The organism is Sphingobium naphthae, assembly GCF_043589935.1.
GTDB classification, from domain to species: Bacteria; Pseudomonadota; Alphaproteobacteria; order Sphingomonadales; family Sphingomonadaceae; genus Sphingobium; species Sphingobium naphthae_A.
Genome location: NZ_CP171454.1, coordinates 1,671,080 through 1,727,525, shown reverse-complemented (window position 1 = coordinate 1,727,525; position 56,446 = coordinate 1,671,080). Strand labels below are relative to the sequence as shown.

The window sequence follows — 56,446 nt, the reverse complement described above, 5'->3', positions numbered from 1 at the left end:
TGGGAATATTGGCGCGGCGCCAGGCTGTGGAGGAAGCCATCGCGCGCCTGCCGCTGCCGGTCGCGCTGCTGCCCTTCGTCCTGCTGATGATGGCGCAGCTCTACCGCGCGATCGCGGTGGGGGATGGCGAATGGTCGACCACGCAGCGCAGCCTCGACCTTGCGGTGCGGGTCGCCGCCGCGATCGCGTTCTGGCGGATCGCCTGGATGCTGGCCGGTACGGCGCTGCGCGGCCTGCTGCTGCGGATAGAACCCTATATGTTCTTCCTCTTCTGCGTTCACCTGATCCTGATCTGGCTGGGCGGCCCGCTGCTCGGCAAGATCTCCGGCGACATGGGGTCGCCGCTCTATCCCATCTACCTCATCCTGCAGCCGCTGATCGTGCTGCTGGTGGTGATCGCGATCGGCTCCGCTCTGCGCCGCGTCGCGCCTGGCGCAGCGGCGCTGCTGAGCGGCGGCCGGCTCGGCCCGGCGCGGATCAGGGACCAGCCGGTTCTGGTTCGCGCGCCGTGACCGCCTGCGCGGCCGCCATGGCGATGGCGAAGCTGCGCTTGCGCGCCTCCGGCTCGTAGATCTGGCCGGTCAGGATCAGTTCGTCTGCTTGGGTGCGCGCCAGAAACGCGGCAATGTCGCGCTCGACATCCGCCTGCGTGCCGATGCTCGACACGCTCATCACATCGGCCAGCATCGCGCGCGCCTGCATCGGCAGGCTGTCGAGATAGCCGGGCACCGGCGGCTGCAGCTTGCCCGGCTGGCCGGTGCGCAGCCGCACGAACGCCTGCTGCATCGAACTGGCGAGCAGCATTGCATCGGCCTGGTTGTCGGCGGCAAAGACATTATAGCCCGCCATCACATAGGGACGGTCGAGCTGGGCGGATGGCTGAAAGTCGCGCCGGTAGATGGCGATCGCCTCGTCCAGCGCCGCGGGCGCGAAATGGGATGCGAAGGCGTAGGGCAGGCCCAGCGCCGCGGCCAGTTGCGCGCCATAGAGGCTCGATCCCAAAATCCACAGCGGCACATCCGCGCCCGCGCCGGGCGTCGCCTGTATGGCCAGGCGATCGTCACCGGCGAAGTAGGCCTGCAACTCCATCACGTCGCGGGGAAACTGGTCCGGCCCGCCGCTCAGGTTCCGGCGGATCGCCTGCGACACGCGCTGGTCCGACCCCGGCGCTCGCCCGAGGCCCAGGTCGATCCGGCCGGGAAACAGCGCGTCCAGCGTCCCGAACTGCTCGGCGATCAGCAGCGGAGCGTGATTGGGCAGCATGATGCCGCCAGCGCCGATCCGCATGGTCGATGTCGCCTGGCCGATATGCGCCAGCACCACCGCGGTCGCGGCCGACGCGATGCCGGCCATGCCATGATGCTCCGCCACCCAGAAACGATGATAGCCCAGCCTTTCGGCATGGGCGGCAAGGTCGGCGGTCTGCGCCAGCGCGGCAGCCACGTCGCCCCCTTCGCGCACGGGGACGAGGTCGAGCAGGGAAAAGCGTGTCATGCCCGCCATATGGGGGCGCGATGCGTTTCAGTTCAAGACTTAGATTGAGCTGGAGCGAGCGAAGCGGGCGCGATTATCGTCTGCGAAGTCCATATACCATCGACCGGTCCTCTTCGGGGATAAGTCCTTCCAGCACGCGCCAGAATCCTGTTACCGATCCCTGGCCCGCCTGGGCGTAGGCGGCCCCCATCTTCTCGCGCAGCGCCCGGAACAGATCGGCCTCCAGCGCCGCGCCTTCCGGGCTGAGCCGCAGCAGCTTCTGCCGCCGGTCGCTCGCGCCCGGTCGCGTCTCGATATAGCCCCGCTCGACCAGATCGGTCAGCACCCGACCCAACGACTGTTTGGTGATGGCCAGCAACCGCAGCAGGTCCTTGACCGTCAGGTCCGGCTGGCGCGAAATGAAGTAGAGCGCGCGATGATGCGCCCGTCCCAGCCCCTGCGCCGCCAGCCCTTCGTCGATCGACCGAGTAAGCGCGCTATAGCCGAAATAGAGCATTTCGATGCCGCGCCGTATCTCGTCCTCGCGCAGGAACAGCGGAGAGGCCGGGCTGATCTGGGACGAAGAGGGGGATGGAGGCGCGGCCATGGATGCGATGTTCCGACAGGGACTGGTTGGGCGTCATATTGGCGTCGTCAAACTGTGATGACTAGGCTTTCCTTTCGCGCGCGACCCGCTATATGGCGGTCCGCGCCGGCTGTTCCGGCGCTCTGCTGGGGCGTAGCCAAGCGGTAAGGCAGCGGTTTTTGGTACCGCCATGCGCAGGTTCGAATCCTGCCGCCCCAGCCAGTTTCCTCCCATCCCGCCTCTTTCCGGCAGTCGCGCACAGTGCCAACCTGACAGGCGGCGGCGAATAGCCTATCGCGCGACAGCATGCAGAGCGCGCCTTCCAGTCCCGGCCCGATCCATGGTCCGCATCCGCTGCGCGCCATCGGCTTTGGCGCGGGCGACTATGCGTTCAACCTCTTCTGGCAGACGATCACCCTCTATCTGCTGTTCTTCTACACCGACGGGCTCGGCCTGACGCCCAATGCGGCGGGCATGGTCATGATGGTGGGGGCGCTGGCGGACGGGCTCGCCGACCTTGGCGTCGGCATCGCGGCGGATCGTTGGCGGCTGCGGTACCGGCGCATCATCGCCTGGTGGGCGGGGCCGCTGGCGATCCTCTTCGCGCTGCTCTTCCATCGCCCCGCCACCGGCCCGGACACGCTGCTCGCAATCGTGCTGGCGACCCATGTCGCCTTTCGCATCGTCTATGCGCTGGTCAATCTTCCCTATGCCGCCTGGTCGACGCGAGTCAGCCCGCATCCGCGCGACCGCACCTTGATGTCGGGCGCGCGCATGACCTTCGGCGCGCTGGGGGCCGTGACCGTCGCCTGGCTGATGCCCGCGGGTGGTGATCGCTATGGGCAGGTGGCGATGCTGCTGGCCGCCATCGCTACGCTGATCCTGTGGGGCGTCGTCCGGCTGATCCCCGAAGCCGTGCCGACGGCGGCGTCTCAGGCGAGCCGCCGCACGGTGCGAAGGGATCTGCAGGCGATCGGTCGCAACCGGCCCTTCCTTATGCTCTGCGCCGCGACCTTCTGCGTCACTGTAGCGGGCGCGATCATCGGCCATTCGGTGCTCTATTATTTCGCCCATGTCCTGCTCGATGCATCGGCGGGCAAGCGCGCGCTGGCGGTAATGGGCGTCATCGGCGCGATCGCGGTGCCGCTCTGGACGCTGCTTGCCCTGCGCACCGGTCCACGCGCCAGCTGGCTCGCGGCGGCCGCCCTTGCGCTGGCCGCGCTCTGCGTGCTGGCGTTTGTCCCCGGCAGGCCTGCGGTGATTTGGTCCGTTGTGTTGCTGGCGCTGGTGCAGGTGGCGCTCAGCGGTTTTCACCTCGCCGCCTGGGCGATGCTGCCCATGACCGTCGACCATGGCGATGCGCTGACCGGCGTTCGGGTGGAAGCGACGGCCTTCAGCCTGTTCATGCTGGTGCAGAAGGTCGCGCTCGGCCTGGCCGCGCTGCTGCTGGGCCTCGCCTATGCCGCCGGCGGCTATGGCGGCGGCGCGGCCGATGCGGCGGCCCGCGCCGTCATCTTCTGGGCCATGGTCGCAGGGCCCGCCGCCATGATCGCAGCGGGCGCCGCGATCATGGCGCTGGCGCCGCTGCGCGGCCGCACGGATCAGACCAGCGTGAACATGTCCGACACGCCTTCGGCCTGAGCGGATGGCGCGACCCAGAGACGGAACTTGCCCGGCTCCACCGTCTCCTTCATGTCCTGCCCCAGGAACAGCAGCGCCTCGCGCTTCAGGGTGAAGGTCACCGTGCGCGATTCGCCCGGCTTGAGCGTGACGCGCTGAAACGCCTTCAACTCGCGCACCGGGCGCGTGATGCTTGCCGTGATATCCTGGACATAGAGCTGCGCCACCTCGGTCGCCTCATAGCGTCCGCTGTTGCGCAGCGTCGCGGTGACGGTCAGTTCGCCCCCGGCCGCCAGGCGGCCCGATCCCATGTCGATCGCGGTATAGACGATCTCACCATAGGTCAGACCATGGCCAAACGGATAGAGCGCGGCATTGGGCGCTTCGCGATAATGGGCCTTGTAGGCCTGCCGCTCGCCCGGCGGGTTGGGCCGCCCGGTATTCTTGTGCGCATAGTAAAGCGGCTCCTGTCCGCTCTCGTAGGGAAAGCTGCAGGGGAGGCGGGCGGAGGGACTGGCCAGACCGAACAATATGTCGGCGGTGGCCATGCCCGACATGGAGCCCAGAAACCATGTCGCCAGGATCGCCGGTGCATCCTTGACCGCGCCATGCAGCGCCAGGGCCCGGCCATGGCGCAGCAGCACGACCATCGGTTTGCCGGTGGCGGCGACGGCTTCGGCCAGCGCCATCTGCGGCGCGGGAATCACGATGTCGGTGCGCGACTGCGCCTCGCCCGACATTTTCTGGCTCTCGCCGACCGCCAGCACGACGATGTCCGCCGCCTGCGCCGCTGCGACCGCAGCTTCGATGCCGCCCTTGATCGGCTTTTCGATGCCCGATCCGTCGACCGCCACGATCGAGTCGGGATCGGCCGCAACCGCGCGCATGCCCGTCAGCAGATCAATCGCATCCGCATCGGTGCCATAGACATTCCAGGGGCCGACCAGTTCGCGCTGCCCCTGCACGAACGGCCCGATCAGCGCGATCTTCTTGCCGGCGCGGGGCAGGGGCAGCAGGTCATCCTCATTCTTCAGCAGCACGATCGACCGGCGCGCCGCGTCGCGCGCCACTTCCAGATGCGCGGGCGTGCGCACCTGCGTCTTTTCCCGGCTCGGGTCGATGCGACGGAACGGGTCGTCGAACAATCCCAGCTTGGCCTTGAGCGCCAGAACGCGCCGCACCGCCTGGTCCAACCGCGCCATCGGCACCTCGCCCGCCTTCACCAGCCCGGGCAGATGCTCCATGTAGAAACCCGACTGCATCGACATGTCGACGCCCGCCAGGAAAGCGAGCTTCGCCGCCTCCCGCTCGTCCGCGGCAAAGCCGTGGGCGATCAGTTCCATGTCGCCGGTATAGTCGGACACGACCAGCCCATCGAAGCGCCACTCGTCGCGCAAAATGTGCGTCAGCAGCCAGTGATTGGCGGTTGCCGGCACGCCGGACAGTTCGTTGAACGACGCCATGATTGTCGCCGCGTCCGCGTCGAGCGCCGCCTGAAAGGGGGGGAAGTAGATTTCGCGCAGCGTCCGTTCGGACACATCAACGCTGTTATAGTCCAGGCCCCCCTCGGCCGCGCCATAGGCGGCGAAATGCTTGGCGCAGGCCGCCATGGCGTCGGGCGCGCTTAGGCCCGCGCGACCCTGGAAGCCGCGCACGCGCGCATCCGCCATGATGCGGCTCAGCAGCACATCCTCGCCCGCGCCCTCGATGCCGCGGCCCCAGCGCTGGTCGCGCGCCACATCGACCATCGGCGCAAAATTCCAGTCGATCCCGGCCGCCGTCGCCTCCACCGCCGCCACGCGCGCGGTCCGCTCGGCCAGCTCAGGGTCGAAACTGCCGGCTTCAGCCAGGGGCATCGGAAAGACGGTGCGAAAGCCATGGATCACGTCCGCGGCGAAGATCAGCGGGATCTTGAGGCGGCTCTTCTGCGTCGCCATCACCTGCATCTGCCGCGCCATTTCCGCGCCATTGCCGTTGAACACGCCGCTAATCCGGCCGCGTCGCACATCGTCCATCTGCTGGCGGAAATTCGCGCGCGAAGGGGATGCGGGATTGAGCGCATTGGCGGCGCCGCCGGCCCAGGCGGCCGCCATCAGCGTGACTTGCCCGGCCTTTTCCTCCACCGTCATCCTGGCGATCAGGGCGTCGATGTCGCTCGAAGCGCTTTCGCCATCGCCTATCTGCGCCATCAGCGCGCGGGCGGGAGACGCTGCCCACGCCGCCACGATGCCCGCGCCCATCAACAGCGCGCGCCGGGAAACAGAGGTGCGGGGTGGCATGGCTTTCTCCTAAGAATGTCGCGGCGCTTCCGGCGTCCTTCCCGCCTTTGCGCGCCCTATTGCAGTGTCTTCCGGTTTCTTGTAACCGGTTACAAGACGGCTCGGCAAGTCACGCCGCCGATAAAAGTTTCTGCAGATGGGTTGAGGATGACCGGCAAGGGCATAGGACAGGCGACCATTCGCGACGTAGCGCGCGAAGCCGATGTCTCGGTCGCGTCGGTCTCGCGCGTGTTCAACCGCCTTCCCAATGTCCGCCCCGAACTCAAGGAACGGGTCGAACAGGCCGCGCGCAAGCTCAACTATGTGCCGCATGCCGGCGCCCGCAATCTCAGCATGGCCCGCACCGGCGCGATCGGCGTGGTGCTGCCCGACCTTCATGGCGAATTCTTCTCCGAAATGCTGCGCGGCATGGAGCGGGAGGCCGCGCTGCGGCAGCGCCATCTGCTGCTGTCCAACATGCATCTCGACATCGGCCATGGAATAGAGGCGCTGCGCAACATGCGCGGGCGGGTCGACGGCCTCATCGTCATGGCGCCGCACATGAACCTGGATGATCTATTTGCCCACCTGCCGCCCAGCATCCCGGCGGTCCTGCTCAATTGCCAGGATAATGGCCAGGGCCGGCCGGAACTGCGGGTCGACAATGTGGCGGGCGCACGCGCCATGGTGCGGCATTTGGTTGACTGCGGCCGCCGCGCCATCGTTCATATCGAAGGGCCGGCCGGCAATATCGAGGCTGCCGATCGGTCGCGCGGCTATGCCGAGGCGATGGAAGCGGCAGGGCTGCAGCCTGTTATTCTGCCCGGCAATTTCGACGAGGAATCCGGCCGTCGCGCCGTCGCGCGGCTCCAGGCAGACCAGATCGACGTCGACGCCATCTTCGCCGCCAACGACATGATGGCGATCGGCGCTCTGGTCGCGCTGCGCGACATGGGGGTGGACGTGCCTGGGCAGGTCGCCGTCGCCGGCTTCGACAATATTCCGCTCGCTCGGCTGATCAGCCCGGGCCTCACCACCATGGCGGTCGATATCGCCGACATGGGCGCGCGAGGGATCAATCGCCTCGTCGCGCTAATCGACGGTGAAGCCGTTCCGCAGATGGAACTAAGGCAACCCGGCCTCATTATCCGCACCAGCAGTCAGCTTTCAGCTGCGTAACGAATGTCCCTTCAGGGAAACGGGGTTTGAAAAAGGGGAAGATGCAATGAGCAAGATGTCCGCAATCCGCCTGCTGCTTGTCGGCGCCACATCGCTGACCAGCCTGGCGGTAGCCATACCGGCTGTGGCCCAGACCACGGTCGCCTCGATCCGCGGCCGAGTGACCGACAGCGCGGGTGCGCCCGTCGCCGGCGCCACGGTGACGCTGACCAGTGCCGGCACCGGCCGCGCGCAGACGACCACCACCAATGCCGGCGGTTCCTATATTCTGAACGGCGTGCGTGCCGGCACATACCGTATCGCCGTGTCGGATCCGGCCAAGGGTTCCTTCCAGCAGGACATCGCCGTTGGCGTCGGCACCGCCGCCACGGTCGACGCGCAGCTTAGCAGCGCCACCGAAGCCACGACCGACACCGCCGCGACGACGCCCGATGACGGGCAGGGCAGCCAGATCATCGTCACCGGCAGCCGCCTGCGCGAAACCCGCACCAGCGAAATCGCGACCAATATCAGCCAGGAACAGTTGCGCGTCCTGCCGCAGACGGATCGCAACTTTCTGAGCTTCGCCGCGCTCGCGCCGGGCGTGCGCTACAATGATTCGGAAACCGACAAGAGCTTCTCGTCGGGCGCATCGCCCGCCAGCCAGGTCAATGTCTTCATCGACGGCGTCAGCCTCAAGAACAAGTTGCGCGAAGGCGGCGTGGCGGGGCAGCAGAACAGTCGCGGCAATCCGTTCGGCCAGCTCGCCGTCCAGGAATTCCGCGTCATCACGCAGAATTACAAGGCCGAATATGAACAGGCCGGCGCCGCGGTCATTACCGCCGTCACCAAATCGGGCACCAACGATTTCCATGGCGAAATTTTCGGCCAATATACCGACAAGTCGCTGACCGAAAAAAGCTTCATCGACAAGCGCGACGGCAATCCCAAGCCGGCGTTCGAGCGCAAGCAATATGGCGCGTCGCTCGGCGGCCCGATCATCAAGGACAAGCTGTTCTTCTTCGCCGCTTATGAAGGCAATGACCAGGATCGCGCCTTCAACGTCCGCTCCACCGGCGCTGCCGATGCGATCGCGGAGTTCGAACGCTTTTCCGGCCGCGACATCAGCGACTTCGAAGGCTCCTTCGTCAGCCCCTTCCGCAGCGACTTCTATTTCGGCAAGCTGACCCTGACGCCCAACGACAACCAGACGTTCGATGTCTCGTTCAGCCGCCGCGAGGAAACGGACATTCAGGGTTTTGGCGGTAACACCGCCTATGACTATGCCGAAAACAAGATCAACGTCGTCGATACCTATCAGTTCAAATGGACCTATGACGACGATACGATCCTCAATGAATTCAACGCCAGCTATCTGAACTACAAATTCAACCCGACGGCGATCAATCCGGACCTGCCGGCCTACGACTATCAGGGCGTCATCCTGTTCGGTGGCAAGGATTCGACGCGTCGCGAAGTGCAGCAAAGCTATAATTTCCGCAATGACATCACCTATACCGGCTTTGCCGGCCACGCCATCAAGTTCGGCGCGCGGATCGAATTCACCGACATCAGCTTCGACAATCAGGCCTTCATCCAGCCGCGCTATTATTTCCGGCGAGAGCCCAACAATAATCTGAACTTCGCCTTCCCGGCCGAGGCGCGCCTTGGCCTTGGCTCGGGCCTGATCCAGTCGTCCAATACGCAGCTGGGCTTCTACATTCAGGATGACTGGGACGTCACCGACCGGCTCCAGCTCAACCTCGGCCTGCGCTGGGATTATGAAAGCAACGGCTTCAACAACCGCTACACCACGCCGGCCGCGGCGGCGGCCGCCTTGCGCGCGCTGCCCACCACATCCTATTTCGATCCCGAAGACTATATCACCGACGGCAATGACCGCAGCCCGTTTAAGGGCGCGTTCGCGCCGCGCTTCGGCTTTTCCTGGGACGTGAAGGGCGATCGCAGCACCGTCATCTTCGGCGGCGCGGGGCGCTATTATGACCGCAACAATTTCAACAACACGGTCGATGAACTGTCGCGCACGATCAACCCCATCGGCCTGTTCCGCTTTTCGGCGGACGGGCTGCCGCGCGATGGCCAGCCCACGGTGGCGTGGGACCCGGCCTATCTGACGCGTGACGGGCTGCTGGCGCTGATCAACAGCAATCCCGAAGTCGGCCTGCCCGAACTCTTCGCCGTCAAGAATAATGCCAAGCCGCCGGTCAACGACCAGTTCTCGCTCGGCGTGCGTCAGCGCATCGGCATCTTCGAAGCCTCGCTGACCGCCTCCTATCAGCGCGGCAAAAATGGCTACACCAACCTGTTCGCCACGCGCAATGACGGCGGCTTTGGCACCTGCTGCGACGGCGATCTGCTCGCGGCGGTCCGCGCGGCTGGCTACTCCAACGTGCTCATCGGCTATGACGGGCTCGATACCCGCTACAAGGCGCTCTATTTCACACTCGACAAAAATTATACCAAGGCGTCGGGCTGGGGCCTCAACATCGCCTACACGCTGGGCAAGGCGGAGAAAAATGGCGGCGATCTGTTCAGCCTCGATGCGGCGACGCCTGATGCCTATGGCTGGCGCAATTCGCCTGGCGATGAGCGTCACCGGATCGTCTTTTCCGGCATCGTCGACCTGCCTTTGGGGTTCCAGCTGTCGACCCTGACCACATTGGGGTCAGGACAGGCCTATCAGGTGACGGACGGGACGAATGGCGCTTCGTCGGGCTTCAACGACTTCACGGCCCGCTATCCGGAAAAGAACTGCATCAAGGGCCTGTTCGCCTTTTGCGAAGTGAATGTCACGTTGGCCAAGAACTTCCCGCTGTTCGGCCGGGACGATCAGGTCAGCTTCGCGGTGGATGTGCTCAACCTGTTCAACAACAAGAATTTCAGGGATTTCGATGGCTACTTCAACAATAGCATCAACCCGGAAACGGGCGAAGTGATCGACCCGCTGCTGCCCGCCAACGGCGCGAATGCGGCGAATCTTCTGACCTTGCCTCGGCGCATTCAGTTCCGCGTGGGCTATCGCTTCTGATGGCCCTGCTCGCCGGGACGGGCGGGCGCTGCGAGACACTGTCCGTCCCGACGCTGCACCTGGAGTAGACTATTGCTGGATAGACGGAAATTCGTGGGGTCGGCGGGCATGGGGCTCGCCGGGCTGCTGTCGGGCTGCGCGACCCGGACTCCACAGGCGCCTGCCTCGACCGCGCCGATCGCGGTCGATGGCTGGACTCGCCTGGATCAGCGGCCCGCGCTCGACGTGGAAGTCAGTCCGCTGATCGACGACATCCAAAAGCTCGCCTTCCGCTATTTCTGGGAAGTCACCGACGAAAAGACCGGCATGGCGCCCGACCGCTGGCCCACGCCATCCTTCGTGTCGATCGCCGCCATGGGCTTTGCTCTCACCGCCTATCCGATCGGCGCCAGCCATGGCTGGATTACGCGGGCCGAAGCGCGTGAGCGCACGCTCACCACATTGGAGTTTCTGGCCGCGGCCCCGATGGGGAATCAGCGCTCTGGGGTCAGCGGTTATCGCGGCTTCTTCTACCATTTCCTGGGCTCGACCAAGGGCTATCGCTTCTCCCTGTCCGAACTCTCGACGATCGACACCGCGCTGCTGATGGCAGGCGTCCTTTTTGCCCAGAGCTGGTTCGACGATCCCCTTCATCCCGGCGAAGGGCGGATCCGTGATCTCGCCGAACAATTATATCGCGCGGTCGAATGGAACTGGATCACGCCGCGCGCACCCTTCGTTGCGATGGGCTGGCATCCGGAAAGCGGGTTCATCCGTTCCGACTGGGAAATCTACAATGAAGGGATGATCCTCTACATATTGGGCCTGGGATCGCCGACCCATGCGCTGCGCGACGACACATGGAATGTGTGGAGCACCCAGTTCGAAACCAGCTGGTCGTCGCGCTGGGGCGAACCCCATCTCCATTTCGCGCCGATGTTCGGCCATCAATATAGCCATGTCTGGGTCGATTTCCGCGGCATCCAGGACCGCTACATGTCGGGCAAGGGCATCGACTATTTCGAAAACAGCCGCCGCGCGACTTACTGCCAGCGCAACTATGCGATCGAAAATCCCGGCAACTGGGCCGGTTATGGCCCCGATTGCTGGGGCCTGACCGCTTGCGACGGCCCCGGCGATTTCAAGATGATGCTCGGCGGCCAGCAGCGCGAATTCTACAGCTATTCCGCGCGCGGCCCGGGCGAGCGCGACGATGGCACGCTCGCCCCGACAGCCTTGCTCGGCTCGCTGCCCTTTGCGCCGGAAATCGTCGAGCCCACGGTCCAGGCCATGTATTTTCGCTATGGCGAGCAGCTGTACGACAAATATGGCTTCCTCGACAGTTTCAACCCGACCATCGTCCGCCGTCCACCCCAGCCTTTCCGCCATGGTGAATTCCGCCTCGGCGTCGGCTGGGTGGACAAGGATTATCTCGGCATCGACCAGGGGCCGATCGTCGCGATGATCGAAAATCACCGCACGGGCCTCATCTGGAACACGATGAAGAAGAATCCGCACATCCGGCGCGGGCTGCAACGGGCGGGCTTCACCGGCGGCTGGCTGGGATGACGCCGGCGACGCTTGCGTTCCTGCTCGCTGCCGCGCAGCCGGTGGCGACCGACGGCTTTGAACAGCCCGATCGCTGGACGGCCTCCGCCTCCGATGGCGTGGTCTCGCACGTTTCTGGGGTGCCGGGCCACAGCGGTCAGGCGCTGCGGCTCGACTATGATTTCGCCTCCGTGTCCGGCTATGCCTTCGCCGCGCGTCCCTTGTCGATCGACTGGCCCGAAAATTACGTCCTGCGGCTGAAGCTGCGGGGCAGTGGCGGCGTCAATGATCTCCAGCTTAAGTTCACAGACGCTTCGGGCGACAATGTCTGGTGGGTGCAGAAGCTGAACTTCCGGCCTTCGCAAGACTGGCAGGAACTGCGCATCCGCCCGCGCGACATGGCGTTCGCCTGGGGGCCGACGCAGGACAAAATCCTGCGCCGCACCGCGCGCATGGAAATCGTGCTGGTGCGCGGCCGCGACGGCGGCAAGGGTCATGTCGACATCGACGGGCTGACGCTTCAGCCCTTGCCGCCCGCGCCGCCACCTTCGCCGCCCAGGGCCAGCGACCCGGCCGTGCTGGACGGCGACGGCCAGACTGTATGGCACGGTCAGAAGGATCAGGCCATCACTCTCGACCTGGGCGCGCCCCAGCGCCTGTCCGCGCTGCTGCTCGACTGGCAGGGGGAGGCCGCCTACCGCATCGAAGGCTCCAACGATGGCCGCGCCTGGCAGACGCTGCGCACCGTCGATGCGGGCGATGGCGGCCGAGATCCCATCGCCCTTCATGATGCGGAGCCGCGCTATCTTCGCATCCACATGCTGGGTGAAGGCCGTCTTGCGGAGATCGCGGTCAAGGACATCGACTGGGCGCCGACCCCCAACGACTTCATCGCCCGCCTGGCCAAGGACGCCCCGCGCGGCCGCTATCCGCGCGGCTTCCTCGAACAACCCTATTGGACGCTGGTCGGCACCGATGGCGGCGCGGTCGCTGGCCTGATCGGCGAAGATGGCGCGATCGAGCCCGCCAAGGGCAGCTATTCGGTCGAACCGTTCCTCACGATCAATGGCGCGCCCGTCGATTGGGCGGACGTCACCACGCGCCAGAGGCTCGAGGATGGCTATCTCCCCATCGCCACCACGCGCTGGCAGGGACAGGGCTGGGCGCTCGACAGCACCGCCTTTGCCGAAGCCGAAGGCGACACGCCGCGCCTGCTTGGCCGCTGGCAAATCCGCAACGAAGGGGACCAGTCGCGCACCTTCACCCTGACGCTAGTCGTGCGGCCGTTCCAGGTGAACCCGCCCGCGCAATTTCTGGCGCAGCGCGGCGGCGTCAGCCCGATCGCCGCGCTGCGTTGGAACGGGTCGCACCTCCTGATCCGCCAGCCCGGCCCGGTCGACGGCGATCCGCCGGTCGTTCGCCTGCTCACCCCCATGATCACGCCCCAGTCGGTCGGCATGGGCGGCTTCGACCAGGGTGCGCTCGCCACGCCCGAATCGCTGCCGCTCGCGACTGCCGTGGAGGATGAGGCCCAGATGGCGCAGGCGCGCATGAGCTGGACCATCCGCCTCGCGCCCGGCGATCATTTCGACGTGCCCGTCGCCTTCGCCGGCTCTGCGCCTGCCGATTTCGACGCTGCCCTGGCGCGCACGGCCGGCATCTGGCGGCAGCGGCTGGGCGGCGTCACGATCCGCGTCCCGGCCGCTCGGCAGGCGCTGGTCGACACGCTGCGCACCGCGCTCGCCGACATTCTCATCAGCCGCGATGGCCCCGCGCTCAAGCCCGGCACCCGCTCCTATAATCGCAGCTGGATTCGCGACGGCGCGATGATGTCGGACGCGCTGCTGCGTCTGGGGGTCAATGAACCCGCGATCGCCTTCGCCAATTGGTATGGCGATCATCTCTTCGCCAATGGCAAGGTGCCGTGCTGCGTCGATTTCCGCGGCGCCGATCCGGTGCCGGAAAATGACTCCCACGGCCAATATATCCATCTGCTGGCGCAACTGCATCGCTACACCGGCGACGACGAATTGCTTGCCCGGCATTGGGAGCGGCTGGACGCCGCCCGGCGCTATATGGATGGTCTCCGACTGTCGGAGCGCACCTCCGCCAACCAGACCCCCGACCGGCAGATGCTGTTCGGGCTGCTGCCGCCCTCGATCAGCCACGAAGCCTATTCGGCCAAGCCGCAATATAGTCTGTGGGACGATTTTTGGGGCCTCGCCGGCTATGATGGTGCGCTCTATGCCGCCCAGCAGCTCGGCAAACCTGAAGCATCCGCCATTGCCGCGCAGCGCGACCAGTTCGCCAGCGACATCGTCAATGCCATAGACGCAGCCGCGGACCATTGGTCGATCGACCATATTCCCGGCGCCACCAGCCTCGGCGATTTCGATGCGACCTCCACAACCATGGCGCTGGAGATCACCCCGCTTCAGCCTCGGCTGAACCAGCGCTTGCTGCGCAACACGTTCGATCGCCAATGGCGGCGCGTGACCGGCCGCGCCGCCTCGACCGACTGGGCCGATTACACGCCCTATGAGCTTCGCAATGTTTCCGCCATGCTGCGCCTCGGCCAGGCGCAGCGCGCCAATGACCTGCTCGGCCTCTACATGCAGGATCGCCGCCCGGCCGGGTGGAACGCCTGGGCCGAAGTGGTCGGCCGCGAACCGCGCGTCACCCGTTTCCTCGGCGATCTCCCCCATGCCTGGGTCGCGTCCGACTATATTCGCGCCGCGCTCGACCTCTTCGCCTATGAGGACAAGGCGACAGACGCCCTGGTGCTGGGCGCGGGCATGACCGCCGACTGGCTCGCGGGGCAGGGGATCGCGGTGCAGGGCCTGCGCACCCCCTATGGCGCGCTCGACCTGGCGATGCGGGGCACGGCCGAACGCCTGTCAGTAACCGTTGGCGGCAGGGCCCGGCCGCCCGGTGGCTTCGTCCTGCGCTGGCCCTTTGCCGACGCGCCGCCGGCAACGACGATCAACGGCCGCCCTGCACGCTGGCAGGAGGGGGTTCTTGCTCTCCCCGCAACGGGCGAGCCGCTGCACGTGGAGGTCGGCGGCTGATTCAGTCCGCCACCGCCTAGCCGCTGGTCGAAAAGTCCATCTGCTTGCCCGCGTCGGCGCGATAGCGCGGCCATTGCGGCAGGCCTTCGCCATTGGGATCGCCACGCTTCACGAAATTGACCAGATAGGCGCTCATCGTCTCGCCCATGCGATTGTCGCGCGGCGTCGTCGCCGCGCCATATTTGATCGCCTGCGTGTCGAAGAAGAAGGGGATGTCGGTCGCATGATAGGCATCCTTGCCGCCGACCGATTGCGCCACATAGGAAAAGTGATAGGCATAGGTCGGCATGCCGCGCCCGGCGAACAGCCGCGCCAGGTCGCGCGCGCCTGCGACCATCCGCCCGTCCGGCCCGCCAATGTCGGCGCTGGTCGCGCCGATCATCACCGGCATCGACGGCGCGCGCCCGCTTTCATGCGCGGCGATCACGTCGACGCCGCTGCGCCCGTCGGTCACCGGGCTGAAGAAATTGTCCATCTTCGCCAGGTTGAGGTCGCCGACCACCGCGCGGGCGGGCAGGGCGCGCAGCCGCGCCGCGGCGTCGGGTGCGTCCGGGGCGATCCCCTGGCTTTGCCCGAATGCGATCGCCAGCCGCTCCGCATCCGCCGGCGTCGACAGCGCGCCCGGCTTGCCGTCGCCGCCCGACATGATGACCACGCGGTCGAACAGGCCCTTCGCTAAGGGCGTCGTCATCAGCGCATGAACCGATCGCCCGCCCGCGCTCTCGCCCACGATCGTCACGGCCTGCGGATCGCCGCCGAAATTCACGATATTGCGTTGCACCCATTGCAGCGCCGCGATCTGGTCGAGCAGCCCGTAATTGACGGCCTGGTCCTCGCCCAGCGCGGGATGGCGGAAGGTACCGAACCGGCCGAGCCGATAGTTGAAGCTCACCACCATCACGCCCTGCCGCGCGATCGGCGCGCCGCTATAGGTGGGCGGCGATGACCCGCCATTGACGAAGCCGCCGCCATAGATCCACAGCATCACCGGCAGCTTGCCCGTCGCACCGGCCGGTTTCCAGATGTTGAGGTACAGGCAATCCTCCGCCGGCTTCGTCCCCAATGGGGCAGCATCGCTGGGAAAGGGCTCCTGCATGCAATCATTGCGATAGGCGGTCGTCTCGCGCACCCCGCTCCAGCGCTGCGGCGGCCGGGGCGGCTGCCAACGCAGCGCATCGACCGGCGGCGCGGCGAAGGGAATGCCTTTCCAGCTGATCACGCCCTCCTCGGCCGCGCCACGCACGTCGCCATATTGGGTGGTCGCCACCAGCGCCTGGGACTCGGCTGCGCCAGCGCACACCGGCATCATCATCGCCGCGCCCAGCAAGATGGCGCAAAATCCTTTGATCCGGGTCATATAAGGTCCTGTCCTGCTCTCCTGGGCGCCACTATGCCCGCCCGGGACAGCGTTGCCAATGACGAAGCGCCGCGCCGTCGGCAGCCTCTCTTGCCCTGCCACCGGCGCTCGCCTAAAGGGGCGCTCATGCCAGACATGTCCGCCGCGTCCGTCTCGTCCGACCTTGCCGGTCGCGCGCTGTTCCCGCACCGGCATCTGCTCTCCATCGCGGACCTCAAGCCCTGGGAAATCCGCTTCCTCCTGGATGAGGCCGAACATTGGGCGCAGGCGAACAAGGGGCAGGCGCGCAAGCATGACGGCCGGCTCGCCGGCATGACCCAGATCAACGCCTTTTTCGAAAACAGCACGCGCACGCTGCTGTCCTTCGAGATCGCCGGCAAGCGGCTGGGCGCCGACGTCGTCAACATGGCGGCCGCGACGTCCAGCGTGAAGAAGGGCGAAACGCTGATCGACACGGCGATGACGCTCAACGCCATGGCCGCCGACGTCATCGTCATCCGCCACGCCAGTTCGGGCGCGGTGGCGCTCATCGCCGACAAGGTCGATTGCCCCGTGCTCAACGCCGGCGACGGCTGGCACCAGCATCCGACCCAGGCGCTGCTCGACGCGCTGACCATCCGCCGGCGCAAGGGCGGCTTTGAAGGGCTGGTGGTCGCGATCTGCGGCGATGTGCTGCACAGCCGCGTCGCCCGATCGAACATGCTCTGCCTGGCCGCGCTGGGGGCGCAGGTGCGCGCGGTCGCGCCGCCCACGCTGCTGCCGCCGGAGGTGGAGATGCTGGGCGCGACCCCATATACCCGGATGGACGAAGGGCTGGAGGGCGCCGACGTGGTCATGATGCTGCGGCTCCAGAATGAGCGGATGGACGGCGCCTTCATCCCGTCGCCGCGCGAATATCATGCGCTCTATGGTTTGACGCCCGAACGGCTGGCGCTGGCCAAGCCCGACGCGCTGGTCATGCATCCGGGCCCGATGAACCGGGGCGTCGAAATCACCAGCAGCGTCGCCGATCATCCCGATCGTTCGGCCATCACCGAACAGGTGGCGATGGGCGTCGCCGTGCGCATGGCATGCCTCGACGTGCTGACGCGCAACGCGCGGGGCGTGGAGGGATGGTCTTGACCATCCCGACCAAAAGCAAACGTAGGATGGTCTTGACCGTCCCGACCGAACAGGAACGTGGGATGGTCTTGACCGTCTCTCCCTTCTTCACCGTCATCCCCGCGCAGGCGGGGATCCATCCAGCCCCCCGTCACCTCCGCCAGCGTCTGAAGCAAAACGCCCGCCTCCGCCGCAACGACACGCTCGGGCCTTTCCGCGAGGATCCCCACGCATGACCGCAATCGCCATCGTCAACGGCAAGCTGGCTGATCCCGCCGCCGACATGCTGCAGGACGCCTCGGTCCTGATCGAAGGCGACCGGATCATCGCGACCGGGCAGGTCGACCTGCCCGCCGATGTCGAGCGCATCGACGCGCAGGGTCTTGTCGTCGCGCCGGGCCTGGTCGATCTCGGCGTCTTCGCCACCGACAAGCCGGCCTTTCATTTCGGTGGCATCACGCGCGCCGCGCTGATGCCCGACCAGCGTGCGCCGCTCGACGATACCGGGCTCATCCGCCAGGCGACCCGCGCGGGCAAGCCTGACTTCTGGGTTCATCCCATCGCTGCCGCGACTCGCGGGCTTCAGGGCGCCGAAATGGCGGAAATGGGCCTGATGCAGGCGGCCGGGGCGAAGGCGGTCGGCACCGGCCGGCAATGGATCGCCGATTCGGGCGTGATGCTGCGCGTCCTCGCCTATGCCAACGGCCTTGGCCTCACCCTCATCGCCCATGCCGAAGATGGCGGCCTCACCGCCCGCGCCGTTGCCACCAGTGGAGAGACGGCGACTCGGCTCGGCCTGCCCCATGCCCCCGCCTGCGCCGAAGCGATGGCGATTGCGCGCGACCTGATGCTGGTGCGCGAAACCGGCGCCGCCATTCATTTCCGGTTGGTGACGACGCGTGCGGGCTTCGACCTCATCCGCGCCGCCAAGGCAGAGGGGCTGCGCGTCACCTGCGGCATCACCCCTGCCTATCTGTTCCTCAACGATCAGGCGGCAACCGATTTCCGCACCTTTGCGCGCCTGTCGCCGCCGCTGCGCAGCGAAGCCGATCGCCTCGCCAGCATCGCCGCCGTCGCCGACGGCACGATCGACGTCATCACCTCGGGCCACGACCCGCGCGGGCCGGAAGACAAGCGCCTGCCCTTCGCCGACGCCGCGCCCGGCATGGCGGGCGCGGAAACTCTGCTCGCTCTCTCGCTTAACCTCGTGCGCGAAGGCCATGTGTCGATCAACCGGCTGATGACCCTGCTGTCGGCCAATCCTGCGCGGATCCTCGGCGTCGACGCGGGCAGCTTCGCGCCGGGCAGCGCCGCCGACCTCATTTTCATTGATCCCGATGCGCCCTGGATCGTCGATTCGACGCGCATGGCCGCTTCGGCCGGCAATACGCCGTTCGACAAGGTGCCAGTGCAGGGCCGCGCCCGCCGCGTGATGAAGGGCGGGACGTTCCTGTAACGCTCGAGGCCGTCGCTCTCAGGGCGTAACGGCCGCAGGCGGCACGGCGCTCCCCTCCGGCTCGTCCTTCATCGCGGCGGCCGTCTTCTCCGCCGCCGCCATGACGCGCAGCACATTCTCGCCCGCCAGCTTGGCGATGGCGACGTCGCTCCAGCCCCGCCGCATCAGCTCCGCCAGCAAGGCCGGATAGGTCTCGACTCCGCTCAGCCCTTCAGGCAGGTCGCCGACGCCATCAAAATCGCTGCCAATGCCGACATGGTCGATCCCCGCCACCTTGACGATATGCTCGATATGGTCCGCGACCTGGCCGATCGTCGCCTTGGGCTCGGGATGCGCAGCCTCCCAGGCGGCCAGCGCCCGCGCCGCGCCGTCGGGATCGCCGATATGCAGCCCGCCAAAGGGTGGCGCATTGTTCCGCGCGATCTCGGCGCTGCGGTCCGCGCCCCAGACCCGGCGCGCCTCCGACACATATTGAGCCGCGAAATTCACCATCACCACGCCGCCGTTGGTCGCGACCTGCTGCAGCACCGCGTCCGACACGTTGCGCGGCGTGTCGCACAGCGCCCGCGCATTGGAGTGGGAGAAGATCACCGGCGCCTTCGTCACTCGCAGCGCGTCCAGCATCGTCGCCTCGCTGACATGGCTGAGGTCCACCAGCATGCCCAGGCGATTGAGTTCATGTACTACCGCCTCGCCAAAGGGGGTGAGGCCGTCATGCTGCGGATTGTCGGTCGCGCTGTCGGCCCAGCCGATGGTGCGGCTGTGCGTCAGCGTCAGATAGGATGCCCCGAGCCTCCGATAGGCCCGCAGCACCGCCAGGCTGCCGTCGATCTGCCCACCGCCCTCGACCCCGATCAGCGATCCGATCCGCCCGGCCCTGTGCGCGGCGCGCATGTCGGCGGCGGTCCGCGCGATCTGGAAATGCTGCGGATAGCGAGCGGCGAGGCTGTGGACCAAGCCGATCTGGTCCAGCGTGTCCTTGACCTGTTGCACCTGCGGCAGGTCGGGCGAAACCCAGACGGACCAGAATTGCCCACCCACGCCCCCGGCATGCAGGCGCGCGATGTCGGTATGATAGGTAGCCGGGTCCAGCCGCGTCAGGACCATCGTCCAGCGCGCGTTCTTGGCCTTTTCCGCCAGCGCTTCGGGCCAGTCATTATGCCCGTCGATCAACGGCGTGGCCTTCAGCACCTTCGCGATGCGCGCGCCATAGGGCCCGGTGGCGGGCGCCTCGGCGGCATGGAGAGCGGGGGAGGCGAACAGCAGCGGCGCCAGCGCCAGGGACAGCATCTTCATGACTGCGCAGGCTAGGGGCGGCGGGGCGCAAGTCAATCGCTTCTCCCGACCGCGCGATGCCGTGATCGGGGGTGGCTCCGCCGCTCGGGTCTGCTACCTTCGGGCGGCATGTTGATCGATCCGCTGATCCTGTTGCAGGCCTATTCCATTGGTGTCTTCCCCATGTCGGACGACCGCGACGCGCGGGAAGTCTATTGGGTCGAACCCAAGTTCCGCGCGATCCTGCCGCTCGAACGGTTCCACCTGTCGCGTTCGCTGGCCAAGGTGCTGCGCCGCGACCAGTTCCGCGTCACCGCCAACCGCGCCTTCGGACAGATATTGGCGCTCTGCGCCGCCGCCGCGCCGGATCGCCCGTCGACCTGGATCAACCATGCGATCGAACGCGCCTATGGCGATCTCCACGCCCGCGGCTTCGCCCATTCCATCGAGGTGTGGGACGGGGAGGAGCTTGTGGGCGGCCTCTATGGCGTCGCGCTCGGCACCGCCTTCTTTGGCGAATCCATGGTCTCGCGCCGCACCGACGCGTCGAAGGTTGCGCTCGCCTGGCTGGTGGCGCGCATGCGCTTCGCCGGCTTCACCCTGCTCGACTGCCAGTTCATGACCGATCATCTGCGCTCGATGGGCGCGATCGAGCTACGCCAGCGCGATTATCTTCAGTTGCTGGGCGCGGCCGTGGGTTCGGTGTCGCTCGGCGCGGAGTCCGACGCATTGGCGGCGGGTTCGGGCGCGGCGGCGGAACGCGCGTTCGCGCCGCTCGCCGGCTTGGCCGACACCGGTTCGCCCTTGGCGTCCAGCTTGACCGTGTCGGGCCCGCTTTCGGGCCATTCCATCGCACAGCTTCTGACCCACACGTCATAGATCGGATGCTGCACGACATTGCGGTCAGGGCGGTCCCGGAACAGCCAGCCGGAAAAGGCGCGGCGCCACTTATTGTCGGCGCTGCTGCGCACGTCCAGCTGCACGAAGGCGCCGGTTTCCTGGATATTCTCCCAGGGCGCGGTCGTCTCGCACGCCAGCAGCCGCACGATCGCATCGCCCACGCGCAGCGCCTCGCCCGGCTTCATGCTGAGGTCGCGGGTCAGGCCGTTGCGCTTGTTCAGCAGGCCGATGACGGCGGTGCGCTCGGCCATCGGCGTGCCGGGCATCACCCTATTGTCGGCGGCGCGAATGGGCGCGCCCTCGACCTTGACCGGGCCGGATCGATTGGCCGGCGGCAGGGCGTCGTCATCGCTGCATCCCGCGATCGTCAGGATGCAGGGCAGCGCGATCAGGCACGGAAGGATCGGCGGGAAAATCCCCGCCGGGCGCCAGCTCATGCCGCGTCGGGGCTCCACGCCTCATAGTCGCCGGTCGCCTTCTGGCGCAGGCCGCCCTTTTCGAGCGCACCCGACGGGCGATAGGCATTGGCGGTGCCGGTCGCGTTGGGGGTGGATTCCTTTTCCCAGATGCGCGGCGGCGGCAGGAAGCTTTCGGGCGCGCCCTCGATCGAATGATGCAGCCAGCCATGCCATTCGGCCGGCACTCGGCTGGCGTCGTTCGCGCCCTTGTAGATGACCCAGCGGCGGGTCAGGCCATTGGGGTCCTTGCCGCCTTCGAAATAGACATTGCCCTGATGATCCTCGCCGACCTTGCTGCCCTTGCGCTTGGTAAAGAGCCAGGTGCCGAAGGTGGCGCCATTCCACCAGGTGAAGATGTTAGCCAGGATTCCCATGGGCCAAGCGCTTAGCCGCTGCGAAGGACGCGGGCAAGACGGATATGGCCTCAGCGCGCCGGGGCGGGGCAGAAATTGAGGTCGGTGGCGCGCCGTTCCGCCGGCACGGCGCACCCGCCCCAGCTCACCCGGTCGCCTTCCCGGATCCCCAGCTCCGCCGCGCGCCCGCCGCGCAGTTCCAGCACCGCCGCCACCGGCACGCCGGCCGACACCGGCTCGCGCGAATAGGGTTCGGCCTGCGCCTTCAGAAAGGCGATGCTGCCGTCGGTATGGATGAACAGCATGTCGAGCGGCACCAGCGTATCCTTCATCCAGAAGCTCGCCGTGCGCGGCGGCTCCATCGGAAAGAGCATGCCGCCGTCCGCCGCGATCTCCTTGCGGAACATCAGGCCCTTCGCCTGCTCCTGCTGCGTGCGCGCCACCTCGACATCGAACCGATGCGCCCCCTTCGCCGTGCGCACAACCAACGGCAGCAGCGTGGATGTCTGCGCCGCGGCGTTGCTGCTGTCGCTTTCGTTGTCGGGCTTGGCCTGCGGAGCGGAGCAGGCGGCGAGCAGGCCGAACGCCATCAAGGTGCACAATCGGATCATCCCGCCTGCCTAAAGCGATTCGGCTGCTAGGGGCAGGGGCATTCCTCCACCATGCCAGATTGACGCGACGCAGCATCACCGCCAGTTGTGAGCCGAAAGAGGCAGGGTAGATGCGAATCGTCATCATCGACGACAGCGGCCTGCGCGCCACGGTCCTGGAGGAAGGGCTGCGCGACGCGGGCTATGACGACATTCATATCGTCCCGCCGCGCGGCGCCTTTGTCGCGCGGCTGGAACGCATGGCGCCCGATGTCGTGCTGATGGATCTGGGCAGCCCCAGCCGCGACACGCTGGAGGAGATGCTGACCGTCAGCCGCGCGCTCGCCAAACCGATCGCCATGTTCGTGGACCAGTCCGACGACTCGATGATCGGCGCCGCGATCGACGCGGGCGTGTCCGCCTATGTCGTCGACGGCCTGCGCAAGGAGCGCGTCAAGCCGGTGTTGGAACTGGCGGTGCGGCGCTTCAACGCCTTTTCGCGGATGCAGGCGGAACTGGACGAAGCGCGCACGGCGCTCCAGGATCGCAAGATCATTGATCGCGCCAAGTCGATCCTGATGAACCAGCGTGGCCTGTCGGAACAGGATGCCTATGCGCTGCTGCGGTCGAGCGCGATGAACCAGGGCAGGAAGATCGTCGATGTGGCGCAGGCGCTGATCACCGCCAGCGACTTGCTGGGAGGGGGGCTATGACCATCAATCTGAAGATCGCCTTCCTGCCGCTCAACGATGCGGCCGTGCTTGTCGCCGCGCGCGAACGCGGCTTTGCCGAGGAAGAAGGCATCGTCCTCGACCTCGTGCGCACCACCAGCTGGGCGACGCTGCGCGACCGGCTCGTCTTCGGCCAGGTGCACGCCGCGCAGATGCTCGCCCCGCTTGCCGTGGCGGTGACGCTCGGTCTCAGCCAGCAGCCCGCCGCGCTCGCCGCGCCATATAAGCTGGGCGTCAACGGCAACATGCTGGTGATGGCCAGCGATTTCGCCAAGGCGCTGGAGCCCGATGTCGCCGCGCGTCTGTCCGATCCGCTCGGCACCGCCCATGATTTCGCAGCGGCGATCGGCCTGTGGCGGCGCAAGCCGGTGATCGGCGTCGTCCACCGCTTTTCCAGCCATGCGCTGATGCTGCGTTACTGGCTGGCGAGTGCGGGCGTGGATCCGGACCGTGACGTGGTGCTGCGCGTGCTGCCGCCGTCGTTGACGGTCGAGGCGATGCGCGCGGGCGAGATTGACGGCTTCATCGCCGGCGAACCCTGGGGCAGTGCGGCGGTCGATGTGGGCCTCGCCGAAACCGTGGCGATCGGCGAGCGCATCTGGCGGCGCGGCGTGGAAAAGATACTGGCCTTTCGCGAAGCCTGGCTGGAGGAGCATCCCGACATCGTCGATCGGCTGCTGCGTGCCATGGCGCGCGCCGCCGCCTGGTGCGACGATCCGGAAAATCATGCGGCGCTGGCGCAATTGCTGGCCGATCCCCGCCATGTCGATCAGCCCGCCGACCTCATCCAGCGCGCGCTCGACGGGCAGATTGTCGCGCGCGCGGGCGAAGCGCCGGTCGCCAATCCCGATTTCATGTTGTTCGGTCGCGAAGCGACGCCCTTTCCCTGGCGCAGCCAGGCGCTGTGGATCTATTCGCAGCTGGTCCGCTGGAAGATGGTCGACCATGATCCCGCGACTGCCCAGGCCGCCGCGCGCGTGTTCCGGCCCGACATTTTCCGCCGCGCGCTCGCCGATAGCGACGTGCCGATGCCGGGGGCCAGCATGAAGGTGGAAGGGGCGGTCGACATGCCGCTGGCGGTGGGCTCGCGGCGCGGCGAACTGACGCTCGGTCCCGACCGCTTCTTCGACGGGCGCACCTTCGATCCCGAGCAGATCGAGGCCTATCTGGCGGGGTTCGCGCCGGCGCGCTGAACCGCGCCGAATTTTGTGCCTTGTAACATGATGCGAATCGCGAGATGATAATGGAGTCGCGCGATGAAGCGCGCCGCTATCCGGATGCGCCATCCCAAGGTGGGGATCGCCGTCCTCACCATTTTTCGCAGCAAAGCCGCTGACCGGACTCGTCTCTGTACGATGTTCGGGCTGCGGCTTTTTTCATGTCCATTGCCTTCATGGGGGACGTCACATGGCAACTGCTTATTGGGATCGCGAGGCCGGGGATGAAGCGCCCGCCGCACCGACCAGCTTCTGGAAGGCCGGCCACGCGCCGACCCTGATCGCCGCCTTTCTCTATTTCGACCTCGCCTTCATGGTCTGGGTGCTGCTGGGGCCGCTCGCTCCGATGATCAGCCAGACGCTGGCGCTGACGCCCGCGGAAAAGGGGCTGATGGTCGCTACGCCGACGCTGGCGGGCGCGCTGCTGCGCGTCGTCAACGGCCTGCTGGTGGACCGGATCGGGCCCAAATTGTCGGGCGCGATCAGCCAGCTGATCGTCATCGCCGGGCTGTTCACCGCTTGGGTGGCAGGGATCGACAGTTTTGCAGGCACGCTCGCCTTGGGCGTCATATTGGGCTTTGCCGGCGCCAGCTTCGCCATCGCCCTGCCGCTCGCCAGCCGCTGGTATCCGCCCGAACATCAGGGGAAGGCGATGGGGCTCGCGGGCATGGGCAATTCGGGCACCGTCCTCGCCTCGCTCTTCGCGCCGATGCTGGCCAAGATGTTCGGCTGGAATGCGGTGCTGGGCCTCGCCTGCATCCCGCTGACGATCGTATTTGTAGCCTATGTCATCATGGCCAAGGACGCGCCCAATGCGCCCGCGCCCAAGAAGCTGATCGACTATTTCCAGCCGCTCAAAGTCGCCGATGCCTGGTGGCTGATGGCCTTCTACGCCGTCACCTTCGGCGGCTTTGTCGGCCTTGCCGCGTCGCTGCCCATCTACTTCACCGACCAGTTCGGCCTCACCCCGATCGTCGCTGGCTATTGCACCGCCGGCTGCGTCTTTGCCGGGTCGCTGGTGCGGCCGCTGGGCGGCGCGCTGGCCGACCGGATCGGCGGATCGCGCGCCTTGATGATCGTCTATGCCGTCGCCGCGCTGGCGCTGGCGGGGGTCGCTTTCGCGCCGACCTTGGCGGCGGCCTTGGCCCTCTTCGTTGTCGCGATGCTGGCGCTCGGCACGGGCAATGGCTCGGTCTTCCAGCTGGTGCCGCAGCGGTTCCAGGCGGAAATCGGCATCATGACCGGCCTGGTCGGCATGGCCGGCGGGGTGGGGGGCTTCTATCTCGCCAGCTCGCTCGGCGTCGCAAAGCAGCTTACCGGCAGCTTCGCGCCCGGCTTTCTGATCTTCGCGGGGCTGGCGCTTCTCGCGCTGCTCGGGGTCCTGCTGGTCAAGGCCAAGTGGCGCGCCAGCTGGACCACCGGCGCGCGCATCTGAACAGGGGAGGGAGGGAGCGGCCGCGATCGAAAGGCCGCTCCCCCATATCGGCATCCGCCATTCTTCGTCCGAGGGGGGACGATCATCCATGAAATATCTTTTCGCATCGGCGGCCGCGCTGGCCGTCGCAGGGCCCGCTTGCGCCCAGGACTTCGCCCTCAAGCCTGTCGCCGAAGCCCGGCTGCGCTACGAACATGCGCAACAGGACGGCTTGGCGGAGGATGACTCCGACGCCGTGACTGTCCGCGCTCGCGCGGGCTTCACCGCCAGCAGCGGCGGGTTTTCCGCCACCATGGTGGGACAGGGGACGCTCGCCATCGTCGATGATTATTATGATGGCCTCAACGGCGCCGCCACTCGCCCGATCATCGCCGATCCGCAGAATGTCGCGCTCTACATCGCCCAGCTCCAATATAGGACCAGCGCGCTGACGCTGACCGGCGGCCGGCAGAAAATCGCGCTGGATGACGAGCGCTTCGTCGGCAATGTCGCCTTCCGCGACAATGGTCAGACCTTCGACGCGGTGCGGGCCGAACTGACGCCGGTGAAGGGCGTGAAGCTCGACATCGCCTATGCCTGGTCCGTCCGCACCATCTGGGGCATCGATGGCGTAGGCGCGCGGCAGCAGGCGATTGGCGGCGACAATCTCTTCGCCAATCTCTCCTATGCAACGCCACTGGGCACGATCACCGGCTTTGCCTATCTGGTCGATCAGGACGAGGCGGCGGTGCAGGCCTATCGCCTCTCCAGCCAGACCTACGGCCTGCGCCTCGCCGGATCGCACCGGCTCTCGCCTGCCGCGCAGATCGGCTATCAGCTGAGCTACGCGCGCCAGTCCGACTATCACTGCAACCCCAATGACTATGCCGCGGACTATTGGCTGGCCGACGCAACGCTCGACGTGCAGGGCTGGAAACTCAACGCCGGCTACGAAATATTGGGCGCGAGCAAGAACGGGGCGCTCACCAGCTTCCAGACGCCGCTTGGCACCAATTTCAAATTCCAGGGCTGGGCCGACAAGTTCCTGACCACGCCGCCCGATGGCATACGGGACCTCTATGTCGGCGGCGGCTATGGCTGGAAACAGGCTGGGCCTTTTTCCGCCCTTACGCTGCAAGGCGTCTGGCATCGCTTCGACAGCGATCGGCGGGACCAGCATTATGGCGACGAATGGAACCTCATCGCGTCGGCGAAACTGCGCCGCACCCAGCTTTCGGTGCGCTATGCCCGCTACGACGCCCACAGCTTCGCCACCGACAGTCAGAAGCTGTGGCTCCAGGCCGACTGGAGCCTCTGACATCATTATCGCTTGAGCGCCCGCGCGAATCAGCTTATGCTGCAGTGCAAAGGGCAAGGATGTCCTTCTTTCATAGCCGCAGCGGTTCAGGGTAGGACCGCCAAGGCGCAGATGATGGCAAGGCCGCCATCCAGACTCTCGGGTTCAAACCCCGGGGGTCCGGATGGCGGCCTTTTTCTTTTCCGAAAGGACCGGGGATGGAAGTGCAGGTCAGGGACGAAAGCCGGGCGGACGGCGGGAACGACATCCTCGTGCCGTTCGAGGATGTCCGCGAACATCTGGTCGTGGTGGGCAACGGCATGGCCGGCTGCCGCGCGGTCGAGGAACTGCTGGCGCGCGACGCGGGGCGCTACCGCGTCACCATCTTTGGCGCCGAACCCTATGTGAATTACAACCGCATCATGCTCTCGCCGGTGCTGGCCGGGGAAAAGGCGTTTGACGACATCGTCATCAACGACGCCGCCTGGTATGCCGACAATGGCATAGAGTTGATCGCGGGTGATCCGGTGACGGCGATCAATCGCGCCGCCAAGACCGTCACCAGCAAGGCCGGCCGCACCATCGGCTATGACAAGCTGCTGATCGCCACGGGCTCCGATCCCTTCATCATCCCTGTGCCCGGCAAGGAGCTGCCGGGCGTCATCAGCTTCCGCGACATGAAGGATGTCGACACCATGCTCGCGGCCGCCGATGCCGGTGGCGACGCCGTGGTGATCGGGGGCGGCCTGCTGGGCCTCGAAGCCGCGCATGGCCTGACCCTGCGCGGCATGAAGGTCACGGTCATCCACCTGATGGACACGCTGATGGAGCGGCAACTGGACGAGGCGGCGGGCTGGCTGCTCAAGACGGCCCTGGAAGCGCGCGGCCAAACCATCCTGACCGGCGCCAACACCGAAGCCATTTATGGCGACGGCAAGGTCGAGGGCGTTCGTCTGAAGGACGGCCGCGAAATTTCCGCCAGCCTTGTCGTGATGGCAGTCGGCATCCGTCCCTCCGTCGCGCTGGCGAAGGAAGCGGGCCTCGACGTTGCTCGCGGCATCAAGGTCGACGACCATATGGTCACCAGCGATCCCGATGTGCTGGCGGTCGGCGAATGCGTCGAACATGACGGCAATGTCTACGGCCTGGTCGCGCCCTTGTGGGACATGTGCCGCAGCCTCGCCGACGGCCTCACCGACCAGCATAGCGGCTACAAGGGCTCGGTCACCTCGACCAAGCTCAAGGTCGCCGGTCTCGACGTCTTTTCCGCCGGCGACTTTTCAGGTGGCGACGGGTGCGAGGACATTGTGCTGCGTGACGCTTCGCGGGGCGTCTACAAGCGCGTCGTGGTCAAGGACGATCGCATCGTCGGCGCGGTGCTCTATGGCGACACGGCGGACGGCGGCTGGTATTTCGACCTGCTCCGCAAGGGCGAGGACATCGCCGACATTCGCGACCTGCTGATCTTCGGTCAGGCCTTCGCCTCGGGAGGGGGCGCGCTGGACCCTAAGGCGGCCGTTGCGGCGCTCTCGGACGATGCCGAGATTTGCGGCTGCAACGGCGTCAGCAAGGGTCAGGTCGTCGCCTGCATCGCAGCGGGCAATTGCTCTCTCGACGCCGTTCGCGGCAGCTGCAAGGCGTCGGCCAGCTGCGGTCAATGCACCGGCCTCGTCGAAAATCTCCTGGCGCTCACGCTGGGCGATGACGTCGCCAGCGGCCCCAAGACCATGTGCAAATGCACCAGCTTCACTCATGACGATGTCCGCCGCGAAATCGTGGCGCAGGACATGCGCTCGATACCGGAGGTCATGCAGAAGCTGCACTGGACGACGCCAGACGGCTGCTCCTCCTGCCGCCCCGCGCTCAACTATTATCTGCTCTGCGCGCTGCCCGGCGAGTACCAGGACGACCAGCAGAGCCGCTTCGTCAACGAACGCATGCACGCCAATATTCAGAAGGACGGCACCTATTCGGTTGTCCCGCGCATGTGGGGCGGCCTCACCAATCCGCGCGAACTGCGCGCCATCGCAGACGTGGTCGAGAAATATGACGCGCCGATGGTCAAGGTGACGGGCGGCCAGCGGCTCGACATCTTCGGCATCAAGAAGGAGGATCTGCCCGCCGTCTGGGCCGACCTCAATGCCGCGGGCATGGTGTCGGGCCACGCTTATGGCAAGTCGCTGCGCACGGTGAAGACTTGCGTCGGGTCCGAACGGTGCCGTTTCGGCACGCAGGATTCGACTGGCCTTGGCGTCAAGATCGAACGGATGACCTGGGGATCGTGGATGCCCCACAAGTTCAAGATCGCGGCATCGGGCTGTCCCCGCAATTGCGCGGAAGCGACGATTAAGGACTTTGGCGTGGTCTGCGTCGATTCGGGCTACGAACTGCATGTCGGCGGCAATGGCGGCATCCATGTCCGCGCCACCGACCTCCTCTGCAAGGTCGCGACCGAGCAGGAGGCGCTCGACTATTGCGCCGCCTTCATTCAGCTCTACCGCGAGGAAGCCCGCTATCTGGAGCGCACCGCGCCCTGGATCGAGCGCGTGGGGGTTGCATATATCAAGCAGCGCATCGTCGAGGATGACGCTGGTCGCGAAGCGCTGCGCGCGCGCTTCCTCTATTCGCAAAGCTTCAGCCAGGACGATCCCTGGGCCGAGCGCGCCGCCGGGCAGCATGCCGAACTGCACCAGCATCTTCAGCCCATAGCCATCGCTGCGGAGTAATCATCATGACCGACTGGATCGACATCGGAACGCTGGCCGACATTCCCCCGCGCGGCGCGCGCACCGTCCAGCTTGCGGGCGAAAAGGAAATCGCCGTTTTCCGCACCAGCGACGACCATGTCTTTGCGCTGGTCAACGAATGTCCGCACAAGAAGGGGCCTTTGAGCCAGGGCATCGTCCATGGTCACAGCGTCGCCTGCCCGCTGCACAATTGGAACATCGCGCTCAAGACGGGCGAAGCGCAGGGCAATGACGAGGGCTGCACGCCGACCATCGCCGTTCGCCAGGAAGACGGCCGCATCCTCATTGCGCGTCCGGCTTCCCTGAAGGCGGCTGCCTGATGGGGGACGCGGTCCGCACCACCTGCGCCTATTGCGGCGTCGGCTGCGGCATTTTCGCGACGGCGACCGGCCCGCGTTCCGTGTCCATCAAGGGGGATGAGGCGCATCCGGCCAATGCCGGCCGCCTCTGTTCCAAAGGTACGCATCTGGGCGAAACGGTCGGGCTCACTGGCCGTCTCCTCCATCCCATGATCGGGAACCGGCGCGCCAGCTGGGACAAGGCGCTGGACCTGGTCGCCAGACGGTTCAGGGAAACGATCGACCGCTACGGCCCCGACAGTGTCGCCTTCTACGTCTCGGGCCAGTTGCTGACCGAGGATTATTATGTCGCCAACAAGCTGATGAAGGGCTTCATCGGTTCGGCGAACATCGACACCAACAGCCGGCTTTGCATGTCGAGCGCGGTCGCCGGCCACAACCGCGCCTTTGGCGAGGATATCGTGCCCGCCACCTATGAGGATCTGGAGCAGGCCGACCTCATCGTCCTTGTTGGCTCCAACACCGCCTGGTGCCATCCCATCGTCTATCAGCGCATCCAGGCGGCCCGCGCCGCGCGCGGCACCAAGCTGGTCGTGATCGACCCGCGCCGCACCGAAACCTGCGAGGGGGCGGACCTGCACCTGCCGGTGAAGCCCGGCACCGACGTCGCGCTGATGAACGGGCTTCTCGCCTGGTGCGACCAGCATGGCCTCACCGCGTCAGACCATCTCGATGTGCCCGAAGGCTTCTGGCCGCATATCCGCGCCGGCCACGACCTTTGGTCGACGGCCAGGACCTGCGACGTTGCGCCCGCGCTGCTGGAGCAGTTCTTCACCCTGTTCGCGCAGACGCCGCGCACCGTCACGCTCTTCAGCCAGGGCATCAACCAGTCGATCCGCGGCACCGATCAGGTGAACGCGATTCTCAACCTGCATCTCGCGACCGGCCGCATCGGCAAGCCGGGCGCCGCGCCATTCTCCATCACTGGGCAGCCCAACGCCATGGGCGGGCGCGAAGTCGGCGGCCTCGCGTCGACGCTCGCCGCGCACATGGATTTCGCACCCGAAAATGTGGCGCGCGTCGGCCGCTTCTGGGCGGCGCCGCACATGGCTACCCGCCCCGGCCTCAAGGCGGTGGACCTGTTCCGCAGCATCGACGAAGGTCGGGTCAAGGCGCTCTGGATCATGGCGACCAATCCCGCCGTCTCGCTACCCGACGCTGGCCGCGTGCGCGATGCACTGGCCTCCATCCCCTTCCTTGTCGTGTCGGACATCATCGCCGACACCGACAGCGCGACTCATGCCCATGTCCGCCTGCCCGCCGCCGGCTGGGGAGAAAAGGACGGCACCGTCACCAATTCGGACCGCACCGTCAGTCGCCAGCGTCCCTTCATGGCCTTGCCCGGGGAGGCGAAACCCGACTGGTGGATCGTCAAGGAAGTGGCGCGCCGCATGGGCTGGCGCAACGCCTTCGCCTATGACCGGCCGGCTGACATCTGGCGCGAACATGCGCGCCTTACCGCCTATCAGAATGACGGCCAGCGGCTGCTCAACCTGCGCGCGTACGCGACGATCGGCAATGACGCCTATGATGCGATGGCGCCTTTCCGCTGGGGCGGGGAGACGCTTTTCGCCGACGGCCGCTACCCTACGCCCGATGGCAGGGCGCGGCTTGTCCTCACGCGCCAGATGGACATGCAGCCGCCGCTGCGCGACTGGCCGATGACGCTCAACACCGGCCGCTATCGCGATCAGTGGCACACCATGACTCGCACGGGCCTCGCGCCCAAGCTCGCCCGCCATCGCGAGGAGCCGATGGTCGACATCCACCCGCAGGACGCCGCTGCGCTCGGCATCGTCGACAAGGGGCTGGCGCGCGTCCGCACCGCACAGGGCGACAGCCTCTTTCGCGTCTGCGTCAGCGACAGCCAGCGACCCGGCGAAATCTTCACGCCGATCCACTGGACCGACCAGATATCGAGCGGCGGCCGCACCGGCCTGCTGCCCCGGCCCCTGGTCGATCCCCATTCGGGCCAGCCGGGCTTCAAATCGACGCCCGCCAGCATCGAGCCGGTGGCGACGCAATGGCAGGGCTTCCTGATCCTGCGCGGCCATGACCAGGTGAAGCTGCCCTGCCTCTGGGCCACCCGCATCACCGTTCCAGGCGGCGCGCTCTATGAAGTCGCCGGCAATGGCGATCCCGCCCGGCTCGAAGCCTGCCTGCCAAAAGGGGACCGGGTCGAGGCCATTGACCAGACCCGCGGCACCCGCCGCGTCGCCATCCTGCGTGAAGGCCGGCTCGCCGCTGTGCTGTTCGTGACGCGCACCGGCCTGTTGCCAGCGCGCGACTGGCTGATCGACCAGCTGGAGGCGGATCAGGTCGGCGCTTCCGTCCTCGCCGCGCGCGGGCCGGGCAGCCAGCCCGACAAGGGCGCCACCATCTGCGTCTGCTTCGACATCGGCCTCAACCAGATCGTCGCCGCCATTCGCGACCAGCAGCTGGTCGACGTGCCCGCTGTCGGCAAGGCGCTGGGCGCCGGCACCAATTGCGGCTCCTGCCGCCCCGCCATCGCCAATATCCTGGCTCAAACCCATCGGGAGACGCTTCATGCAGCCGAATGATCTTATCGCGCCCGGCGACGTCTGGCTGGTGGGGGCGGGGCCGGGCGATCCCGACCTGCTCACGCGCAAGGCGGAAAAGCTGATCGCGGCCGCGGACATCGTATTTTATGACGCCCTGGTCGGGCCGGACGTGCTCGCCCTCATCCCGCCAGGTGTCGAACAGGTCAGCGTCGGCAAGCGATCGGGTCGGCACAGCAAGGCGCAGCAGAGCATCAACGACCTGCTGCTCGCCGCCGCCCGGGCGGGCAAGCGCGTGGTGCGGCTGAAGGGCGGCGACCCTTCCATCTTCGGCCGTTCCGCCGAGGAGATGGCCCATCTCGCCGCCGATGGCGTGCGCTTCCGCATCTGTCCCGGCATCACCACCGCCAGCGCGGCGGCCGCGAGCGGCAGCGCCTCGCTCACCCTGCGCGGCGTGGCGCGCGGACTGACGCTCGTGACCGCGCATTTGAAGGCTGGCGAGCCCTTGCAGCTCGACTGGGATGCGCTGGCCCGGCCCGGCGGCACGCTCGGCATCTATATGGGCCGCGCCGCTGCGGGCGAGATCAGCCGCCAGCTCATCGCCGCCGGCCGCGATCCCGAAACCCCGGTGATGGTCGCGGTCAATGTCTCGCTGCCCGATGAGCGGCTGATTCGCGGCAAGCTCTCGGCCCTTGCATTTCTCGTGCGCACGATCAGCGACGAGGATCCGACCCTGCTGCTGATCGGCGAGGCGGTGGCCGGCACGCCTTGCCCCGCGGACCTGGCCGCCAGCGTGGCGCTTCCTGTCCGCTAGGAACAGGCTAGAGCGCCGCCAGATCCTCGGGCCGGTTGATGTTGAGCAACGCCAGCCCCGGCATTTGCACGACCCGCGCATCGACCCGCGCCAGCCAGCCGCGGATCGAGCGGTCATTCTCCTCCGCCAGATGCGCGTCCAGTTCGGGCGCCAGCTCGGCCGGCCACCAACCGAGCAGTTGCTGCCCCTCCAGCACCGCCGCGCCCGCGCCGATCAGCGCGGCGGGCAGTTCGGCCGGATAGAGTGGCATGTCGCATCCGGTGGTCAGCACGCCGGCAAAGCCCTGCGCCGCCGCATGATGCAGCGCCGCGTTGAGCCCGCCGAGCGGCCCCAGGTTCGCGCGCGGGCGATCCGCCAGTCCGCCGTCGCGCCCGCATATCACCACCGTCGCGACATGCAGCGCCAGCGCCGCCATCGCATGGTCCAGCAGCGTCCGCCCGTTCAGCAGCGCCATCGCCTTGTCGCTGCCGAAGCGGCGGGATCGCCCGCCCGCCAGCACGGCGCCCAATATTGGTCCTGTGGCCATCATCGCCTCCTCCGGCGACCGCTATAGGGGCGCGACACCGCCGCGCACAATTGCAAGCGCGCACGCTGCCCCCTAGATCAGCGGCATGAACGCCGTTCCCCTTGGTCAGACCGCCGCGTGACCCCATCCGTCGCGCCGCTCGGCTTCGCGCGCCTCACCCCGGACGGCGCGACCGACCCGGTGGACCGCCCGCTGGCGGAGGAAATGCCGGTCGCGATCGAATATAATGGCGCAGGCTATGCCGTGCTGATGGCGACGCCCGCCGACATCGCCGATCTCGTCCAGGGCTTCAGCCTTGCCGAACGACTGGCCGGGCACGACGATGCCCTGCTCGACATCGACGTCCATGCGACCGATGCGGGATGGATCGCGCGCGCGACCCTGCCGCCACACCGGGTCGATGGGCTGCTGGACCGGGTGCGCCACCGCACGTCGGATTCCGCCTGCGGCCTGTGCGGCGTCGAAACGCTGGAGCAGGCGCTGCGCCCGCTGCCGCGCATCACGGCCCCTTCGCGGGCGGACCGGGTCGCCATCTTCCGCGCGCTCGCCGCCCTGCGCGATCATCAGCCGCTCAACGCCGCCACCGGCGCTGCCCATGCCGCGGCGCTTGTCGCTGCCGACGGCGGCATTCGCTTGGTGCGCGAGGATGTCGGGCGGCACAACGCCTTCGACAAGCTGATCGGCGCGATGGCGCGCGGGGGCCTTGGCTGGGACGGCGGCTTCGCGCTGCTGTCCTCGCGCTGTTCCTATGAACTGGTGGAAAAGGCCGCGCTTGCCGATTGCCCGCTGCTCGTGACCATTTCCGCGCCCACGCGCCTCGCCGTCGATCGCGCCGCCCAGGCCGGGCTGCCGCTCATCGTCCTCGCGCGCTCGGACGCGCTGCTGGCGCGGGCGCCGCTCGTTTAGCGGAACACCCATTGCCGGTTGAGGACGAACATGATGGCCGGCGTCACGAACAGCATCGCGGGGATCGGCGACCATTCCGGCCAACCCATGGCGGTGACGCACAGCCAAACCCACAGGGCGTTCAGCCCATAGCTGATCAGCGACGCGGCCACGAACCGCAGCCCGCGCGCGGCATGGCCGTCGCTGCGCGCCTGGTCGCGGAAGGTGAAGAGGCTGTGCGCCACATAGCCCACGCATACCGCGCCGCCATAGCCGATCAGATTGGCAAGCTGGACATGCAAGCCAGCCAGCGCCGCCAGGCTCCAGTAGATCGCCGCCTGGCACGCCGTGACGAACAGGCCGGTCAGCCCATAGCGGCAGATCTGCCAGAACAGCGCGCGCTGCTGCGGGCTCAACCGTTCGGCGAAATTCATGAGGCCCCCGTTGCGCTTTGATGCGGAGCGTCTAATCGACCGGACATGAACTTGCAAAGCCGGCACGCACTGCGCACCAGACTGGGCGCGCTTGCGCATCATATTCTGGCCGAAGCCAGCCGCCACTGGAAATGGCTGACCTTCCTGCTGTGGATCGTCGTGACTGTCGCGATGGTGATGACCCGCTGGCCCGCCATCCACTGGCTGGTGTTGGGCGATACCGACGACAATATCCGCTATGTCCAGGTGAAGGACTGGCTGGCGGGGCAGGGCTGGTACGATCTGCGCCAATATAGGCTCGATCCGCCGGGCGGCGCGAACATCCACTGGTCGCGCATCGTCGACATTCCCCTCGCCGCGCTGATGCTCTTCTTCCGCGCCTTTGTCGATCAGGGGATGGCCGATCGCCTTGCCTGCGGCATCGCGCCCTTGCTGCCCTTGCTGCTGCTGATGCTCAGCCTCGGCTTCATCGGCCGTCGCCTCGCCGGGCCGCATGGCTGGGTCCTCGCGGTCGCCGCGCCCTTCGCCGCGCAGATGGGGTTGGGCATGTATGCGCCGATGCGCATCGATCATCATGGCTGGCAACTGGCGCTGGCCCTGACCATGCTCGCCGGGGTGATCGACGCCAACCGGCTGCGCGGCGGCGTCATGGCTGGGGTCAGCAGCGCGCTCTCCATCGCCATCGGCATGGAAATGATCGTCTATCTGGCGGCGGGCGGCGCGCTCATCGCGCTGCGCTGGGTGTTCCGCCCCGGCGCCGAGGCGCGGATGCTCGCCTACGCGCTCAGTCTCGCCGGCGCGACCTCGCTCTTCTATCTGCTCTTCGCCAGCTACGCCAACCGGGCCATGGTCTGCGACGCGCTGTCGCCCATATGGGTGGCGGTGTTCGGCGCAGCGGGAGCGGGCATGGTGCTGCTGGCTCTGCTGCCCTGGCGCGGATGGAGGCCGCGACTGGCGGCGGGCCTGGTCGTGGGCGGTGCGGTCGCGCTTTTCTTCTGGCTCAAATGGCCGCAATGCCTCAGCCCCTATCAGATATCGCCGGAGCTTCAGCGCCTCTGGCTCGCCAATATCCGCGAAGCCAAGCCCATCACCGCCCAGGCGCAAAGCCTGGTTGTGCCCTTGCTCGCCATTCCCGCCGCCGGCCTGCTCGGCCTGCTCTGGGCGCTGTGGGATGCGCGGCGCGATGGCGAACAACTCTGGGCCTGGGCAACGGTCGGCCTTATGATGCTCTTTTCGACGGCATTGCTCTTCTGGCAGCTGCGCGCCGGACCAGCGGCGCAGCTGCTGGCGATCCCGCCCGCCGCCTGGGCCGCGCACCGTCTGGTGGCGGCCGTGCTGACCGGCACGCGTCGCGCTCGTATCACCGCCTCAATCGGCGTCGCGCTGCTCGCGGCCATCGCGTTCGTCTACCCGCTCTACCCCCAGGCGATGAAGGCCTATCAGCAGGTGACGGGGCACAAGCCCAAACCCTGGCGCCCCTCGGCCGTCGCGCGCAACGACGCGATCAAGAAAGCCAATGGCCGCTGCCGCACCCAGCCAGCGCTCGCCGTGCTGGATCAGCTGCCCGCCGCCACCATCTTCACCATGGTCGATCTTGGGCCCCGCATCCTGGCGACGACGCATCACAGCGCGCTGGCGGGCCCCTATCACCGTAACGGCGCGACCATCCTCGACGTGCATCACGCCTTCGACGGCAAGCCGGAGACGTTCCGCGCCATCGCCGCGAAGCATCACGCCACCTATTTGCTGGTCTGCCCGAATTTCCCGGAGGGCACCATCTACCAGGCGCGCAGCCCCGGCGGCTTCTATGCCGATCTGATGCTCGGGCGGCGGCCCGACTGGCTGGTCCCGGTCGAGCTCAGGACCAGCATGACCTTGCCCTATCAGCTGTATCGCATCCTATATTCACCGGCGGGCGGCGAAGAAATCGCGCAGCAGCGCTGACGCCTCCGCCTCGGCCAGCCCCGCATAGACGTCGGGGCGGTGCAGGCATTGCGGCTGGGTGAAGAGGCGCGGCCCCTGCTCGATCGCGCCGCCCTTGGGGTCGGCTGCCGCATAATAAAGCCGCGCGATCCGGGCATGGGCAATCGCGCCGGCGCACATGGGGCAGGGCTCCAGCGTGACCCACAGGTCGCAGCCGGTTAGGCGGAAATCGTCGAGCCATGTCGCGGCCGCGCGCAGCGCGACGATTTCGGCATGAGCGGTGGGATCGCGGTCCCGCCGATTGCGATTCTCGCCCTCGCCGATGATGACGCCCTCGCGCGTCACCACCGCGCCGATCGGCACTTCGCCCGCCGCCTGCGCCTGGCGCGCCAGATCGAGCGCGCGGCGCATGGGCGCAGGCAAGGGAAAGGGCGGAGCCATGCCCCGCCCTTTAGCGCAACTTGGTCGGGATCGAAACGATCAGGGTTTTTTCACGTCCACGGTCGGCACTTCGACTGTCTCGTTGCGGGTTCCGACCTCGACCTTGGCGACATTCGCCTCATATTTTGGCAATGTTCCGCCCTTCACCGATACTTCGGGCAGGCTGCCCGACTGCGTCCGTTGCAGGTCGATGAAGCCGGTGGCGATCCCGCCGGCAAGAACGAGCAGGATAATGACCAGCAAGCCACCAATGATTCGCATTTCGGCCTCCTTTGGGATAACCCATGTCAAACGTTCGGCCCTGCGAAAGGGTTGCGTCCCTTCCCATGCGGGTTGACGGCCGCAGGGAATCCCGTTATCGGCGCGGCTTTCCGAACGAACCCGAATTCAAAGGTTGAACTGACTATGTCGCGCATTTGCGAGCTGACCGGCAAGGGCCGCCAGGTGGGTCACAATGTTTCCCACGCCAACAACAAGACCAAGCGTGTGTTCCTGCCCAACCTGCAGAACGTGTCGCTGATCTCCGAAGCGCTGGAAACGACCGTGAAGCTGCGCGTGTCGACCCATGGCCTGCGTTCGGTGGAACATAATGGCGGCCTGGACAACTGGCTGGTCAAGACCAGCGACGACAAGCTGTCGCTGAAGGCGCGTCGCCTGAAGCGCGACATCGTCAAGAAGAAGGCCGCCGCCGCGGCCTGATCCTCTCGATTCGTTTCGGCAAGCGAGCGGCCTGGCGACGGGCCGCTTTTTTGCGTCGGCCGTTACCTTGCTTGGCGGCCCGCTCCGGGCACAGTATCCGTCAGCGCGAATTTCAGCAGTAGGGTGCGCTGGAAAAATTCGTGATTATCGTCGGATATGATCCACAGGATCGGCCGGCCCTGCTCGCGCGTCACCGACATCCCCTCGAAATTGTCGGCCAGTAGCGGCGGCGCCAGCCGGGCCAGCGTGCGCGCCTTCAATATCGCGCCCGGCGTCAATGTGTCGGGCAGTTCGACGATCGCGACGGTCGCGGTGAACAGCTCCTGCAACGTGAGACGACGGTTGAGCACCAGCAGATGGCGCGCATCCAGCGCCACCGCGTCCGTCGGGCGGTATCCGCGCGGCGGGGTATAGCGCAGCGGCATGGGCGCGCCGGTCGCTGCGTCCGCGGGGTCGCCGGGGAAAAGCAGGGCCTCATGCCGCCCTTCGGCGGTCATGCCCATCTCCCCGATCGCCAGGAACCGCCCGTCGGGCAGGCGCGCCAGCGACTCGATAGATCCCGTCTTGGGCCAGGCGGCGATTTGCGGCCAGGCGCGGCAGGCCTCGACCCGCGCGAAACCGGGGCCATAGCGGCAGACCGACTGCTGCAGCTCGAAACCCACCCAGTAGCGGCCGGTGTCCGCGTCCTGCGTCAGCGATTCTGAATCCCATGCCCACCAAGGTTGGTGCCGGTCCTGTGGTCGGACGGGCAGGGGGGCGATGAAGGGGCGGCGCGATCGGGGCCCTCGTCCCACATGAAATCCCATCAATATGCCCGAATCGCTCAGCGCCAGCATCTCGCCGGGCCCCGCCGCCAGCAATGCGGATATGCCGCCGAAGCCGGGATTGGCGCTCTGCAGCTCCCACCCGACCAGATAAGTGAGCGCGCCGATCCGCCGCCGCCCAGGCATCGCGGGATCCAGCGGCAGCGCTCGCGCCGTCACCAGCAGCGCACCCGCCCGCACCGCCTCCGGCTTGCCGGGGTGGGGCGCCGGCAACAGCAGCACGGCCAGCGCCAGGACGATCAGGATTCGCGTCATCGCCGCCTCGCATAGGCCAATATGCGGCAGGACGCAGCAAAGCAGTGACGGGTCGTCCGCAGGTGAACGGAGGCTGACAGCATCATTCAGCCATGGCTCAAACCCGATCAGGCATAAGGACGTCAATCAATGGCGAATCCGTTTAGGCGCTTCGCCGGAGAGCATGACTTTTTGGAGGAGCAACCGCCATGACAATGAAGTTTCTAGTGAATATGGGAGCCGCTCTGGCCATGGGCGCTGCCTCCCTCGCCGTCACCGCCACGCCGGCCATGGCCCGCGACCATTATCGCGGTTATGACCGCGGCGATCATTATCGTGGCTATGACCGTGGCTATCGCGGTTATCGTGGAAACTATGATCGCAGCTATCGCGGCGACCGCTATTATCGCAACAATTATTATCGCGGCTATCGCGGCGGCTATCGCTGCCGGGACAATGGCACGGGTGGGACCATCATCGGTGCCATCGCCGGCGGCCTGCTTGGCAATGAAGTCGGCCGCAATTCGGGCCGTTACGGCCGCGGTGACGGCACCGCAGGCGCCATCATCGGTGCTGGCGTGGGGGCCCTGGCCGGCCGCGCGATCGACCGCAACTGCTGATCTGCCAGCTATCGACAGGATGAAGGGCCGTCCCATCGGGGCGGCCCTTTGTCATTGCGCGGGGTCAGCCGCTGGCTGCGCGCCGCGCTGGCGCTCGGCGGCCATCCGCGCAGCCGGGTTTAGTCCCGCACTCTTGTCCTCGGCCGCACCGGCGCGCGCATCCAGCATGGCGGCGGCCTCGTTCAGCGCTCGCGCCTCGCTGGCGCTGACGCCGCCCACGCCGTCATCGTCCGATGATCCGCAACCACTTGTCAGCATCACCATGGCCATCAGTCCCGCAACGCGCGGCATGGATTACCTCCCATGGAAAAGGGGCCGCCCCGTTGCCGGAGCGACCCCTTTCGCAATTCTTCCCTGAACGGGACGATTACATCGCGTTGGCGACGTTGTTGGTCGCGTTCGACGCAGCGTTGGCGGCGTTGTCGGCGGCGTTCATCGCAGCGTTCATGGCGTTGTCGGCCGCGTTCGACGCGTTCTCGGCGGAATTGGCGGCCGCATTGGCAGCATTTTCCTCATGGTTGCCCGAGCAGGCAGCCAGGCCCAGCGAAGCGGCGAGAACGAGCGAAAGAGCAATCGACTTGGTCATGGGCAACAACCCCTCTCTGAGATAAAAAAGATGCAGACCACTCTCGGAGAAAAGCTCACCCCCCATTGCGCCTGCGCCGCGATTCGTAATGCTTTGATCGAACCAAGGCAATCCCATTCATGCAGGCGCAAGGCTTTGCGGGGGTCGTTACGGCTTGTTCGCCGCAGAAATGAGGAGCATTGACGCATATAAAGATTTCTTTATATGATACTATCATGCACTCCGCTCTCGACATTTTCCGGGCGCTTGGCGACCCGACGCGGCTGCGCATCGTCCACTTGCTGCGGGCGATGGAACTGGCCGTGGGCGAGATCGCACAGGTCGTGGGGCAAAGCCAGCCGCGCGTGTCGCGCCATGTCCGCATCCTTGGCGAAGCGGGCCTGGTCGAACGGCGCAAGGAGGGCAATTGGGTGTTCCTGCGCCTCGCGCGGGAGGAGGGGGTCGCGCCTTTCCTCACCCTGTTCGACCGGCTGCGCCCATCGGCATCGGAGGCTCTGTGGCAGGCGGCGGATCTGGCTCGCCTGTCGGAGGTGCGGGCCGAGCGCGCCCGCGCCGCCGAAGCCTATTTCGCCGAACATGCCGAGCAATGGGATGCGATCCGCTCGCTCCATGTCCCCGAAGCGCAGGTCGAAGCGGCGATGACGGCGCTGCTGGCTCAGGCGCCGATCGGCCATCTGCTCGACATCGGTACCGGCACTGGCCGCATGATCGAACTGTTCGGCCACGCCGCGCGCCAGGTGACCGCGCTGGATCGCAGCCCCGACATGCTTCGTCTCGCCCGCGCCAAGCTGCCGCAGGACGCCGGCGACAAATATGCGCTGCTGCTTGGCGATTTCCTCGACCTGCCGCTGGCGCCGGGCAGCATCGACACGGTGCTGCTGCACCAGGTGCTTCATTATGCCCAGGCGCCCGAGCGCGTCATCGCCGAAGCGGCGCGAGTGACCGCGCGGGACGGCCGCGTGCTGATCGCCGATTTCGCCCCGCATGAGCGCGAGGAACTGCGCGCCCGCGACCAGCATGCGCGGCTGGGCTTCGCCGACGCGCAAATTGATCGCTGGTTCGCGGATGCGGGCCTCGTCCTGGAGCGGGTGGAAAGCCTGCCGGGCCAGGAACTGACAGTGCAATTGTGGCTGGGGCGGCGCAAAAGCGCCGACGTCCTGCCGCTCGAACGACGGATGTCCGCATGACCCTCCCTGATCGCCTCCCGCCGCTCTATGCCGATCTTGCCGGTGACGCTCGCGTCAGCTTCGAATTCTTCCCGCCCAAGACGGAGAAGATGGAGGCGCAGCTCTGGTCGGCGATCGAGACGCTGGCTCCGCTCGCGCCGCGTTTCGTGTCCGTCACTTATGGCGCGGGCGGCTCGACGCGTGAGCGGACCCATAATACGGTGGCCCGCATCGCCCGGGAAACGCCGCTTGCCGCCGCCGCGCACCTCACCTGCGTCGCCGCCAGCAAGGGGGAAATTGACGAGATCGCCGACGCCTATTGGGCGGCGGGCGTGCGCCACATCGTCGCGTTGCGCGGCGATCCGCCCGAACAGGGCGGCCGGTTCGAAGCGCATCCGGGCGGCTATACGGGCGCGGCCGACCTGGTCGCCGGGCTGGTGAAGCGCCATCCCTTCGAAATCTCGGTGTCCGCCTATCCGGAAGTGCATCCCGACGCGCGCGACGCGCAAAGCGACCTCGACAATCTCAAGCGCAAGCTCGACGCGGGCGCCACCCGCGCCATCACGCAATTCTTCTTCGCGCCTGAAACCTACTTCCGCTTCATGGACAAGGTCCGTGGCGCGGGGATCGATGCGGACATCGTGCCGGGCATCATGCCGGTCGGCAATTTCGCCTCGGTTCAGCGGATGGCGGCGATGTGCAACACGGACGTCCCCGCCTGGATGGGCCGCCTTTTCGAAGGGCTGGATGATCGTCCCGCCGCGCGCCAGCTCGTTTCCGCCACCATCGCGGCCGAACTTTGCCGCAAACTCTATGAAGGCGGCGTGCGCGACTTTCATTTCTACACGCTCAACCGGGCGGAACATAGTTATGCGATCTGCCATCTGCTGGGGCTGCGGCCCAAGGTGATGGCGAACGCAGCGGCATGATGGATTTCTCTGTCGTCCTGACCAGCCTTCGACACGCTGAGTCTCCTGCTCGGGACGGACGGTATTGTTTTTAAAGGCGGAGTTTCGATGATGAGCGCCGAAGCACAATTGCGCGCCCTGGCGGCGGAAAAGATCCTGATCTTCGATGGCGGCTATGGCACGTCCATCCAGAAACATGGCCTGACCGAAGCCGATTATCGCGGCAATCTCGATCTGGTGAAGGACCAGAAGGGCAATAACGATCTTCTCTGCCTCACCCGCCCCGACATCGTCGAGGGCATCCACGCCGCCTATCTGGAGGCGGGGGCCGACATGATCGAGACCAACACCTTCTCCTCGACCAGGATCGCCATGGCCGATTATGGTTGCGAGCATCTGGTGTGGGACATCAATGTCGCCGCCGCGAAGCTGGCGCGCTCGGCCTGCGAGACGGCGAGCGCGAAGGACGGCAAGCCGCGCTTCGTTGCCGGATCGATTGGCCCGACCAACAAGACGCTCTCCATTTCGCCCGACGTCAACGATCCCGCCTATCGCGAGGTCGATTATGATACGCTCAAGGCCGACTATCGCGAGCAATGCGACGCGCTGATCGCAGGCGGGGTCGATTTCCTGCTGGTCGAAACCTGTTTCGACACGCTCAATGCCAAGGCCGCCGGCATGGCCGCGCGCGAAGCCGAAGCCGCCGCCGGCCGCTCGGTGTCGCTGATGCTCAGTTTCACCATCACCGACATGTCGGGCCGGAACCTGTCGGGCCACACGATCAACGCCTTCTGGTATTCGCTGCGGCACCTGAAGCCGCTCACCATCGGCGTCAATTGCGCGTTCGGCGCGGACCTGCTGCGCCCCTATCTGGCCGAACTGTCGAAAAATGCCGACACGCTGATCCTCGCCTATCCCAATGCCGGCCTGCCCAATGAACTGGGCCAATATGACGAGCTGCCCGAAACCACCGCGAAGCTGATCCGCGACTGGGTGGACGAAGGCCTCGTCAACATGGTCGGCGGCTGCTGCGGCACGACGCCTGCCCATATCGGCGCGGTGGCGAAGGCCTTGGCTGGCCGTCAGCCGCGCGTCGTTCCGGAATTGCCGATCGTGACCCGGCTCGCCGGCCTCGAACCCATGCACATCGCGGCATAGTCTTCATCCTCCCCTGGCAGGGGAGGTGGCTGGCAAAGCCAGACGGAGGGGTTGAGCAGGTTCAGATTGCCCCGGCAATCTGAAGGTCATGCCGGGGCGCATGACCGACCTGCTCAACCCTCTCGATGGCGTGACACCCCTCCACCGGCTCCGCCGGTCCCCCTCCCCCTGTGGGGGAGGATTTTTTGGAAGAGACGATGAATAGCCAATCCACCGCCAATTTCGTCAATATCGGCGAACGCACCAATGTCACGGGCTCCGCCAAGTTCAAGAAGCTGATCATGGCCGGCGACTATGCCGCCGCCATCGACATCGCGCGCGAGCAGGTGGAAAATGGCGCGCAGATCGTCGACGTGAATATGGACGAAGGGCTGCTCGACGCGGTCGAGGCGATGACCACCTTCCTCAAACTCATGACGTCGGAGCCGGACATCAGCCGCGTGCCCGTCATGATCGATTCGTCCAAATGGGACGTGATCGAAGCGGGCCTCAAATGCGTCTCGGGCAAGCCGATCGTCAATTCGATCAGCATGAAGGAAGGCGTCGACATCTTCCTCGACCATGCCCGCAAATGCATGGCCTATGGCGCCGCCGTGGTCGTCATGGCCTTCGACGAGACGGGACAGGCGGATACGAAGGATCGCAAGGTCGAGATATGCGAGCGCGCCTATCAGCTCCTCCTGTCCATCGGCTTCCCGCCGGAGGACATCATCTTCGATCCCAACATCTTCGCGGTCGCGACGGGGATCGAGGAACATAATAATTACGGCATGGACTTTATCGAGGCGTGCCGCGAGATCAGGAAGCGCTGCCCGCACGCCCATATCTCGGGCGGGCTCTCCAACTTCTCCTTCTCCTTCCGCGGCAACGAACCGGTCCGCCGGGCGATGCACAGCGTGTTCCTCTACCACGCCATCCCCGCCGGGCTCGACATGGCGATCGTCAATGCGGGCCAGCTCGACGTCTATGATTCGATCGACCCCGCGCTGCGCAAGGCGTGCGAGGATGTGCTGCTCAACACCGATCCCGAAGCCGGCGATCGTCTCGTCACGCTCGCGGAATCCTTCAAGGGCAAGGATGCCGCGTCCGAGAAGGCGGCGCAGGAATGGCGCGGCTGGCCTGTCGCCAAGCGGTTGGAACATGCGCTGGTCAAGGGCATCGACATGTATGTGGTGGAGGATACGGAGGAAGCCCGCCTCGCCGCCGCCAAGCCGATCGAGGTGATCGAAGGGCCGCTGATGGACGGCATGAACGTCGTGGGCGACCTGTTCGGCGCGGGCAAGATGTTCCTGCCCCAGGTCGTGAAATCCGCCCGCGTCATGAAGAAGGCGGTCGCGCATCTCCTTCCCTTCATCGAGGCGGCGAAGGAACCCGGCGCCAAGGGCAAGGGCAAGATCATCATGGCGACGGTCAAGGGCGACGTCCATGACATCGGCAAGAATATCGTGGGTGTCGTGCTTCAGTGCAACGGCTTCGACGTCATCGACATGGGCGTCATGGTGCCCTGGCAGGACATCCTCAAGGCCGCGAATGAAAATGACGCCGACATGATCGGCCTCAGCGGTCTCATCACCCCCTCGCTGGACGAGATGGTGACGGTTGCCGCCGAAATGCAGCGCGCCAACATGACCATGCCGCTGCTGATCGGCGGCGCCACCACGTCGAAGGTCCATACCGCGCTGCGCATCGACCCGGCCTTCACGGGCCCTGTCGTCCATGTGCTCGACGCCAGCCGCGCCGTGGGCGTTGCCACCGCGCTGGTCTCCGAAACGCAGAAGACCGATTTCGTCGCCCGGACCAAGGCCGATTATGAGCATGTCCGCAAGGCGCGTGAAGGCAAGGGGCAAAGCCAGCTGCTCAGCATCGAGGACGCGCGCGCCAACGGCTTCGAGATCGACGAAAGTTTGAAGGCTCCCCGTCCGCGCTTGCCCGGCGTCCATGTCTTCAAGGATTGGGACCTCAAGGATCTGGTCCACTATATCGACTGGACGCCCTTCTTCCGCGCCTGGGAACTGGCGGGTAATTACCCTGCTATCCTCGACGACGCGGTGGTCGGCGAAAGCGCGCGCAGCCTGTTCGCCGACGCGCAGAAGATGCTGGAGCGCATCGTCGAGGATAAATGGCTGACCGCGCGCGGCGTCTGCGGCCTCTGGCCCTGCCGCCGGGAGGGCGACGACATCATCGTCCATGTCGAGGATGAAAAACATGTCCGGTTGCCGATGCTGCGGCAGCAGATCGCGAAGCGGGAAGGGCGGGCCAATATGTGCCTGGCCGATTTCATCAGCCATGATGGCGACTGGATGGGTGGGTTCGCCGTCTCGATCCACGGCATCGAACCGCATCTGGCGCGCTTCAAGGCGGCGATCGATGACTATTCGGACATTCTTCTTAAAGCCTTGGCCGACCGCCTGGCCGAAGCCTTCGCCGAACGCCTCCACCATTATGTCCGCACTGCGCTCTGGGGCTATGCGGAGGGGGAGCAGCTCACCAACGAAGCGCTCATCAAGGAACAATATCGCGGCATCCGCCCAGCGCCCGGCTATCCCGCCTGTCCCGAACATAGCCTGAAGCCGCTGCTGTTCGATATGCTCGATGCGCATCATGCCACCGGCGTCAGCCTGACCGAAAGCTTCGCCATGCTGCCCACGGCGGCGGTCAGCGGCTTCTATTTTGGCCATGCCCAGGCGGAGTATTTCGGCGTCGCGCGCGTCGGCCGAGACCAGCTAGCCGATTACGCCCAGCGCCGCGGCATCGACCTGGACACGGCGGAGCGCTATCTGCGCCCCAATCTCGACTGAAGCGAAGCGGGCGGCGCCATCATGCGCGCCGCTCGCGTCGCGTTCAGAAGTCCAGCTCCGCGCGCCATCCGATCACGTCGACGCTGTAGTCGGCGTCGCTGCCCGCCAGGATCGCCGCGTCGGTATAGCGCAGATGCGCATAATTGATGTTGAACCGCAGGAATTCGACGGGCGTCCACACCAGCGCGCCGATCAGCGCGTTCTGCGTGCCGCCGGTGATGGTCCGGTCGTTCAGGTCCAGATAGTCGTAGCGCAACGTCGCCTGCAGCGCCCCCCAGCCGCCTTTGCCCATCGGGCGCTCAGGCTTGACCGTGCCGAAAATGCCGTTCTTGTATCCGCGCGTCTCGCCCGTCAGCACATAGCCGATCTCGCCATAGCCGCCGAAGAAGACGGGGTCGGGCACGCCGGGTTGCGACACGCGCAGCCAGTGCGCCTCGCTCGCCCACCAGAAGGGACCACGCTCGCCCGCAAGCTCGACGCCATAATGGCTTTCTCCGTCGGCCACGATCTGCGGCGTCGCCAGAAAGCGGCTGTTGGCGGAATGAAGATAGGCGCGCTGGCGATAGCGCTGCCCCACTGACGAGAGCCGCTGGAAATCGCGCACATGGGCCGAAGCGCCGATATGGAACTGCGTGTCGCCCCATTTGGGCGCCAGCACGATCCGCCCGTCGATCGCGTAGCTATCATTCTCGTCCCCGCCATCGGCCCCGTCGGCGTCATTGGTTAGCGAATCGGCGCTGTCGGAAAAAATGCCCGCCTGCGCCAGCACCATGCCGGCCCTGTACTGTACCGACAGCCCCAGCCGCCGCTCGAAATTGAAGGCGTCGGTGAAGGCCGCACGCTCCATCACCGCGCCGCCCGTGTCGCTGATCAACTCGTCCAGCGACTGGAAGCCATTATGATTGCCCAGCGTGACCAGCCATCGGCCGCTCTCATAGGTGATGAAGGTGTCGACCAGGTCGACGCTGTTGTCGGACAGCTCCAGTTCCAGCTTGTAGCCAAAGCCACCGCCGATCTGGCCTTCGCCGCCCAGCCGCAACCGCCGCAATTCGTTGGAATAGCCGCGCGCCCGGTCCGCCACATCATCGGGCGTCATCAACAGGCCGGCGTCATATTGGATGCGTCCCTTGGGGTGGAATGTCATGTCACCCTGCGAAAAGACCGGGCCGCCCTTCCAGCGGACGGAGGTCTCCGCGGCCGCCGCAGCATCTGCCTTCGGGGCGGCCGGCGTCTTGTTCGCAGCCGCGGCTGCCATCTCGACTTGCGCTGACGCTGCGTCTGCCGCATTCAAGCGCGCCTCCAGTTGATCCACCTGCGCCTTGAGCGCGGCGATCTGCGCGCGCAGCGCAGCCGCATCCTGCGCGCTGATCGCCTGGGCCGCTACGGGCGCCGGCGCCAGCAACAGGACGATCGCCGAACCCGGCAGCAGGTGATGGATGAACGTCATGGCTTTCCTCCTGAGCGGACGCCGCCAATATGACGATCATGTTTCAATCCAAAGTCATCAGCATGTAAGAAATGTGACATTGCGGTCCGTCCCATGCCTGGTTGGCGATCGCGCTAACTGGAGCTAATCCTGTCCGTCATGGCTGCTCTCCATCGTTCCTGCCGCGCCTCCACGGTCCTCGCCGTCGCTCTGGGGCTGGCGCTTGCCGGTTGCTCCGACCAGGGCAGCGGGCCGGTCGTGGTCAGCGTCGTGGGGGATCGCGAAGATTTTGCCAAGCCTCTGCAGCAACTGCCCGATCCGGCCGCCAAGCTGCTGCTGGAAAGCACGGCCCAGGGACTCGTCGCCTTCGATGCGCGCGGCGACATCATCCCCGGCCTGGCTCAGCGCTGGATCGTCGAGGATGACGGACGCAGCTACATTTTCCGGCTGCGACGCGCCTTCTGGGGGGATGGGTCCCGCGTGACCGCCGCCGACGTTGCGCGGATGCTGATGGCGCGCATCAACAGCCTGCGGCGACTCGATCCCGATGGACCGCTCGATGCGGTGCAGGCGGTCGTGCCGATGACCGGGGAAGTCGTCGAAATCCGCATGGCGGCGGCGCGCCCCTTCATGCTCCAGATGCTGGCCCAGCCGCAGATGGCCATCCTTTCGCGCGACGGGGGCACAGGGCCCTATCGCGCCACGCGCCGGGGCGACGCGCTGATGCTCACCCCGGTCGATCGCTCCACCGGCGACATAGAGACGGAGGACGAGCCCGTCCCGCCTGCGCAACTGCGCGTCCTGCGCGCCGAACGCGCCGCGCTCGCCATCCTGCGTTTCCGCGCCGGTCAGGCGGGACTTATGCTGGGCGGCCGCTTCGCCGACGTGCCGCTGCTGATTCCCGCCGGCATTGATCGCGACGCCGTGCGGATCGATCCGGTGCAGGGGCTGCTCGGCCTCGCCATAGTGGGCAAGGGCGCGCTGCTGGACGATGACGCCGTTCGCGCGGCGATCAACATGGCGATCGACCGCAGCCAGTTGCCCAATCTCTTCCCGCTCGGCGGATGGACGACGACCGAACAGATCGTGCCGTCCGACCTGGATCTGGGCCGGGCGCCCACGCCGCCCGCCTGGGCCAACCAGCCGATGGAAGCGCGCCGCGCGCAGGGCAGGGCGATCATCACGCGCTGGCGCGCCGATCATGCCGATGAAACGCCGCTGCTGCGCATCGCGCTGCCACAGGGGCCGGGCGCGACCCTGCTCTTTGGCCTGCTGCGCCGCGATCTGGCCGCGATCGGCGTCACCGCGCAGCGCGTCGCGATGAAGGAGTCCGCCGACCTGCGCCTGATCGACGAAGTGGCGCCCTATGACAGCGCGCTTTGGTATCTGGGCCGCGTCGGCTGCGTACGAAAGATTCACTGCAATGCTCAAGCGGATGCCGCGCTGCAGGCGGCCAGCCTCGCCAGCAGCGCTGAAGAACGTATGGCGCGCGCCGCCGAGGCCGAAGCGCTGATGCAGGCGCATAATGGCTATATCGCGCTCGGCGCGCCGGTGCGCTGGTCGCTCGTCTCGCGCAGGCTCAGCGGTTTCGCGCCTTCACCGCGCGCGCGTCACCCATTGAACCATCTCTTCAGCTCTCCCAATTAAGGGTTCAAGGAGACGATCATGGCGCTATCGCAGGACCAGTTCGACCGCATCGTGCGGGACATGCCCGGTTTTGGCCGCGACCCCGCATCGGTGCGCCGCCGGGTCGAGGCGATGGAGGCGATGCTGGAGGGACTGTTCGTCATCCCCGGCACCAGCCGCCGCGTTGGGCTCGACAGCCTGATCGGCCTGGTGCCGGTAGTGGGCGACATCGCCACTGCCGCCATGGGGGCCTGGATCGTCTGGGAAGCGCGCAACCTCGGCATGTCCAAATGGCAATTGACGCGCATGGCCGCCAATGTCGGCGTCGACACGCTGGTCGGCGCCATCCCCTTTGCCGGCGACATTTTCGACTTTCTCTACAAGTCGAACACGAGGAATCTCCGGATCATCCACAAGCATCTCGATCGCCATCATCCCTCGACGGTTACGATCGACGGCTGATCCGATCAGCCGCGCGGCTCAATCCGCAGCTGTGCGCGATGTCTGACTCCACCCTGCTGCGGCGGGCAGGACATGTAGCGGAAGTTGCGATCCATGCAGATCCATACCTCGCTCAAAGCGCCGTTGCGTGTGACGTTGAGCCGGATGCCGTCGGCAACCATACCCTTGTTCTCGGCGGCAAAGGCTTGGGCAAATTCCTGCGCGGACAGATTGGGCCGGCGGGCCAGCGCATCCATGTCGGGATAGCGCAGGGCATGATACAGCTTGCGCGACAGGGCGAAGAATTTGGCCGGCGTCGTCGGCATGCAGGTGCCGTGCTTGACCCATTCATGCTGGATAAGCTGCACCGACGGCGTTGCGCACAGATGGTCGCGGATCACCTTGCGCGGCAGCACGCCGGCAGGCTTGCAATATTGCGGCCATTCCTTGCCATGGCCATCGGGCCACAACCCGTGCAGGGTGAAACCGAAATCATTGCCGGATCGGCACTGAAACGCATTATCGGCGTTCGGCCGCGCCGTCTTGCAATATTGCGGCGTCCAGCTGATCGCCAATGTGTAATAGCCGATCGGCAGAACACGTTTCGGCTCCTCCGCCGTCGGCCCTTCCACCTTGGGCCGGGCGATTATCTCGGGCAGGCGGCACTGACTGGCCTGTGCCAGCGCGACGGCGGGCGAAACCAGGGCGATTGTAATGGCCAGGTGAGCCAGAAGGGTTTTAGGCATAAGCAAAATCCAGTCCGATGTCGGCCGCCGGAGCCGACTGGGTCAGGCGACCGACGCTGACATAGGTGACGCCCGTCTCCGCCTTGGCGCGGATCGTCTCCAGGGTGACGCCGCCCGACGCCTCGGTGGGCACGCGCCCGCCCACCAGCGTCACGGCGCCCCGCAGCACCGGTGCCGCCATATTGTCGAGCAGCAGATGAGTCGCGCCGGCGCTGAGCGCCGGCTCGATCTGGTCGACCCGGTCGACCTCGACGATGATGCGCGCGACGCCGGCGGCGACGGCGCGGCGGACCGCTTCCTCCACCGATCCCGCGACCGCGACATGATTGTCCTTGATCATCGCCGCGTCCCACAATCCCATGCGGTGATTGGTCGCGCCGCCCATGCGCGTGGCATATTTTTCCAGGACGCGCAGGCCGGGAATGGTCTTGCGCGTGTCGAGCAGCGTCGCGCCCGTGCCCAGGATCGCGTCGACATAGGCGCGCGTCATTGTCGCGATGCCGGTCAGATGCTGGACGCTGTTGAGCGCCGACCGCTCCGCCGTCAGCATCGCCCGCGCCTTGCCGCGAATGCGCATCAGGTCGGTGCCGGCCGCGACCTGATCGCCGTCGCGGTGCAGCATCTCTATCTCGACCTCGGGGTCGAGCGCGCGGAAGAAGGCGGCGGCGATTGGCAGGCCCGCCAGCGTCACCGCATCCCGGCTGTCCATCACGCCTTCGAACATCGCGTCCGCCGGGATCACCGCCTCGCTGGTGACGTCGCGGCCATCGGGGCCCAGATCCTCGGCCAGGGTGGACGCGACAAAGGCGCTTAGATCGAAGCCGTCCAGGGAAAAGGCGTCAGGAGGAAAGCCGTTCATGCGTGCCGTCTTTCATGGCTTCAAGGAAATCGCAATAGCGGGCGTCCAGTTCCTCGATTGAGGGACCGGCCAGCTCCAGCCGCGCCTGCGCCATCAGCAGCGCGCCTTCCTCGCGCAGCCGCGCGCGCCGCCCGTTCAGGGTCAGCGTCGATCCCGCGCCCAGCAGGCAGTCCAGGAACTGCGCCGCCGCGATCGGGCTGGTCGCCGCCGCCGCGCGCACGCCGCCAAAGCCCCGCCGCACGAAATGATCGAAATCATCGTTCATCGGCACGATCCGGTTCCAGTCATAATCGCCCCGGTCGGGTCCGCCGCGCAGGTCGCGCGCGCCGATCTGCGCCGTCGCCGCGCCCATCCAGTGAAGCGCGGTCACGGCGGTGAAGGGATCGTTGATGCCCGGCGACAGCGCTCGCAGCGCGATCTCGACCAGTTCGTCGATCAGGAATTCTATGTCCTGCGATGGCGATCGCATTGCACCCAGCGAAAAGCATCCGCGCAGGCGGTCCGCCAGGCGCGGGTCCAGCTTCGTCCCCACCACCGCCAGCAGCACCACGTCGGGATGGACGAAATCGCCCGGCCGCAGGCGCAGCTCGATGCGGCATTGCGCGTCGCGCGCGATCCGGTCCAGCCCGGCGAAATCAATGATCTGGATATAGCCGGTGCCCGTCGCCGCCACCGGCGCGCCCTGGGGCGGCTGGTCCTGCTGTTCGGCGCCGCAATCATGCGGGAAACGCTGGCGCACGCTGCGCAGCAGCCGCTCGCCAATGCCTTCCAGCACCGCGTTGATGCGGATCGACGCGGGCACATGGTTGAGGAAATAGACCAGCACCGCGATCGACGCCGCCATCAGTCCGGTGGCGATCATCAGCGACAGCTGCGGCACGAAGCCCGGATCGCCCGCCGTCTCATAGGCGTCGCGCACCACGCGCAGCACCAGAACGGCATAGACGAAGGTCGCGATGAAGGTCGCGAGCGACAGCTGGTTGCCGCGGTCTTCCATAAAATTGGCCAGCAGGCGCGGGCCATAGCTGCCCGAAGCGTAGACGACGGCGGCGATGGTGATCGAAAAGACGGTCGACGCGACCCCGATCATCGACCCGGCTATGACGTTGAGGACGTTGCGCGCGCCCTCGGGCCGCGCCTCATCCACCCATTCATGGCTGGTCAGCCATTGCGCAGCGCCATGGCGATCGAACCAGACGGTCAGGATCGCCAGCAGCGCCGCGCCCAGCGTGAAGAGCGCGGGATAGAACCAGTAGCTGGCCCTCGTCCCCTGCCAGAACGCGCGCAGCCGGGCGACCATGGCTCAGCCCTCAGCCACGCGGGCCGACATCCCCCTGGCCCACGGTCCCGCTCGCCATTTCCAGCATCCGGTCCAGGCTCTTCTTCGCCTGCAACCGCAATATTTCGTCCATCTCGATGCGCGGCTGCAGGTCGCGCAGGGCGAGGTACAGCTTCTCCATCGTGTTGAGCGCCATATAGGGGCAGATATTGCAATTGCAGTTGCCGTCCGCGCCCGGCGCGCCGATGAACGTCTTTTCCGGCACCGCCTTGCGCATCTGGTGGATGATGTGCGGCTCGGTCGCGACGATCAGCGTGTCGCCCGGCATCGTCTTGGAAAATTCCAGGATGCCGCTGGTCGATCCGACATAATCGGCATGCTCGACAATATAGGGCGGGCATTCGGGATGCGCGGCGATCGGCGCCTGGGGATGCTGGGCTTTCAGCTTCAGCAGTTCGGTTTCGCTGAACGCCTCATGCACGATGCACACGCCCGGCCACAACAGCATGTCGCGCCCCAGCTTGCGCTTGAGGTAGCCGCCCAGATGCTTGTCGGGGCCGAAGATGATCTTCTGGTCGGCCGGGATCTGCGCCAGGATCTTCTCGGCGGACGAGGATGTGACGATGATGTCGGACAGCGCCTTCACCTCGGCCGAACAGTTGATGTAGCTGAGCGCGATATGATCGGGATGCGCCTCGCGAAACGCCTTGAACTGGGCGGGGGGGCAGCTGTCCTCCAGGCTGCATCCCGCGTCCATGTCGGGCAGCACGACGATCTTGTCGGGGCTCAATATCTTGGCCGTTTCCGCCATGAAGCGCACGCCGCAAAAGGCGATGACGTCCGCGTCCGTCTCTGCCGCCTTGCGCGACAACTCCAGCGAATCGCCGACGAAATCGGACAGGTCCTGAATTTCGGGCGTCTGGTAATAATGGCCCAGGATGACCGCGTTGCGCTCCTTGCGCAGCCGGTCGATTTCAGCGCGCAGGTCGGTGCCCTGCGGAATGCCCGTGAAAGCGTTCATACCCTGTAACTCCTCGGTCCCATCTTCTGGGGTCTTGGCGCTCGCCCTAGCGTTGCCGGCGCTTGTTTGCCAGCACCTCGTTGATCGGCGTGGTGACGTCCCACTGCTCGCGATTGTCGGCCTTGCGCTCGGGCGGAAAGGTGACGAGCACGCGCGCGTCGCCATAGCCCATGGCGGCCAGCGGCGCGCTCATCAGCTTGGCGATCGCGGCGCGGCCATATTCGCGCGCCTGCGCCATCCGCTCGGGCGAACGCGCCGACGCCCGCGCCCGCACCTCGGCATGGGCGGACGCGCGCCGGCTCAGCGCCTCGCCCGCCTCGCGCGTGACGAACAGGCCGCTGGTGCGCACCAGCGTGCGCTGCGCCTCGTCCAGATTGGGCTTGCCCGCCGTTACGTCGGGCGCGTTGACGATCAGGGTGCGGCGCTGCTCGTCCCACTCCAGGTCATCGGCGGACAGGCCCGACAGGTCGACGAAATAATCGACCGAAAAGGGCATCTTAACCACCTGGTCGGATTTCAGCCAGCCAAAGCCGCGCACGTCGCGCGCCGTGCTCTGGATCGTCCCGTTGAGCTGCGACACGCGCAGGCTCGCGCTGCCCGAAATCCGTTCCGCGATGATCTTGGTCACCGCCGATCCGTCATCCTCGACGCTCACCACATAGTCGCGATTATAGCGCTGCCACCCGACCAGCATCGCCCCGCCCACCGCCAGGATCAGCAGCGCGGCGACGATCGGCCCGGCATAGCGTTTCAGGCTGTCCGCCACAGCCCGCCCTCCGCCGGCGCCGCCAGTCCCCGGCCATCCAGGTCGATCAGATGCGCCAGCACCGATCGCCCGGCCGCGGGGAAGAGGCGCGGGTCGATGCCCTTGTACATTTCGGCCACCATGTCGGGGATGGCGCTTTCGCCATGCCGCTCCAGAAAGCGCAATATCTGTCCTTCGCGCTGCTTGCGGTGGCCCATCATCCCGCGCACCAGTCGCTGGGGATTGTCCACCGGGTCGCCATGGGCGGGATAATAGATGACATCGTCCCGCTCCAGCAGCCGCTGCATCGATCGCATATAGGCGGTCATGTCGCCGTCGGGCGGCGAAATCACGCTCGTGGACCAGCCCATCACATGATCGCCGCTGAACAGCGCCTTTTCCTGGCGCAGCGCGAAGCAGAGATGGTTGGATGTATGGCCCGGCGTCGCCACCGCCTCCAGCGTCCAGCCCGGTCCCTCGACTTGCTCGCCGTCGCCCAGCACCCGGTCGGGGCGATAGTCGGCGTCGAACGCCGCATCGGCGCGCGGCCCGTCATCGTCCAGCGTCAGCGGCGCGCAGCCCGTGACCGGCGCGCCGGTCCGGGCGCTCAGCGGCCGCGCCGCCGGGCTGTGATCGCGATGGGTGTGGGTGCACAGGATGCCGACCACCGGACGGTCGCCGATCGCCGCGGTCAGCGCCGCCAGATGATCGGCATCGTCGGGCCCCGGATCGATCACCGCCACTGCGTCCTTGCCCACGATATAGGTCTGCGTGCCCGTATAGGTGAAGGGGGACGGGTTGGGCGCCAGCACGCGCTGGACCAGCGGCGAAAGCGCGATCGCCATGCCGGTCGGCAGGTCGGCCGGATCGAAAGGGGATGCCATGGCTCCCATGTGCCCCTTTCGCACCCGATTTCAAGGGCGGCGCGGGTCCGCCCCGCTCAGTGATTGCCGCCGATCAGGTCGCCAAATTCGCCCAGCAGCGATCCTTCGCCGCGATTCTGTCCGCCCCGGCTGCCGGCCGCCGCCAGCATCCGTCCGGCCAGGCGCGAAAAGGGCAGGGACTGGATCCACACATGGCCCGGCCCGCGCAGCCGCGCGAAGAACGCGCCTTCGCCGCCGAAGAACATGGACTTGACCCCGCCCGCCGCGACCAGGTCGAACTCCACGCTCGGCGTCATCGCCGCCAGGCAGCCTGTGTCGACATGCAGTTCCTCGCCGGGCCGCAGTTCCTTTTCGACCAGCGTGCCGCCCATCTGCACGAACACCCATCCGTCGCCGGACAGCCGCTGCATGATGAAGCCTTCGCCGCCGAACAGGCCGGTCATGATCCGCTTCTGGAAATGCACGCCGATCGCCACTCCCTTGGCGGCGGCCAGGAAACTGTCCTTCTGGCAGATCAGCGCCCCGCCATATTGGTCCAGCTTCAGCGGCAGGATCGATCCGGGCGTGGGCGATGCGAAGGCGACCCGCGCCTTGCCATGGCCCTGATGGGTGAAGACCGTGGTGAACAGGCTCTCGCCCGTCACCAGCCGCTTGCCCGCGCCCAGCAGCTTGCCCATGAAACCGCCGTCCGCGCCGCCGCTGCCGTCGCCGAACACCGTGGTCATGCCGACCGCGCCATCCTTCCACACCATCGCGCCCGCCTCGGCGATCGCGCTTTCGCCCGGATCCAGCTCGATCTCCAGAAATTGCAGCTCCTGGCCCTTGATCTCGAAATCAATGTCGTCGGACAGGCCGGCGCTGCGATGATGGCTCCAGGGGGAATTGGGCAT

The 56,446-nt window shown here is 66.5% G+C and carries 49 protein-coding genes, 1 tRNA gene and 1 pseudogene (1 of these 51 only partly in view); 28 read left to right on the top strand and 23 right to left on the bottom strand.

Translation table 11 applies throughout. The annotated features are described in order from the left end of the window. Positions 1–512, top strand: partial view of an acyltransferase gene (locus tag ACGGKE_RS08545; protein ID WP_394437001.1) — the 3' end only. It extends 607 nt beyond the left edge of the window; 512 of the gene's 1,119 nt are visible here — the last part of the coding sequence; the start codon falls outside the window, past its left edge; it ends in the stop codon at positions 510–512. On the opposite strand, the gene ACGGKE_RS08540 is transcribed toward ACGGKE_RS08545, so the two are convergent. Both ACGGKE_RS08540 and ACGGKE_RS08535 read right to left on the bottom strand, forming a co-directional pair. Then, complete coding sequence (locus ACGGKE_RS08540; RefSeq protein ID WP_394436999.1) at positions 478–1,494, bottom strand: LLM class flavin-dependent oxidoreductase; 1,017 nt, start codon at positions 1,492–1,494, stop codon at positions 478–480. The genes ACGGKE_RS08545 and ACGGKE_RS08540 overlap by 35 nt on opposite strands. 73 nt (positions 1,495–1,567) lie before the next feature. Continuing rightward, positions 1,568–2,080, bottom strand: coding sequence for a MarR family winged helix-turn-helix transcriptional regulator (locus ACGGKE_RS08535; RefSeq protein ID WP_394436997.1), 513 nt, complete (start codon positions 2,078–2,080; stop codon positions 1,568–1,570). A gap of 126 nt (positions 2,081–2,206) precedes the next feature. Between ACGGKE_RS08535 and ACGGKE_RS08530 the strand changes: the two genes are divergently transcribed. Next, positions 2,207–2,281: transfer RNA gene (locus tag ACGGKE_RS08530), tRNA-Gln, on the top strand. Between the two features lie 84 nt (positions 2,282–2,365). After that, entirely contained in the window at positions 2,366–3,700 is a 1,335-nt protein-coding gene (locus ACGGKE_RS08525) for an MFS transporter (RefSeq protein WP_394436995.1), read from the top strand. Here the strand turns inward: ACGGKE_RS08525 and ACGGKE_RS08520 are convergent. Further along, on the bottom strand, positions 3,661–5,958 hold the full coding sequence (locus ACGGKE_RS08520; RefSeq protein ID WP_394436993.1) for a glycoside hydrolase family 3 N-terminal domain-containing protein: 2,298 nt from the start codon (positions 5,956–5,958) through the stop codon (positions 3,661–3,663). The two genes, ACGGKE_RS08525 and ACGGKE_RS08520, sit on opposite strands and share 40 nt — an antisense overlap. A gap of 147 nt (positions 5,959–6,105) precedes the next feature. On the opposite strand from ACGGKE_RS08520, the gene ACGGKE_RS08515 reads away from it, so the two are divergent. The 4 genes from ACGGKE_RS08515 to ACGGKE_RS08500 all read left to right on the top strand — a co-directional run bounded on the left by ACGGKE_RS08515 (position 6,106) and on the right by ACGGKE_RS08500 (position 14,739). After that, positions 6,106–7,116: a LacI family DNA-binding transcriptional regulator gene (locus ACGGKE_RS08515; protein ID WP_394436990.1), complete on the top strand. Its 1,011-nt coding sequence runs from the start codon at positions 6,106–6,108 to the stop codon at positions 7,114–7,116. A 46-nt stretch (positions 7,117–7,162) separates the two neighbouring features. Continuing rightward, positions 7,163–10,144 (top strand): TonB-dependent receptor domain-containing protein, encoded by a 2,982-nt coding sequence (locus ACGGKE_RS08510; RefSeq protein WP_394436988.1) that lies wholly within the window; start codon positions 7,163–7,165, stop codon positions 10,142–10,144. A gap of 72 nt (positions 10,145–10,216) precedes the next feature. Beyond that, positions 10,217–11,692 carry a glucoamylase family protein gene (locus tag ACGGKE_RS08505; RefSeq protein ID WP_394436986.1) on the top strand — a complete coding sequence of 492 codons (1,476 nt, stop codon included), beginning with the start codon at positions 10,217–10,219 and terminating at the stop codon, positions 11,690–11,692. Further along, complete coding sequence (locus ACGGKE_RS08500) at positions 11,689–14,739, top strand: discoidin domain-containing protein (RefSeq protein WP_394436984.1); 3,051 nt, start codon at positions 11,689–11,691, stop codon at positions 14,737–14,739. The genes ACGGKE_RS08505 and ACGGKE_RS08500 overlap by 4 nt, the downstream gene beginning before the upstream one ends. Before the next feature lie 16 nt (positions 14,740–14,755). Here the strand turns inward: ACGGKE_RS08500 and ACGGKE_RS08495 are convergent, their stop codons facing one another. After that, positions 14,756–16,096: a carboxylesterase/lipase family protein gene (locus ACGGKE_RS08495; RefSeq protein WP_394436982.1), complete on the bottom strand. Its 1,341-nt coding sequence runs from the start codon at positions 16,094–16,096 to the stop codon at positions 14,756–14,758. 126 nt (positions 16,097–16,222) lie between these two features. Between ACGGKE_RS08495 and ACGGKE_RS08490 the strand changes: the two genes are divergently transcribed. Both ACGGKE_RS08490 and ACGGKE_RS08485 read left to right on the top strand, forming a co-directional pair. Continuing rightward, positions 16,223–17,218, top strand: coding sequence for an aspartate carbamoyltransferase catalytic subunit (locus tag ACGGKE_RS08490; protein WP_394436980.1), 996 nt, complete (start codon positions 16,223–16,225; stop codon positions 17,216–17,218). 211 nt (positions 17,219–17,429) lie between these two features. Next, the gene (locus tag ACGGKE_RS08485; RefSeq protein WP_394436978.1) at positions 17,430–18,653 is read left to right on the top strand and encodes a dihydroorotase family protein; all 1,224 of its coding nucleotides are present in this window, start codon (positions 17,430–17,432) and stop codon (positions 18,651–18,653) included. Positions 18,654–18,671: 18 nt separating this feature from the next. On the opposite strand, the gene ACGGKE_RS08480 is transcribed toward ACGGKE_RS08485, so the two are convergent. Further along, positions 18,672–19,949 (bottom strand): dipeptidase, encoded by a 1,278-nt coding sequence (locus tag ACGGKE_RS08480; RefSeq protein ID WP_394436976.1) that lies wholly within the window; start codon positions 19,947–19,949, stop codon positions 18,672–18,674. A gap of 108 nt (positions 19,950–20,057) precedes the next feature. On the opposite strand from ACGGKE_RS08480, the gene aat reads away from it, so the two are divergent. After that, a complete protein-coding gene (gene aat / locus ACGGKE_RS08475; RefSeq protein WP_394436974.1) occupies positions 20,058–20,807 on the top strand; it encodes a leucyl/phenylalanyl-tRNA--protein transferase in 750 nt (249 codons plus the stop codon). 35 nt (positions 20,808–20,842) lie between these two features. On the opposite strand, the pseudogene ACGGKE_RS08470 reads toward aat, so the two are convergent. The 3 genes and pseudogenes from ACGGKE_RS08470 to ACGGKE_RS08460 all read right to left on the bottom strand — a co-directional run. Beyond that, positions 20,843–21,013 (bottom strand): annotated as a pseudogene (locus tag ACGGKE_RS08470) (DUF2155 domain-containing protein); the annotation flags it as partial. A gap of 248 nt (positions 21,014–21,261) precedes the next feature. Next, positions 21,262–21,660: an NADH:ubiquinone oxidoreductase subunit NDUFA12 gene (locus ACGGKE_RS08465; protein WP_228165477.1), complete on the bottom strand. Its 399-nt coding sequence runs from the start codon at positions 21,658–21,660 to the stop codon at positions 21,262–21,264. A 50-nt stretch (positions 21,661–21,710) separates the two neighbouring features. Beyond that, entirely contained in the window at positions 21,711–22,250 is a 540-nt protein-coding gene (locus ACGGKE_RS08460) for a DUF192 domain-containing protein (protein WP_394436972.1), read from the bottom strand. A 110-nt stretch (positions 22,251–22,360) separates the two neighbouring features. Between ACGGKE_RS08460 and ACGGKE_RS08455 the strand changes: the two genes are divergently transcribed. From ACGGKE_RS08455 to cobA, 8 genes are all read left to right on the top strand, one after another. Further along, positions 22,361–22,942, top strand: a complete 582-nt coding sequence (locus tag ACGGKE_RS08455; protein WP_228165479.1) for an ANTAR domain-containing response regulator — start codon at positions 22,361–22,363, stop codon at positions 22,940–22,942. Continuing rightward, on the top strand, positions 22,939–24,153 hold the full coding sequence (locus ACGGKE_RS08450) for a CmpA/NrtA family ABC transporter substrate-binding protein (protein WP_394436969.1): 1,215 nt from the start codon (positions 22,939–22,941) through the stop codon (positions 24,151–24,153). The genes ACGGKE_RS08455 and ACGGKE_RS08450 overlap by 4 nt, the downstream gene beginning before the upstream one ends. Before the next feature lie 214 nt (positions 24,154–24,367). Then, complete coding sequence (locus ACGGKE_RS08445; RefSeq protein WP_394436967.1) at positions 24,368–25,612, top strand: nitrate/nitrite transporter; 1,245 nt, start codon at positions 24,368–24,370, stop codon at positions 25,610–25,612. Between the two features lie 88 nt (positions 25,613–25,700). Beyond that, positions 25,701–26,909 (top strand): hypothetical protein, encoded by a 1,209-nt coding sequence (locus ACGGKE_RS08440; RefSeq protein WP_394436965.1) that lies wholly within the window; start codon positions 25,701–25,703, stop codon positions 26,907–26,909. Positions 26,910–27,106: 197 nt separating this feature from the next. Continuing rightward, on the top strand, positions 27,107–29,614 hold the full coding sequence (gene nirB, locus ACGGKE_RS08435; protein ID WP_394436963.1) for a nitrite reductase large subunit NirB: 2,508 nt from the start codon (positions 27,107–27,109) through the stop codon (positions 29,612–29,614). A 5-nt stretch (positions 29,615–29,619) separates the two neighbouring features. Next, positions 29,620–29,955, top strand: a complete 336-nt coding sequence (nirD, locus tag ACGGKE_RS08430; protein WP_394436960.1) for a nitrite reductase small subunit NirD — start codon at positions 29,620–29,622, stop codon at positions 29,953–29,955. Beyond that, positions 29,955–32,555 carry a molybdopterin-dependent oxidoreductase gene (locus ACGGKE_RS08425; protein ID WP_394436958.1) on the top strand — a complete coding sequence of 867 codons (2,601 nt, stop codon included), beginning with the start codon at positions 29,955–29,957 and terminating at the stop codon, positions 32,553–32,555. The genes nirD and ACGGKE_RS08425 overlap by 1 nt, the downstream gene beginning before the upstream one ends. Then, a complete protein-coding gene (gene cobA / locus ACGGKE_RS08420) occupies positions 32,542–33,327 on the top strand; it encodes a uroporphyrinogen-III C-methyltransferase (RefSeq protein WP_394436956.1) in 786 nt (261 codons plus the stop codon). The genes ACGGKE_RS08425 and cobA overlap by 14 nt, the downstream gene beginning before the upstream one ends. Positions 33,328–33,334: 7 nt before the next feature. On the opposite strand, the gene ACGGKE_RS08415 is transcribed toward cobA, so the two are convergent. After that, a complete protein-coding gene (locus ACGGKE_RS08415) occupies positions 33,335–33,853 on the bottom strand; it encodes a molybdenum cofactor guanylyltransferase (protein WP_394436954.1) in 519 nt (172 codons plus the stop codon). A 117-nt stretch (positions 33,854–33,970) separates the two neighbouring features. On the opposite strand from ACGGKE_RS08415, the gene fdhD reads away from it, so the two are divergent. After that, positions 33,971–34,759, top strand: a complete 789-nt coding sequence (gene fdhD / locus ACGGKE_RS08410; protein ID WP_394436952.1) for a formate dehydrogenase accessory sulfurtransferase FdhD — start codon at positions 33,971–33,973, stop codon at positions 34,757–34,759. Here the strand turns inward: fdhD and ACGGKE_RS08405 are convergent. Continuing rightward, on the bottom strand, positions 34,756–35,172 hold the full coding sequence (locus ACGGKE_RS08405) for a GtrA family protein (RefSeq protein WP_394436950.1): 417 nt from the start codon (positions 35,170–35,172) through the stop codon (positions 34,756–34,758). The genes fdhD and ACGGKE_RS08405 overlap by 4 nt on opposite strands. Before the next feature lie 45 nt (positions 35,173–35,217). Here ACGGKE_RS08405 and ACGGKE_RS08400 point away from each other — a divergent pair, with 45 nt between their 5' ends. Further along, positions 35,218–37,116: a hypothetical protein gene (locus ACGGKE_RS08400; protein ID WP_394436948.1), complete on the top strand. Its 1,899-nt coding sequence runs from the start codon at positions 35,218–35,220 to the stop codon at positions 37,114–37,116. Here the strand turns inward: ACGGKE_RS08400 and ACGGKE_RS08395 are convergent. Together ACGGKE_RS08395 and ACGGKE_RS08390 are read right to left on the bottom strand one after the other, a co-directional pair. Further along, positions 37,078–37,536, bottom strand: coding sequence for a nucleoside deaminase (locus tag ACGGKE_RS08395; protein ID WP_394436946.1), 459 nt, complete (start codon positions 37,534–37,536; stop codon positions 37,078–37,080). The genes ACGGKE_RS08400 and ACGGKE_RS08395 overlap by 39 nt on opposite strands. 39 nt (positions 37,537–37,575) lie before the next feature. Further along, positions 37,576–37,797, bottom strand: coding sequence for a hypothetical protein (locus ACGGKE_RS08390; RefSeq protein WP_394436944.1), 222 nt, complete (start codon positions 37,795–37,797; stop codon positions 37,576–37,578). A 144-nt stretch (positions 37,798–37,941) separates the two neighbouring features. Here ACGGKE_RS08390 and rpmB point away from each other — a divergent pair, with 144 nt between their 5' ends. After that, on the top strand, positions 37,942–38,235 hold the full coding sequence (rpmB, locus tag ACGGKE_RS08385; protein WP_009822595.1) for a 50S ribosomal protein L28: 294 nt from the start codon (positions 37,942–37,944) through the stop codon (positions 38,233–38,235). Positions 38,236–38,297: 62 nt separating this feature from the next. Here rpmB and ACGGKE_RS08380 read toward each other — a convergent pair whose 3' ends face one another. Further along, a complete protein-coding gene (locus ACGGKE_RS08380) occupies positions 38,298–39,314 on the bottom strand; it encodes an esterase-like activity of phytase family protein (RefSeq protein ID WP_394436941.1) in 1,017 nt (338 codons plus the stop codon). Positions 39,315–39,502: 188 nt separating this feature from the next. Between ACGGKE_RS08380 and ACGGKE_RS08375 the strand changes: the two genes are divergently transcribed. Continuing rightward, complete coding sequence (locus ACGGKE_RS08375; RefSeq protein ID WP_394436939.1) at positions 39,503–39,913, top strand: glycine zipper 2TM domain-containing protein; 411 nt, start codon at positions 39,503–39,505, stop codon at positions 39,911–39,913. A 51-nt stretch (positions 39,914–39,964) separates the two neighbouring features. On the opposite strand, the gene ACGGKE_RS08370 is transcribed toward ACGGKE_RS08375, so the two are convergent. Continuing rightward, complete coding sequence (locus ACGGKE_RS08370) at positions 39,965–40,204, bottom strand: hypothetical protein (RefSeq protein ID WP_394436937.1); 240 nt, start codon at positions 40,202–40,204, stop codon at positions 39,965–39,967. Positions 40,205–40,280: 76 nt separating this feature from the next. Then, entirely contained in the window at positions 40,281–40,499 is a 219-nt protein-coding gene (locus ACGGKE_RS08365; RefSeq protein ID WP_317516598.1) for a circumsporozoite protein, read from the bottom strand. Positions 40,500–40,714: 215 nt separating this feature from the next. Here ACGGKE_RS08365 and ACGGKE_RS08360 point away from each other — a divergent pair, with 215 nt between their 5' ends. The 4 genes from ACGGKE_RS08360 to metH all read left to right on the top strand — a co-directional run bounded on the left by ACGGKE_RS08360 (position 40,715) and on the right by metH (position 46,529). Further along, positions 40,715–41,686 (top strand): ArsR/SmtB family transcription factor, encoded by a 972-nt coding sequence (locus tag ACGGKE_RS08360; protein WP_394436934.1) that lies wholly within the window; start codon positions 40,715–40,717, stop codon positions 41,684–41,686. After that, the gene (gene metF, locus ACGGKE_RS08355) at positions 41,683–42,594 is read left to right on the top strand and encodes a methylenetetrahydrofolate reductase (RefSeq protein ID WP_394436932.1); all 912 of its coding nucleotides are present in this window, start codon (positions 41,683–41,685) and stop codon (positions 42,592–42,594) included. Before ACGGKE_RS08360 ends, metF begins: the two co-directional genes overlap by 4 nt. Before the next feature lie 90 nt (positions 42,595–42,684). Continuing rightward, positions 42,685–43,731, top strand: a complete 1,047-nt coding sequence (locus ACGGKE_RS08350; RefSeq protein ID WP_394441838.1) for a homocysteine S-methyltransferase family protein — start codon at positions 42,685–42,687, stop codon at positions 43,729–43,731. Between the two features lie 197 nt (positions 43,732–43,928). Further along, positions 43,929–46,529 carry a methionine synthase gene (metH, locus tag ACGGKE_RS08345; protein ID WP_394436930.1) on the top strand — a complete coding sequence of 867 codons (2,601 nt, stop codon included), beginning with the start codon at positions 43,929–43,931 and terminating at the stop codon, positions 46,527–46,529. 43 nt (positions 46,530–46,572) lie between these two features. Here metH and ACGGKE_RS08340 read toward each other — a convergent pair whose 3' ends face one another. Next, a complete protein-coding gene (locus ACGGKE_RS08340) occupies positions 46,573–47,976 on the bottom strand; it encodes an OprO/OprP family phosphate-selective porin (protein ID WP_394436928.1) in 1,404 nt (467 codons plus the stop codon). Between the two features lie 138 nt (positions 47,977–48,114). On the opposite strand from ACGGKE_RS08340, the gene ACGGKE_RS08335 reads away from it, so the two are divergent. Further along, entirely contained in the window at positions 48,115–49,602 is a 1,488-nt protein-coding gene (locus ACGGKE_RS08335) for an ABC transporter substrate-binding protein (protein ID WP_394436926.1), read from the top strand. 18 nt (positions 49,603–49,620) lie between these two features. Further along, entirely contained in the window at positions 49,621–50,043 is a 423-nt protein-coding gene (locus ACGGKE_RS08330) for a DUF4112 domain-containing protein (protein WP_394436924.1), read from the top strand. Between the two features lie 5 nt (positions 50,044–50,048). Here the strand turns inward: ACGGKE_RS08330 and ACGGKE_RS08325 are convergent, their stop codons facing one another. Genes ACGGKE_RS08325 through ACGGKE_RS08295 form a run of 7 tightly spaced genes read right to left on the bottom strand, consistent with a single transcriptional unit; the run spans position 50,049 to position 56,446 of the window. After that, the gene (locus tag ACGGKE_RS08325) at positions 50,049–50,768 is read right to left on the bottom strand and encodes a ribonuclease T (RefSeq protein ID WP_394436922.1); all 720 of its coding nucleotides are present in this window, start codon (positions 50,766–50,768) and stop codon (positions 50,049–50,051) included. Beyond that, on the bottom strand, positions 50,761–51,627 hold the full coding sequence (gene nadC / locus ACGGKE_RS08320; RefSeq protein WP_394436920.1) for a carboxylating nicotinate-nucleotide diphosphorylase: 867 nt from the start codon (positions 51,625–51,627) through the stop codon (positions 50,761–50,763). The genes ACGGKE_RS08325 and nadC overlap by 8 nt, the downstream gene beginning before the upstream one ends. Next, positions 51,608–52,927 carry a DUF2254 domain-containing protein gene (locus tag ACGGKE_RS08315; protein WP_394436918.1) on the bottom strand — a complete coding sequence of 440 codons (1,320 nt, stop codon included), beginning with the start codon at positions 52,925–52,927 and terminating at the stop codon, positions 51,608–51,610. Before ACGGKE_RS08315 ends, nadC begins: the two co-directional genes overlap by 20 nt. A gap of 10 nt (positions 52,928–52,937) precedes the next feature. Beyond that, a complete protein-coding gene (gene nadA / locus ACGGKE_RS08310) occupies positions 52,938–53,927 on the bottom strand; it encodes a quinolinate synthase NadA (RefSeq protein ID WP_394436916.1) in 990 nt (329 codons plus the stop codon). 46 nt (positions 53,928–53,973) lie between these two features. Beyond that, positions 53,974–54,693: a DUF4230 domain-containing protein gene (locus ACGGKE_RS08305; protein WP_394436914.1), complete on the bottom strand. Its 720-nt coding sequence runs from the start codon at positions 54,691–54,693 to the stop codon at positions 53,974–53,976. Continuing rightward, positions 54,678–55,556 carry an MBL fold metallo-hydrolase gene (locus ACGGKE_RS08300; RefSeq protein WP_394436912.1) on the bottom strand — a complete coding sequence of 293 codons (879 nt, stop codon included), beginning with the start codon at positions 55,554–55,556 and terminating at the stop codon, positions 54,678–54,680. The genes ACGGKE_RS08305 and ACGGKE_RS08300 overlap by 16 nt, the downstream gene beginning before the upstream one ends. A 56-nt stretch (positions 55,557–55,612) precedes the next feature. After that, a complete protein-coding gene (locus ACGGKE_RS08295; protein WP_394436910.1) occupies positions 55,613–56,446 on the bottom strand; it encodes an AIM24 family protein in 834 nt (277 codons plus the stop codon).

Excerpts from the sequence above, each read along its gene's own strand:
- ACGGKE_RS08445 (WP_394436967.1), top strand. The coding sequence starts at position 24,368 with ATGGCAACTGCTTATTGGGATCGCGAGGCCGGGGATGAAGCGCCCGCC.
- ACGGKE_RS08330 (WP_394436924.1), top strand. The coding sequence starts at position 49,621 with ATGGCGCTATCGCAGGACCAGTTCGACCGCATCGTGCGGGACATGCCC.
- ACGGKE_RS08510 (WP_394436988.1), top strand. The coding sequence starts at position 7,163 with ATGAGCAAGATGTCCGCAATCCGCCTGCTGCTTGTCGGCGCCACATCG.
- ACGGKE_RS08525 (WP_394436995.1), top strand. The coding sequence starts at position 2,366 with ATGCAGAGCGCGCCTTCCAGTCCCGGCCCGATCCATGGTCCGCATCCG.
- ACGGKE_RS08450 (WP_394436969.1), top strand. The coding sequence starts at position 22,939 with ATGACCATCAATCTGAAGATCGCCTTCCTGCCGCTCAACGATGCGGCC.
- ACGGKE_RS08335 (WP_394436926.1), top strand. The coding sequence starts at position 48,115 with ATGGCTGCTCTCCATCGTTCCTGCCGCGCCTCCACGGTCCTCGCCGTC.
- rpmB (WP_009822595.1), top strand. The coding sequence starts at position 37,942 with ATGTCGCGCATTTGCGAGCTGACCGGCAAGGGCCGCCAGGTGGGTCAC.
- nadA (WP_394436916.1), bottom strand. The coding sequence starts at position 53,927 with ATGAACGCTTTCACGGGCATTCCGCAGGGCACCGACCTGCGCGCTGAA.
- ACGGKE_RS08535 (WP_394436997.1), bottom strand. The coding sequence starts at position 2,080 with ATGGCCGCGCCTCCATCCCCCTCTTCGTCCCAGATCAGCCCGGCCTCT.
- ACGGKE_RS08520 (WP_394436993.1), bottom strand. The coding sequence starts at position 5,958 with ATGCCACCCCGCACCTCTGTTTCCCGGCGCGCGCTGTTGATGGGCGCG.
- ACGGKE_RS08495 (WP_394436982.1), bottom strand. The coding sequence starts at position 16,096 with ATGACCCGGATCAAAGGATTTTGCGCCATCTTGCTGGGCGCGGCGATG.
- nadC (WP_394436920.1), bottom strand. The coding sequence starts at position 51,627 with ATGAACGGCTTTCCTCCTGACGCCTTTTCCCTGGACGGCTTCGATCTA.
- ACGGKE_RS08370 (WP_394436937.1), bottom strand. The coding sequence starts at position 40,204 with ATGCCGCGCGTTGCGGGACTGATGGCCATGGTGATGCTGACAAGTGGT.
- ACGGKE_RS08425 (WP_394436958.1), top strand. The coding sequence starts at position 29,955 with ATGGGGGACGCGGTCCGCACCACCTGCGCCTATTGCGGCGTCGGCTGC.
- metH (WP_394436930.1), top strand. The coding sequence starts at position 43,929 with ATGAATAGCCAATCCACCGCCAATTTCGTCAATATCGGCGAACGCACC.
- ACGGKE_RS08405 (WP_394436950.1), bottom strand. The coding sequence starts at position 35,172 with ATGAATTTCGCCGAACGGTTGAGCCCGCAGCAGCGCGCGCTGTTCTGG.
- ACGGKE_RS08400 (WP_394436948.1), top strand. The coding sequence starts at position 35,218 with ATGAACTTGCAAAGCCGGCACGCACTGCGCACCAGACTGGGCGCGCTT.
- nirB (WP_394436963.1), top strand. The coding sequence starts at position 27,107 with ATGGAAGTGCAGGTCAGGGACGAAAGCCGGGCGGACGGCGGGAACGAC.
- aat (WP_394436974.1), top strand. The coding sequence starts at position 20,058 with ATGTTGATCGATCCGCTGATCCTGTTGCAGGCCTATTCCATTGGTGTC.
- ACGGKE_RS08360 (WP_394436934.1), top strand. The coding sequence starts at position 40,715 with ATGCACTCCGCTCTCGACATTTTCCGGGCGCTTGGCGACCCGACGCGG.
- ACGGKE_RS08395 (WP_394436946.1), bottom strand. The coding sequence starts at position 37,536 with ATGGCTCCGCCCTTTCCCTTGCCTGCGCCCATGCGCCGCGCGCTCGAT.
- metF (WP_394436932.1), top strand. The coding sequence starts at position 41,683 with ATGACCCTCCCTGATCGCCTCCCGCCGCTCTATGCCGATCTTGCCGGT.
- ACGGKE_RS08350 (WP_394441838.1), top strand. The coding sequence starts at position 42,685 with ATGAGCGCCGAAGCACAATTGCGCGCCCTGGCGGCGGAAAAGATCCTG.
- ACGGKE_RS08375 (WP_394436939.1), top strand. The coding sequence starts at position 39,503 with ATGACAATGAAGTTTCTAGTGAATATGGGAGCCGCTCTGGCCATGGGC.
- ACGGKE_RS08515 (WP_394436990.1), top strand. The coding sequence starts at position 6,106 with ATGACCGGCAAGGGCATAGGACAGGCGACCATTCGCGACGTAGCGCGC.
- cobA (WP_394436956.1), top strand. The coding sequence starts at position 32,542 with ATGCAGCCGAATGATCTTATCGCGCCCGGCGACGTCTGGCTGGTGGGG.
- ACGGKE_RS08480 (WP_394436976.1), bottom strand. The coding sequence starts at position 19,949 with ATGAAGATGCTGTCCCTGGCGCTGGCGCCGCTGCTGTTCGCCTCCCCC.
- ACGGKE_RS08465 (WP_228165477.1), bottom strand. The coding sequence starts at position 21,660 with ATGGGAATCCTGGCTAACATCTTCACCTGGTGGAATGGCGCCACCTTC.
- ACGGKE_RS08390 (WP_394436944.1), bottom strand. The coding sequence starts at position 37,797 with ATGCGAATCATTGGTGGCTTGCTGGTCATTATCCTGCTCGTTCTTGCC.
- ACGGKE_RS08460 (WP_394436972.1), bottom strand. The coding sequence starts at position 22,250 with ATGATCCGATTGTGCACCTTGATGGCGTTCGGCCTGCTCGCCGCCTGC.
- ACGGKE_RS08540 (WP_394436999.1), bottom strand. The coding sequence starts at position 1,494 with ATGACACGCTTTTCCCTGCTCGACCTCGTCCCCGTGCGCGAAGGGGGC.
- ACGGKE_RS08500 (WP_394436984.1), top strand. The coding sequence starts at position 11,689 with ATGACGCCGGCGACGCTTGCGTTCCTGCTCGCTGCCGCGCAGCCGGTG.
- ACGGKE_RS08415 (WP_394436954.1), bottom strand. The coding sequence starts at position 33,853 with ATGGCCACAGGACCAATATTGGGCGCCGTGCTGGCGGGCGGGCGATCC.
- ACGGKE_RS08300 (WP_394436912.1), bottom strand. The coding sequence starts at position 55,556 with ATGGCATCCCCTTTCGATCCGGCCGACCTGCCGACCGGCATGGCGATC.
- ACGGKE_RS08365 (WP_317516598.1), bottom strand. The coding sequence starts at position 40,499 with ATGACCAAGTCGATTGCTCTTTCGCTCGTTCTCGCCGCTTCGCTGGGC.
- ACGGKE_RS08295 (WP_394436910.1), bottom strand. The coding sequence starts at position 56,446 with ATGCCCAATTCCCCCTGGAGCCATCATCGCAGCGCCGGCCTGTCCGAC.
- ACGGKE_RS08485 (WP_394436978.1), top strand. The coding sequence starts at position 17,430 with ATGACCGCAATCGCCATCGTCAACGGCAAGCTGGCTGATCCCGCCGCC.
- ACGGKE_RS08440 (WP_394436965.1), top strand. The coding sequence starts at position 25,701 with ATGAAATATCTTTTCGCATCGGCGGCCGCGCTGGCCGTCGCAGGGCCC.
- ACGGKE_RS08340 (WP_394436928.1), bottom strand. The coding sequence starts at position 47,976 with ATGACGTTCATCCATCACCTGCTGCCGGGTTCGGCGATCGTCCTGTTG.
- ACGGKE_RS08315 (WP_394436918.1), bottom strand. The coding sequence starts at position 52,927 with ATGGTCGCCCGGCTGCGCGCGTTCTGGCAGGGGACGAGGGCCAGCTAC.
- ACGGKE_RS08380 (WP_394436941.1), bottom strand. The coding sequence starts at position 39,314 with ATGACGCGAATCCTGATCGTCCTGGCGCTGGCCGTGCTGCTGTTGCCG.
- ACGGKE_RS08490 (WP_394436980.1), top strand. The coding sequence starts at position 16,223 with ATGCCAGACATGTCCGCCGCGTCCGTCTCGTCCGACCTTGCCGGTCGC.
- nirD (WP_394436960.1), top strand. The coding sequence starts at position 29,620 with ATGACCGACTGGATCGACATCGGAACGCTGGCCGACATTCCCCCGCGC.
- ACGGKE_RS08455 (WP_228165479.1), top strand. The coding sequence starts at position 22,361 with ATGCGAATCGTCATCATCGACGACAGCGGCCTGCGCGCCACGGTCCTG.
- ACGGKE_RS08325 (WP_394436922.1), bottom strand. The coding sequence starts at position 50,768 with ATGCCTAAAACCCTTCTGGCTCACCTGGCCATTACAATCGCCCTGGTT.